This window comes from Methylibium sp. (assembly GCF_965279545.1).
Lineage (GTDB): Bacteria > Pseudomonadota > Gammaproteobacteria > Burkholderiales > Burkholderiaceae_C > Methylibium.
Genome location: NZ_OZ257250.1, coordinates 3304393 through 3359812, shown reverse-complemented (window position 1 = coordinate 3359812; position 55420 = coordinate 3304393). Strand labels below are relative to the sequence as shown.

Annotated in this window: 56 protein-coding genes (2 of these 56 running past the window's edge); 18 read left to right on the top strand and 38 right to left on the bottom strand. The window is 70.2% G+C overall.

The features are described 5' to 3' along the window. Nucleotides 1-738 carry the beginning of an ATP-binding protein gene (locus ACQY9S_RS15815; RefSeq protein WP_428420890.1) on the bottom strand. It extends 1761 nt beyond the left edge of the window, so the window shows 738 of its 2499 coding nt (coding positions 1-738); the start codon lies at nt 736-738; its stop codon lies off the left edge, out of view. A gap of 77 nt (nt 739-815) precedes the next feature. Continuing rightward, nucleotides 816-1898, bottom strand: coding sequence for an alkene reductase (locus ACQY9S_RS15810; RefSeq protein WP_428420888.1), 1083 nt, complete (start codon nt 1896-1898; stop codon nt 816-818). A 101-nt stretch (nt 1899-1999) separates the two neighbouring features. Between ACQY9S_RS15810 and ACQY9S_RS15805 the strand changes: the two genes are divergently transcribed. Next, on the top strand, nt 2000-2839 hold the full coding sequence (locus ACQY9S_RS15805) for an HDOD domain-containing protein (RefSeq protein WP_428420886.1): 840 nt from the start codon (nt 2000-2002) through the stop codon (nt 2837-2839). A 121-nt stretch (nt 2840-2960) separates the two neighbouring features. Beyond that, nucleotides 2961-3968 carry an ABC transporter substrate-binding protein gene (locus tag ACQY9S_RS15800; protein ID WP_428420884.1) on the top strand — a complete coding sequence of 336 codons (1008 nt, stop codon included), beginning with the start codon at nt 2961-2963 and terminating at the stop codon, nt 3966-3968. 17 nt (nt 3969-3985) lie between these two features. On the opposite strand, the gene ACQY9S_RS15795 is transcribed toward ACQY9S_RS15800, so the two are convergent. Then, on the bottom strand, nt 3986-4756 hold the full coding sequence (locus tag ACQY9S_RS15795) for a response regulator (RefSeq protein WP_428420882.1): 771 nt from the start codon (nt 4754-4756) through the stop codon (nt 3986-3988). A gap of 181 nt (nt 4757-4937) precedes the next feature. Here ACQY9S_RS15795 and ACQY9S_RS15790 point away from each other — a divergent pair, with 181 nt between their 5' ends. Next, the gene (locus ACQY9S_RS15790) at nt 4938-5423 is read left to right on the top strand and encodes a glutathione peroxidase (protein ID WP_428420880.1); all 486 of its coding nucleotides are present in this window, start codon (nt 4938-4940) and stop codon (nt 5421-5423) included. 8 nt (nt 5424-5431) lie between these two features. Here ACQY9S_RS15790 and ACQY9S_RS15785 read toward each other — a convergent pair whose 3' ends face one another. Both ACQY9S_RS15785 and ACQY9S_RS15780 read right to left on the bottom strand, forming a co-directional pair. Next, nucleotides 5432-6451 (bottom strand): DUF6976 family protein, encoded by a 1020-nt coding sequence (locus ACQY9S_RS15785; RefSeq protein WP_428420878.1) that lies wholly within the window; start codon nt 6449-6451, stop codon nt 5432-5434. Between the two features lie 4 nt (nt 6452-6455). Further along, on the bottom strand, nt 6456-7211 hold the full coding sequence (locus tag ACQY9S_RS15780) for a hypothetical protein (protein ID WP_428420877.1): 756 nt from the start codon (nt 7209-7211) through the stop codon (nt 6456-6458). A gap of 349 nt (nt 7212-7560) precedes the next feature. On the opposite strand from ACQY9S_RS15780, the gene ACQY9S_RS15775 reads away from it, so the two are divergent. After that, entirely contained in the window at nt 7561-8757 is a 1197-nt protein-coding gene (locus tag ACQY9S_RS15775) for an aromatic amino acid transaminase (protein ID WP_428420875.1), read from the top strand. 115 nt (nt 8758-8872) lie between these two features. Here the strand turns inward: ACQY9S_RS15775 and ACQY9S_RS15770 are convergent, their stop codons facing one another. The 10 genes from ACQY9S_RS15770 to ACQY9S_RS15725 form a co-directional block, all read right to left on the bottom strand. Continuing rightward, nucleotides 8873-9520: a glutathione S-transferase family protein gene (locus tag ACQY9S_RS15770; protein WP_428425776.1), complete on the bottom strand. Its 648-nt coding sequence runs from the start codon at nt 9518-9520 to the stop codon at nt 8873-8875. Between the two features lie 13 nt (nt 9521-9533). Continuing rightward, the gene (locus ACQY9S_RS15765) at nt 9534-10439 is read right to left on the bottom strand and encodes an EamA family transporter (RefSeq protein WP_428420874.1); all 906 of its coding nucleotides are present in this window, start codon (nt 10437-10439) and stop codon (nt 9534-9536) included. A 69-nt stretch (nt 10440-10508) separates the two neighbouring features. After that, nucleotides 10509-11231, bottom strand: coding sequence for an enoyl-CoA hydratase/isomerase family protein (locus ACQY9S_RS15760; protein WP_428420873.1), 723 nt, complete (start codon nt 11229-11231; stop codon nt 10509-10511). After that, the gene (locus ACQY9S_RS15755; protein WP_428420872.1) at nt 11228-12400 is read right to left on the bottom strand and encodes a CaiB/BaiF CoA transferase family protein; all 1173 of its coding nucleotides are present in this window, start codon (nt 12398-12400) and stop codon (nt 11228-11230) included. The genes ACQY9S_RS15760 and ACQY9S_RS15755 overlap by 4 nt, the downstream gene beginning before the upstream one ends. A 92-nt stretch (nt 12401-12492) precedes the next feature. Continuing rightward, nucleotides 12493-13197, bottom strand: a complete 705-nt coding sequence (locus ACQY9S_RS15750) for an ABC transporter ATP-binding protein (RefSeq protein ID WP_428420871.1) — start codon at nt 13195-13197, stop codon at nt 12493-12495. Next, nucleotides 13187-15085 carry an ATP-binding cassette domain-containing protein gene (locus tag ACQY9S_RS15745; RefSeq protein ID WP_428420870.1) on the bottom strand — a complete coding sequence of 633 codons (1899 nt, stop codon included), beginning with the start codon at nt 15083-15085 and terminating at the stop codon, nt 13187-13189. Before ACQY9S_RS15745 ends, ACQY9S_RS15750 begins: the two co-directional genes overlap by 11 nt. After that, nucleotides 15082-15957: a branched-chain amino acid ABC transporter permease gene (locus ACQY9S_RS15740; RefSeq protein WP_428420868.1), complete on the bottom strand. Its 876-nt coding sequence runs from the start codon at nt 15955-15957 to the stop codon at nt 15082-15084. The genes ACQY9S_RS15745 and ACQY9S_RS15740 overlap by 4 nt, the downstream gene beginning before the upstream one ends. A gap of 169 nt (nt 15958-16126) precedes the next feature. Continuing rightward, nucleotides 16127-17482: a substrate-binding protein gene (locus ACQY9S_RS15735; protein WP_428420866.1), complete on the bottom strand. Its 1356-nt coding sequence runs from the start codon at nt 17480-17482 to the stop codon at nt 16127-16129. 124 nt (nt 17483-17606) lie between these two features. Next, a complete protein-coding gene (locus tag ACQY9S_RS15730) occupies nt 17607-17780 on the bottom strand; it encodes a rubredoxin (protein WP_428420865.1) in 174 nt (57 codons plus the stop codon). Then, nucleotides 17777-18847 (bottom strand): Rieske 2Fe-2S domain-containing protein, encoded by a 1071-nt coding sequence (locus ACQY9S_RS15725; protein WP_428420863.1) that lies wholly within the window; start codon nt 18845-18847, stop codon nt 17777-17779. The genes ACQY9S_RS15730 and ACQY9S_RS15725 overlap by 4 nt, the downstream gene beginning before the upstream one ends. 370 nt (nt 18848-19217) lie before the next feature. On the opposite strand from ACQY9S_RS15725, the gene ACQY9S_RS15720 reads away from it, so the two are divergent. From ACQY9S_RS15720 to ACQY9S_RS15690, 7 genes are all read left to right on the top strand, one after another. Continuing rightward, entirely contained in the window at nt 19218-20015 is a 798-nt protein-coding gene (locus ACQY9S_RS15720) for an IclR family transcriptional regulator (protein WP_428420861.1), read from the top strand. An 89-nt stretch (nt 20016-20104) separates the two neighbouring features. Continuing rightward, the gene (locus ACQY9S_RS15715; RefSeq protein WP_428420859.1) at nt 20105-21256 is read left to right on the top strand and encodes an NAD(P)/FAD-dependent oxidoreductase; all 1152 of its coding nucleotides are present in this window, start codon (nt 20105-20107) and stop codon (nt 21254-21256) included. A 58-nt stretch (nt 21257-21314) separates the two neighbouring features. Next, nucleotides 21315-24227, top strand: coding sequence for a molybdopterin oxidoreductase family protein (locus tag ACQY9S_RS15710; RefSeq protein WP_428420857.1), 2913 nt, complete (start codon nt 21315-21317; stop codon nt 24225-24227). Further along, nucleotides 24224-24955, top strand: a complete 732-nt coding sequence (locus ACQY9S_RS15705) for a 4Fe-4S dicluster domain-containing protein (RefSeq protein ID WP_428420855.1) — start codon at nt 24224-24226, stop codon at nt 24953-24955. Before ACQY9S_RS15710 ends, ACQY9S_RS15705 begins: the two co-directional genes overlap by 4 nt. A 13-nt stretch (nt 24956-24968) precedes the next feature. After that, on the top strand, nt 24969-25910 hold the full coding sequence (locus tag ACQY9S_RS15700; protein ID WP_428420853.1) for a dimethyl sulfoxide reductase anchor subunit family protein: 942 nt from the start codon (nt 24969-24971) through the stop codon (nt 25908-25910). Nucleotides 25911-25954: 44 nt separating this feature from the next. Next, entirely contained in the window at nt 25955-27634 is a 1680-nt protein-coding gene (locus ACQY9S_RS15695) for a SulP family inorganic anion transporter (RefSeq protein ID WP_428420851.1), read from the top strand. 69 nt (nt 27635-27703) lie between these two features. Then, nucleotides 27704-28144: a DUF4864 domain-containing protein gene (locus ACQY9S_RS15690; RefSeq protein WP_428420849.1), complete on the top strand. Its 441-nt coding sequence runs from the start codon at nt 27704-27706 to the stop codon at nt 28142-28144. A 56-nt stretch (nt 28145-28200) separates the two neighbouring features. Here the strand turns inward: ACQY9S_RS15690 and glpK are convergent, their stop codons facing one another. After that, entirely contained in the window at nt 28201-29694 is a 1494-nt protein-coding gene (gene glpK / locus ACQY9S_RS15685) for a glycerol kinase GlpK (RefSeq protein ID WP_428420847.1), read from the bottom strand. A 49-nt stretch (nt 29695-29743) separates the two neighbouring features. On the opposite strand from glpK, the gene glpD reads away from it, so the two are divergent. Continuing rightward, nucleotides 29744-31318 (top strand): glycerol-3-phosphate dehydrogenase, encoded by a 1575-nt coding sequence (glpD, locus tag ACQY9S_RS15680; protein WP_428420845.1) that lies wholly within the window; start codon nt 29744-29746, stop codon nt 31316-31318. 10 nt (nt 31319-31328) lie between these two features. Here glpD and ACQY9S_RS15675 read toward each other — a convergent pair whose 3' ends face one another. From ACQY9S_RS15675 to ACQY9S_RS15660, 4 genes are all read right to left on the bottom strand, one after another. Then, nucleotides 31329-31568, bottom strand: coding sequence for a hypothetical protein (locus tag ACQY9S_RS15675; protein ID WP_428420843.1), 240 nt, complete (start codon nt 31566-31568; stop codon nt 31329-31331). A 93-nt stretch (nt 31569-31661) separates the two neighbouring features. Next, entirely contained in the window at nt 31662-31847 is a 186-nt protein-coding gene (locus tag ACQY9S_RS15670) for a CsbD family protein (RefSeq protein WP_428420842.1), read from the bottom strand. Between the two features lie 218 nt (nt 31848-32065). Then, nucleotides 32066-33016 (bottom strand): recombination-associated protein RdgC, encoded by a 951-nt coding sequence (locus ACQY9S_RS15665; protein WP_428420840.1) that lies wholly within the window; start codon nt 33014-33016, stop codon nt 32066-32068. A gap of 136 nt (nt 33017-33152) precedes the next feature. After that, nucleotides 33153-33743, bottom strand: a complete 591-nt coding sequence (locus ACQY9S_RS15660; protein WP_428420839.1) for an IMPACT family protein — start codon at nt 33741-33743, stop codon at nt 33153-33155. 74 nt (nt 33744-33817) lie between these two features. Between ACQY9S_RS15660 and ACQY9S_RS15655 the strand changes: the two genes are divergently transcribed. Further along, on the top strand, nt 33818-34774 hold the full coding sequence (locus ACQY9S_RS15655; protein ID WP_428420838.1) for a rhodanese-like domain-containing protein: 957 nt from the start codon (nt 33818-33820) through the stop codon (nt 34772-34774). On the opposite strand, the gene ACQY9S_RS15650 is transcribed toward ACQY9S_RS15655, so the two are convergent. Then, on the bottom strand, nt 34771-34989 hold the full coding sequence (locus ACQY9S_RS15650; RefSeq protein WP_428420836.1) for a hypothetical protein: 219 nt from the start codon (nt 34987-34989) through the stop codon (nt 34771-34773). The genes ACQY9S_RS15655 and ACQY9S_RS15650 overlap by 4 nt on opposite strands. Nucleotides 34990-35119: 130 nt before the next feature. On the opposite strand from ACQY9S_RS15650, the gene ACQY9S_RS15645 reads away from it, so the two are divergent. Further along, a complete protein-coding gene (locus tag ACQY9S_RS15645) occupies nt 35120-35944 on the top strand; it encodes an AraC family ligand binding domain-containing protein (RefSeq protein ID WP_428420834.1) in 825 nt (274 codons plus the stop codon). A gap of 142 nt (nt 35945-36086) precedes the next feature. Here ACQY9S_RS15645 and cyoE read toward each other — a convergent pair whose 3' ends face one another. The 8 genes from cyoE to ACQY9S_RS15605 all read right to left on the bottom strand — a co-directional run bounded on the left by cyoE (nt 36087) and on the right by ACQY9S_RS15605 (nt 42936). After that, nucleotides 36087-36899, bottom strand: coding sequence for a heme o synthase (gene cyoE / locus ACQY9S_RS15640; protein ID WP_428420832.1), 813 nt, complete (start codon nt 36897-36899; stop codon nt 36087-36089). A gap of 106 nt (nt 36900-37005) precedes the next feature. Then, the gene (locus tag ACQY9S_RS15635) at nt 37006-37323 is read right to left on the bottom strand and encodes a cytochrome C oxidase subunit IV family protein (protein ID WP_428420830.1); all 318 of its coding nucleotides are present in this window, start codon (nt 37321-37323) and stop codon (nt 37006-37008) included. 7 nt (nt 37324-37330) lie between these two features. Beyond that, the gene (locus ACQY9S_RS15630) at nt 37331-38032 is read right to left on the bottom strand and encodes a heme-copper oxidase subunit III family protein (protein WP_428420828.1); all 702 of its coding nucleotides are present in this window, start codon (nt 38030-38032) and stop codon (nt 37331-37333) included. Between the two features lie 26 nt (nt 38033-38058). Further along, the gene (locus tag ACQY9S_RS15625) at nt 38059-38721 is read right to left on the bottom strand and encodes a cytochrome c oxidase subunit 3 (protein WP_428420827.1); all 663 of its coding nucleotides are present in this window, start codon (nt 38719-38721) and stop codon (nt 38059-38061) included. After that, a complete protein-coding gene (locus tag ACQY9S_RS15620; protein WP_428420826.1) occupies nt 38718-40481 on the bottom strand; it encodes a cytochrome c oxidase subunit I in 1764 nt (587 codons plus the stop codon). Before ACQY9S_RS15620 ends, ACQY9S_RS15625 begins: the two co-directional genes overlap by 4 nt. Nucleotides 40482-40507: 26 nt before the next feature. Next, entirely contained in the window at nt 40508-41638 is a 1131-nt protein-coding gene (locus ACQY9S_RS15615; RefSeq protein WP_428420825.1) for a cytochrome c oxidase subunit II, read from the bottom strand. Nucleotides 41639-41778: 140 nt separating this feature from the next. Further along, a complete protein-coding gene (locus tag ACQY9S_RS15610; RefSeq protein ID WP_428420823.1) occupies nt 41779-42288 on the bottom strand; it encodes a hypothetical protein in 510 nt (169 codons plus the stop codon). 51 nt (nt 42289-42339) lie between these two features. Next, nucleotides 42340-42936: a DUF1269 domain-containing protein gene (locus tag ACQY9S_RS15605; protein ID WP_428420821.1), complete on the bottom strand. Its 597-nt coding sequence runs from the start codon at nt 42934-42936 to the stop codon at nt 42340-42342. A gap of 175 nt (nt 42937-43111) precedes the next feature. On the opposite strand from ACQY9S_RS15605, the gene ACQY9S_RS15600 reads away from it, so the two are divergent. The 3 genes from ACQY9S_RS15600 (at nt 43112) to ACQY9S_RS15590 (ending at nt 45362) form a co-directional block, all read left to right on the top strand. Next, nucleotides 43112-44080, top strand: a complete 969-nt coding sequence (locus ACQY9S_RS15600; protein WP_428425774.1) for a DMT family transporter — start codon at nt 43112-43114, stop codon at nt 44078-44080. A gap of 133 nt (nt 44081-44213) precedes the next feature. Beyond that, nucleotides 44214-44597, top strand: a complete 384-nt coding sequence (locus ACQY9S_RS15595) for a thioredoxin family protein (RefSeq protein WP_428420819.1) — start codon at nt 44214-44216, stop codon at nt 44595-44597. 33 nt (nt 44598-44630) lie between these two features. Next, a complete protein-coding gene (locus tag ACQY9S_RS15590; protein WP_428420817.1) occupies nt 44631-45362 on the top strand; it encodes a cytochrome c biogenesis CcdA family protein in 732 nt (243 codons plus the stop codon). Between the two features lie 140 nt (nt 45363-45502). On the opposite strand, the gene ACQY9S_RS15585 is transcribed toward ACQY9S_RS15590, so the two are convergent. Then, nucleotides 45503-46456: an alpha/beta fold hydrolase gene (locus ACQY9S_RS15585; protein WP_428420816.1), complete on the bottom strand. Its 954-nt coding sequence runs from the start codon at nt 46454-46456 to the stop codon at nt 45503-45505. A gap of 134 nt (nt 46457-46590) precedes the next feature. Between ACQY9S_RS15585 and ACQY9S_RS15580 the strand changes: the two genes are divergently transcribed. Further along, nucleotides 46591-47520 carry a LysR family transcriptional regulator gene (locus ACQY9S_RS15580; protein WP_428420814.1) on the top strand — a complete coding sequence of 310 codons (930 nt, stop codon included), beginning with the start codon at nt 46591-46593 and terminating at the stop codon, nt 47518-47520. Between the two features lie 21 nt (nt 47521-47541). On the opposite strand, the gene glcF is transcribed toward ACQY9S_RS15580, so the two are convergent. From glcF to ACQY9S_RS15540, 8 genes are all read right to left on the bottom strand, one after another. Next, nucleotides 47542-48834 carry a glycolate oxidase subunit GlcF gene (gene glcF, locus ACQY9S_RS15575; protein WP_428420813.1) on the bottom strand — a complete coding sequence of 431 codons (1293 nt, stop codon included), beginning with the start codon at nt 48832-48834 and terminating at the stop codon, nt 47542-47544. Between the two features lie 15 nt (nt 48835-48849). Continuing rightward, nucleotides 48850-49980 (bottom strand): glycolate oxidase subunit GlcE, encoded by a 1131-nt coding sequence (gene glcE, locus ACQY9S_RS15570; RefSeq protein ID WP_428420811.1) that lies wholly within the window; start codon nt 49978-49980, stop codon nt 48850-48852. Between the two features lie 43 nt (nt 49981-50023). Then, nucleotides 50024-51538 (bottom strand): FAD-linked oxidase C-terminal domain-containing protein, encoded by a 1515-nt coding sequence (locus ACQY9S_RS15565; protein WP_428420810.1) that lies wholly within the window; start codon nt 51536-51538, stop codon nt 50024-50026. Between the two features lie 268 nt (nt 51539-51806). Beyond that, a complete protein-coding gene (locus tag ACQY9S_RS15560; protein ID WP_428420809.1) occupies nt 51807-52382 on the bottom strand; it encodes a hypothetical protein in 576 nt (191 codons plus the stop codon). 212 nt (nt 52383-52594) lie between these two features. Beyond that, entirely contained in the window at nt 52595-53848 is a 1254-nt protein-coding gene (locus ACQY9S_RS15555) for an FIST signal transduction protein (RefSeq protein WP_428420808.1), read from the bottom strand. Nucleotides 53849-53868: 20 nt separating this feature from the next. Continuing rightward, nucleotides 53869-54597 (bottom strand): PhaM family polyhydroxyalkanoate granule multifunctional regulatory protein, encoded by a 729-nt coding sequence (locus ACQY9S_RS15550; protein WP_428420806.1) that lies wholly within the window; start codon nt 54595-54597, stop codon nt 53869-53871. A gap of 111 nt (nt 54598-54708) precedes the next feature. Beyond that, nucleotides 54709-55191 (bottom strand): retropepsin-like aspartic protease family protein, encoded by a 483-nt coding sequence (locus tag ACQY9S_RS15545; RefSeq protein ID WP_428420805.1) that lies wholly within the window; start codon nt 55189-55191, stop codon nt 54709-54711. A 7-nt stretch (nt 55192-55198) separates the two neighbouring features. After that, nucleotides 55199-55420 carry the final stretch of a fumarylacetoacetate hydrolase family protein gene (locus ACQY9S_RS15540; protein WP_428420803.1) on the bottom strand. It continues 762 nt past the right edge of the window, so the window shows 222 of its 984 coding nt (coding positions 763-984); its start codon lies beyond the right edge, outside the window — the gene reads right to left on this strand; its stop codon occupies nt 55199-55201.

The following is a 55420-nucleotide window of genomic DNA, read 5'->3' as shown; positions in this document are numbered from 1 at the left end:
CGCGGCGATATCGTCGGGGTGCGTCAGTTCCTGGAAGCGCATCGACAGCAGCTGTTGGCGCGGGCGGCCCACGATGTCGCAGAAGCGTGCATTGACCTCGAGCAGCCGTCCGTCGGACGCTGTCTGCGCGATGCCCGCGCCCGCCATCTCGAAGCTGCGGCGCCAGCGCTCCTCGCTCACGCGCAAGGCGGACTCGGCTGCGCGTCGCTGGCGGTCGATCTGCACCGAGGCGATGATGCCGGCCATGCTCTGGAACAGCGGATCGAGTTGCGTCAGCAAGGCCTCGTCGTAGCCGGGCTGGCGGTTCGCGAGCCCGATCATGCCGACCAGCTCGCTCCCGTAGTGCAAAGGCACGCCGAGGAAGGTGTTCAGCGCCGTGTGACCCGGGGGCAGGCCGCCGCCGCTGCGCGGATCGTTCGGCGCATCGTTGGCGATCACCGGCTCTTCCGTGACCAGCGCCGCACCGAAGAGCGTCTGGAGATTGTGAAACTCCATGCCGCTGATCCGCTCACGCTCCACCATGGCGCGTGAGTCGGCATCCCAGGCGATGTTGCTCAGCGTGAAGATCTTGAGATAGGGCCCGCCGTCGGTGTCGCGCCACACCTCGGCGATGAAGCCGTACTCGCTCTGGCCGAGCCGCAGCAGCTCCGGCAGCAGCGCATCGAACACGCGGTGCGGTTCGGCACTGCGCACGAAGCGCGACTGGAGCTGTCGGATGAGCGCGCCCAGTTCAGACATGGCGGCGGGTGCGAGGCAACGGCATCGTGGACAAGGTACACGATGCTAAGTCAGGCCCGCGGCGGCGGTCGCCCCTTTCAGGCTGCTTCGAGCGCCGGGTAGTCGGTGTAGCCCTTGGCGCCGCCGCCGTACAGCGTATCGCGGTCGAGCGTGGCCAGCGGCGCGTCCACGCGCAGGCGCTGCACGAGGTCGGGGTTGCTGATGAAGGGCCGGCCGAAGGCCACGACGTCGGCGGCACCCGAAGCCACGGCGTCGAGCGCCATCCCACGGTCGTAACCGTTGTTCACGACCCACGGCGCCTTCACCCGTGCGCGCAGTGCCTCGTAGTCGAACGGCGCCACGTCGCGCGGACCGCCGGTGGCACCCTCGATCACGTGCACGAAGGCCAGCTTCAGCGGCGCCAGTTGCTCGGCCACGTGGTTGAACAGGGCCTGCGGATCGGAGTCGACAGCGGCATCGTTGGCCGGCGTCACCGGCGACAGGCGCAGGCCGGTGCGACCGGTGCCGATCTCTGCGGTCACGGCTCGCATCACCTCGAGCAGCAGGCGTGCGCGGTTCTCGACCGGGCCGCCATAGGCGTCGGTGCGGTGGTTGGTGCTGTCGCGCAGGAACTGCTCGAGCAGGTAGCCATTGGCGCCGTGCACCTCGACACCGTCGAAGCCGGCCTCGATGGCGTTGCGCGCCGCCACGCGGTACTGCTCGACGATGCCCGGCAGCTCTTCGAGCGCCAAGGCGCGCGGCGCCGACACGTCCTCGAAGCCCTTGCTGGTGAAGGTCTTGCTGTTGGCGCGGATCGCCGACGGTGCGACCGGCACCTCGCCTTCGGGCAGCAGCGACACATGGGAGATGCGCCCGACGTGCCAGAGCTGCACCACGATCTTGCCGTCCCGCTCATGCACCGCGCGCGTCACGGCCTTCCATCCTTCGACCTGCTCGCGGCTGTAGATCCCCGGGGTGTCGAGGTAGCCCTGGCCGAGCGGCGAGATCTGGGTCGCCTCGGTGACGATCAGGCCGGCGTCGGCGCGCTGGCGGTAGTACTCGACGGCCAGCGGCGAGGGCACGCGCCCGGCGCTGGCACGGTTTCGTGTCAGCGGTGCCATGGCGATGCGGTTGCGGAGCTCGATATCGCCGAGGCGCACGGGGTCGAACAAGCTGCTCATCTGCAAATCCTTCACGGAACAAGTTGTGCGCACTCTAGGAGCTGTGCAAAAGGCGTGCTGCGGCAAGCTCTCTCGATCCGTGCTTGCGCCTAGGATCGCGCATGTCCATCGATTCCTCCCTGCGCGCCCTCGACATCGACCTGCCGGCCTGCCCGCAGATCCTGGTGCAGCTGTCGATGCTGATGCACGACGAAGACGCGAACCTGCAGTCCATCGCCGGCCTGATCGAGACCGACATGGCGCTCGCCTCGGCGGTCGTGCGTTCGGTCAATTCGGCCTTGTTCGGCCTGCTGCGGCGTGTCGAATCGGTGCCTGAAGCGGTGCGCTACCTCGGTACCCGCGAAGTCTCGGCGCTGACCTTCGAGATCGGCCTGCGGGGTGCCTTCCCGCCCAGCCCGCTGCTCACCGCGCTGTGGGCCCGCGCAGGGCGCCGCGGCTTGGCCATGGGGCGTGCGGCCCCCTCGCTCGACATCGATCCCTGGCTCGCGCACACCGTCGGTCTGTTCGCCGAAAGCGGCCAGGCCGCGCTGGTGGCACACGATGCACCGGGCTACGAGGCCCTGGTCGCTGCCACGTCCGACTCGCTGGCGCAGCTCGACGCCGAAGTCGCCGCCTACGGTTTGAACCATGCCGCGCTGGGCGCGGCGCTGTGCCGTGCGTGGGGTCTGGCCGGCGACGTGGCCGCCGGCGTTCGCTTGCGTCCGATGGCCTTGCGCAGCCTGGTCGCGCCGCAAGGCGACGATTTCGCGGCCCCGTGGCTGACCGAGCCCCTGTCAGTGCAGCGCCTGCTCGCCCTGGGCGCGGTCGTCGATGCGGCGCTCGAGGGCAGCGGCGACGACATGCTGGCCCGCGCCGCCACGGTCCTCGGCCCGCTGGCCGGGATCGACGCCGCGTTGCTGCACGAAGCCGTGGCCGCCAGCGTCGCGCGGCTCGGCGACTAGCCGCGCTGGCCGCGGCGTCTCGTACGCCAGCGCAGCGCAGGACGGCGGCAGCCGGCACCCGAGGCTGGCAGGATAGGGGGTCTGCGATGGACACCACCACCTTCTCGAAAGCCCGCTGCCGATGAAACGTCGCTCCCTCCTGCTGGCGGCGCTGTGCGCGGCCCGACCCGCCGTTGCCGCCGACAAGGTGGTGTTCGCCACCAACTGGCGGGCCCAGGCCGCGCACGGCGGCTTCTACCAGGCGCTGGCCGATGGCACCTACGCGCAGTACGGCCTGGACGTCCAGATCCGCCCGGGCGGCCCGCAGGTCAACAACCGGCCGCTGCTGCCGGCCGGGCGGATCGACTTCCTGATGACCGGCAACCTGCTGCACAGCTTCGACAACGTGAAGAACGGCGTGCCGACGGTGGTCGTCGCGGCGATGTTCCAGAAGGACCCGCAGGCGCTGTTCGCCCATCCGGGCCAGGGCATCAAGGGCTTCGACGACCTGAAGAAGGCGCCGGTGGCCTGGATCGCGAAGGACGCTCAGTTCACCTGGTGGGCCTGGCTCAAGAGCGAGCACGGTTTTCGCGACGAGCAGTTGCGGCCGTATGCCTACAACCTCGGCCCCTTCCTGGCCAACAAGCAGAGCATCCAGCAAGGCTATGCGGTCGAAGAGCCGATCTCGATCGAGAAGCAGGGGGGCTTCAGGCCGCTCACTTTCCTGCTGGCCGACCACGGCTTTTCCACCTATTCGACGCTGATCGAGGCCCGCGCCGAAACCGTGGCTCGCAAACCCGATCTGGTGCAGCGCTTCGTCGACGCCTCGATCGTCGGGTGGGTCACCTACCTCTATGGCGATCGCCACCAGGGCGATGCGCTGATCCTGCGCGACAACCCGGAGATGAGCGCCGAGACCATCGCGCGCTCGGTGGCCTTGATGAGGGACCTGGGCATCGTCGACTCCGGCGATGCGCAGACGCTGGGCATCGGTGCCATGAGGCCCGAGCGCATTCGCGACTTCCACGACAAGATGGTCAAGGCCGGGCTCTACCGCCCCGCAGAGGTGGATCTGGACAAGGTCGCCACCACGCACTTCGTGAACCGCGGGACTGGCGTCGCGCTGGCCCGGCAGTTGAAGGGCCGCTAGCCCGCGCCGGCGCCGCGCTAGCGCGCGCGCCGACGCCGGTTGCTGCAGCTGCGCAGCACGGCGACCAGCTCGTTCGCGTCGATCGGCTTGGCCAGGAAGCCATCGGCGCCGGCGATCGTCGCGCGCACGCGGTCGCTGGGCGTCACCTGCGAACTGATCAACACGACGGTCGGTGCGCCCTTGCGGCGCTGCTTGATCTGCTGGCACAGCGCCAGGCCGTCCATGTCCTGCATCTGCACGTCGCCGAAGACGACACGGAAGCGCGCCTGCGCAATCTTCGCCAGCGCCTCCTCGGCGCTGGCCGCCACCGTGACGCGGCAGCCGAACTTCTCGAGCTGCACCTGCAGGAAGCGGCGCGCGATGTCGGTGTCGTCGACCACGAGCACGTCGATGTCGAAGTGCGCCTCGGCGACGGGACGCAACTTCTTGGCGGGGCGCACCGCCGCGGGCCGGGGAGCGTAGGGGTCGGCCACCGCCTGACGGGCCAGCATCAAGGTCTCGAGGGCGCGCGCCACCTGCCGCGCGTCGATCGGGCGGTGCAGGTGCATCACGGCGCCCGCCGGTACCTGCTGGCCGATGAACACGGCCCCGTCCATCCGGCCGGCAGCACGCACTTCCTCGACGGCGGCCGGCCGGTCGCCGTCGACGACGCAGAAATCGCTGTCCCCGAGCGACGGCGCGGGCTCGAAGGCCGGCGACTGACCGCCGGCGAGCCTGAAATAGCTCTCGAGCGCCTGCTGTTCGAAGGGGCTGAACCCCACCAGCGCTACACGGTAGCGTGGGGTCACGGGCAGCTCCTGGGTCGCGGACATGGCGGTTCGGTCATGCACTGCATGCTCAGCTGCGCCGGCAGGCCCGTCAATCCCAAGCTAGCCGAGGTGCCGCCCGCCCCCACCACCCTTGCCGCTGATGCAGTGGACTAGCATCGGTCTTTCCATTCGAGCGAAACCCATCCGAGGGCACCCGGCCATGACCACCGTCCACGACTTCGAAGCCCGGACGATCGGCGGTGAGACCGTCTCGCTCGCAGGCTACCGCGGCCAGGTGCTGCTGATCGTCAACACCGCCAGTGCCTGCGGCTTCACGCCGCAGTTCGGTGGTCTCGAGGCGTTGTGGAAGGCGTACGGCGACAAGGGGCTGGCGGTGCTGGGTTTTCCGAGCAACGAGTTCGGTGCCCAGGACCCCGGCAGCAACGAGGAGATCGCGAGCTTCTGCCGGGTGAACCACGGCGTCAGCTTCCCGATGATGGCCAAGATCGAGGTGAACGGGGCCCGGGCCCATCCGCTCTACCAGTGGTTGACCCAGGAGGCCAGGGGCCTGCTCGGCACCCGGGCGATCAAGTGGAACTTCACCAAGTTCCTGGTCGGCAAGGACGGTCGGGTCATCAGGCGCTACGCGCCCGCCGACAAGCCCGAGAGCCTGAAAAAGGACATCGAGGCCGCACTCGCGGCCTGAGGTTCCGCTCAGCCGCGGTCGATCGACAGAACGACCATGGTCTGGTTGAGCAGCTGATAGGCCACCTCGCCGAAGGTCATCGGGCCGGTGATCGGGCCGGTGCGCTTGCCCTCCAGGCCGGAGTACAGGTAGTTCAGGATGCAGTTGCAGCTCCAGATCACCTGCGCGCTGTCGGCCGGCAGCGCGCCGACCAGCGCCTGCTCGTAGTTCTCCATCGGCTTCGCGAAGCGGTACTCGATGTCGTCGAACACCGGTGCGTAGAAATCGACGCGGTGGTCGGCCTCGTCGATGCCCTTGAACGACACGTTGACCATCGCCCCCGAGTAGTTGGCCACCAGCGGCCAGCGGGGGTCGATCTTGTTGCGTGCCAGGTAGTCGGCGAAGTTGACCGGCTTGCCGTTGATCAGGCACTCGTGGGCATGGAAGCCGGCCTCGGGGAAGCGGATGCGGTCGCCGTCGCCCTGCTCGAACAGGTTGACGATGTCGAGCCGCGCCAGCTGGTCGTCCGGCAGCGGCACATGCATCACCAGCGCACGCTCGCCGTCGAATTCGCCGGTCTCGCCGTTGACGACCACCGGCGCGTTCTTGCCCAGGTCGTCGAGGTGGATGCCGGCGATCCAGCCCAGCAGCGGCTTCAGGTACATGTCCTCGTACTGCGGCGCCTCGCGCGCGAACTGCGAGTGCACCGCCGAGAAAGCCGGGATGATGATCAGCGAGTAGCCGTTCGCCGGCCCGTCGACGCAGACGTTGCGCAGCTTCTTGGCGTCGTACCAGCGCATGCTCGACTCGAGGCTGCCGCTGGGCAGGGGCGTGACGAAGACCTGGTCGCGCGTCGTGCGCCCGCCGTCCTGGCCCATGAAGTAGGGAATGCTGCCGCCGATCCACTGGCCGTGCGGCAGCTTGCGCAGCAGGGCCGCGTCGCCGGCGACCGTGTAGTGGCCCCGGCTGCGCAGCAGCACGCTGGCTTCCTCGACGGACATCAGGGCGCCGGTCGCCGGGCGCAGCGACGATGAAGGTCGTGCGGTCATGGCCTCATCCTAGTTTCAGTTGGGACAGCTCGTGCGACAGCACCCGCTCGTTCTTCACGAAATAGCGGTGCAGGTCGCGCAGCTTCAGCAGCCGGACTTCGTCGTCGGAGATCAGATCGAGCTGCGAGCGCACCCTTGTCAGCATCAGCTTCAGGCTCAGCACGCGGATGTCGAGCTGCAGGTCGCCGTTGACCAGTCGCAGCCAGATCGGGTCGGTCACGTCCGGCACGGTGTCCGCGCTGCCCGGCGTTTCGGTCGGCGGCGCGGCAGCCACGGCGGCGGACGCCGCAGCGGGGGCGGCCTGCGGGCGCGCAGGGGCCTCCGCCGACTGCACCTGCGCGCGGCCGTTGTCGAGCGCGAAACGGTAGCGCCACACGTCGTTCAGCGACAGCCTCAGCAGGCTGCAGATCGACTGCAGCGACACCCCCTCGTTGAAGAAGGCGAACACCTGCTGCGCCAGCGCAGCAGTGAAGGGCAAACCCACGTCGCCCATCCACGGCAGCTTGTCGAGCTCCGAGGTCGTCGGGAGCGACACATGCAGGAAGAAGCGCACCGGCCCGAGCGACAGGTGCTGCCACATGTGCTGCTGCACGCGCACCGGAACCCCCTTCTTCGGACGACCGAACCAGCCGCGCTCGACCTGCGGACCGATCCACACGTCGCAGCGGCGTTTGCGAAGGTCCAGCTGGTAGTCGCTGATTTCCCACGGCCCGTCGATCAGCAACAGGTGGCGCAGCAACGACTTGTCGACTCCCATCATGAGCATGTCTCCTCGTGGCTTGTCGTCCCGGTGTGCCGATGGCACGGCCGAGCGGGGCGGCTTGTTGTGTCCGGCCCTGTTGCAAGTGCAGGGCCACAACCGGCATGCTGCGGTGCACGGTACGAAAACCTTCGCCGCGGCGTCCAGAAACGCACGAACACGAGACACCGCTGTGGATGCGAGCCCGGCAGGTGACGATTTCCGTCAACGCACAGTCTCCTGCCCGGCGCAAGCTGTGCCGTGCTGGTGCTCCGCGATGAAGCGCGACGACGCAACCGACTCAGGGTTTGTTCGGAGACGGCAGGCCTGCCTCGATAATCCGGCTCCCCTCCCTGCGCGCCATACCGCCATGTTCCAGCACGTCGAAGCCTATCCGGGCGACCCGATCCTCAGTCTCAACGAAGACTTCCAGAAGGACCCGCGCGCGAGCAAGGTCAACCTCAGCATCGGCATCTACTTCGACGACGCCGGCCGCATCCCGGTGCTGGGCTCGGTGCAGCGCGCCGAGGCCGAGCTGCTGGCGCGCGGCGGCAGCAAGTCCTACCTGCCGATCGAGGGCGCGGCCAATCTGCGCAGCGCCGTGCAGGCCCTGTTGTTCGGCGCCGACCACGAGGCGCTGGCGAGCCGCCGCGTCGCGACCATCCAGTCGGTCGGCTCCAGCGGCGGGCTCAAGGTCGGCGCCGACTTCATCGCTCGCTATTTCCCGGGCAGCGCGGTGTGGGTCAGCGAGCCGACCTGGGACAACCACCGCGCGATGTTCGAGGGCGCGGGCCTGACGGTGAACACCTATCCGTACTACGACCCGGTGACCGGTGGCCTGGAGTTCGACGCCATGCTGGCCGCGCTGCGCGGCCTGCCGCCCAAGAGCATCGTGCTGCTGCATGCCTGCTGCCACAACCCGACCGGCGTCGACCTCGGCGCCGCGCAGTGGGAGGCGCTGATCCCGGTGCTGCGCGAGCGGCAGTTGCTGCCCTATCTCGACCTCGCATATCAGGGCTTCGGTGACGGCATCGAGGCCGACGCGTTCGCGGTGCGCACCCTCGCATCGGCCGGCCTGAGCTTCTTCGTCGCCAACTCCTTCAGCAAGAGCATGAGCCTGTACGGCGAGCGCGTCGGCGCGCTCAGCGTCGTCTGTCCCGACGCCGCGCAGGCCGAGAACGTGCTCGGCCAGCTCAGGGCCACGGTGCGCCGCAACTACTCCAGCCCGCCCATCCATGGCGGCCAGCTCGCGGCGCTGGTGCTCGGTGAGCCGGCGCTGCGCGCGCAATGGGAAGGCGAGCTCACCGCGATGCGCGAGCGCATCCTCGCGATGCGCCGTGCGCTGCACGCCGCGCTCACGGCCAGACTGCCGGCGCGCGACTTCGGCTACTTCCTGAGCCAGCGTGGCATGTTCAGCTACACCGGCCTGAGCGCGGCGCAGGTCGACGTGCTGCGCGAACGGTATGCGGTCTACCTGGTGCGCTCGGGGCGCATGTGCGTGGCCGGGCTGAACACCGGCAACGTGCAGACCGTGGCGCAGGCCATGGCAGCGGTGCTGGGCGGCTGACGCGACGCGCCGATCGGTGGTGCGCCGTCGTCCGGCACCCGGCGTCCCTGTCGGTTTTCCGAGCGCGCGCAGCGCGCAGGTCGATGCCTTTGCATCGCGCGGCCGGGCGAGTGGGTCAGACCCAGGGGTGAGCCAGTCCCTCGCGCTCGAACACCTGCCGCACCGCGGGTCGGTCCAGCACACGCTGCAGGTAGGCGGCCAGCGCGGGCCGCGCGCGGGCCGGATGCGCGAAATGCCGCGTCCAGCGGCACAGCATCAGCGCATAGGCATCGACCGCGCTGTAGCGCGCGCCCAGCAGCCACGGCCCGCCATGGCGCTGCAGTTCGGCCTCGAGCAGATCGAGCAGCGCGCCGGTGCGGCCCTCGGCGCAGGTCTTGAGCTCGGCCGCGCCCGCGTCGTTGCCGTCGGTGAGCCAGCGCTCGGGGTAGAAGAACACCAACAGCGTCGCCTGCAGCGTGTTCGTCAACCACATCAGCCACTTGTAGAAGTGCGCGCGCTCGTCACTGCCCAGTGGCGGCGCCAGCCCGGCTTGCGGATGTCGGTCGGCCAGGTGCAGGCAGATCGCCGCGCTCTCGTACAGCACCAGGTCGCCGTCGACCAGCACCGGCACGCGGCCGTTCGGATTGAGCGCCAGATAGACCGGCGAGCGGTGGGCCTGCGCGGCCGTGTCGACCGGCCGCAGCACGAAGGGCACGCCGATCTCGGTCAGCAGGATGTGCGGCGCCATCGCCGCGGTGCTGGGCGCGTGGTGCAGTTCGATCATCGTCATCGCCTCCTCAGGAGACCGATTCGGTGAACGGTCGGGCCGTGGCGGCCGTGCGCGTGGCGCGGCTGGCCAGCGTGTTCAGCGCCAGGCCCCCCAGCACTAGCGCGGTGGCACCCAGCTTCCAGCCCGGCAGGCTCTCGCCGAGCAGCAGCGACGAGGCGGCCATGCCGAACACCGGCACCAGCAGCGCGGCCGGCGCCACCGTCGCGGCCGGATGGCGTGCCAGCAGCCAGTTCCAGGCCCCGTAGCCGAACAGCGTGTTGCCCAGCGCCTGCCAGGCCACCGCGGCCCAGGCGCCCGCGCTCGCCTGCGACAGGCTCGCGGCGATGCGGGCCGGGCCCTCGATCAACAGGCTCAGCACGGCCAGCGCCGGCGCGGCGAACACGCTGATCCAGACCATGAAGCCCAGCATGTCGACCCGGCCGACCGACTTGGCGACCATGTTGGCGCCGGCCCAGCACAGCGCCGCGGTGAGCACCAGCGCGAGGCCCAGCGCGGTGATGCTGTGCTGGTCGATATGCCCGGCGATCAGCGCCATGCCGGCGACCGCGAGCCCCAGCGCCAGCGCCTGCACCGGCCGCGGCCGCTCGCCGTCGAGCAGCATCGCCAGCACGATGGTGAAGAACACCTGCGTCTGGATCACCAGCGAGGCGAGCCCCGGCGAGATGTCGGCGCGCATCGCATACAGCATCAGCCCGAACAGGCCCAGGCCGTGCAGCGCGCCGAAGCCGGCGAGCTTGCGCCACGGCACGGCCGGGCGCTTGATGAACAGCAGCAGCGGAAAGGCCGACAGCGAGAAGCGCAGGGTCGTGAACAGCAGCGGCGGCAGTTCCGCCAGGCCCCACTTGATGACGACGAAATTGGTGCCCCAGACCGCGACCACGGCCAGGGCGAGCAGGAGATGCGAGAGCGGCATGGCGGCAGTTTAGGAGCGGCGATCGGCGCTGCGCCGCGTTGGGGTCAAAGACTGCCGCGCCCTGCGGACTCAGGCGCGCCGGTAGGCCGCGATCCGGGCGTGCAGGCCATGCCGTGCGACGCTGCGCACCAGGTCCGCCAGGTCGTGGTTGGCGGTGTCGGCATCGGTCAGCGCGAGCAGCGTGCGCAGGCCGGCCGCGTCCAGCTTGCGCGTCGACTGCATCAGGGCGTCGACCCGTTCTTCGGGCCTGGCGCCGTCGATGAGTTCGGTGAGCAGCCCGCAGTCCAGCGCCGCCGCGGCATCCAGTTCCTCGTTGTGCAGCAGCATGGCGCGGGCGCGTTCCGCGCCGACGAGGGTCGCGAGTCGCCGCGTCCCGAGGGCCACGCCGAACTGGAAGCCGGGAAACCTGAACCGCGCCGCGGACGTGCCGATGCGCACGGCGCACGAGCAGGCGATGTCGGCGCCGGCGCCGAAGGCTGCGCCGGCCACCCAGGCGATGGTGAGGAAGCGCGCCTGGCGCAGTCGCGCGAGCAGCTCGTTGATGCGCACGAAGCGCAGCAACAGGTCGCCTTCCGACGACTGTTCGTGGCCGGTGAGATCGAAGCCCGCGCAGAAAGTCCGGCCCTCGCCGCGGATCACCAGCGCCAGCGTCTCGGGACCGATCGCATCGAGGCTGGCGTGCAGGTGATCGACCAGCGCCGCCGACAAGGCATTGGCCTTGTCGGGGCGGTTGAGGCTCAGCGTGCGCACGCCCTCGGCCGTGGGCGGCGACAGCAGCGCGAACTCGTTCATCGCAGCCACTCCCGGGCCACCGCCTCGGTGTGCTCGCCCAGCCGCGGCGGGCGGGCGTCGACGGAGAACTCATAGCCCGCGATGTGCACCGGAAAGCCGATCGTCGGCGTCTTCAGGCCGTTGGGCAGCTCGAGCTCGGCGACCCAGCCGCGCTCCTTGACGTGCGGGTCGGCCAGGATGTCGGCGAAGTCGTTGATCGGCGCGCAGGGCACGCCGCGCCGGTCGAACTCGGCCAGCCAGTCGGCCGCGCTGCGGCGCGCGAAGTGCGGCTGCAACAGCGCGGCGAGCTCGTGCTGGTTGGCCGCACGCAGGGTCTGTGTCACGAAGCGCGGGTCTTCCTGAAGCTGCGGCAGGTCCACCGCCGTGCAGACCTCGCCCCACAGCTTGTCGTTGCCGGCGGCGATCACGAAGGGCTTGTCGCTGCCCTCGAAGGCCTGGTAGGGCGCATTGCGCGGGTGGGCCGAGCCGAGCCGCTGCGGTGCACGGCCGGTGCCGAAGTACTCGCTGATCTGCAGTGCCGAGATGCCCAGCATGCAACCGAGCATCGAGCAGTCGATCTGCGTGCCCACGCCAGTGCGCCGCACCTCCATCACGGCGGCCAGGATGGAATAGGCCGCATAGAGGCCGGCGGTGAAATCGGCCACCGGCACGCCGCATTTCACCGGCACGCTGCCGTTCTCGCCGGTCACGCTCATCAGCCCGCTGATGGCCTGCACGGTGACGTCGAAGGCACCCTTCCTGGCATAGGGGCCGGCCTGGCCGTAGCCGGTGACCGAGCAATAGACCAGTTGCGGCCGGCGCTCGCGCAAGGCTTCGTAGCCCAGGCCGAGGCGCTGCATCACCCCGGGGCGGAAATTCTCGAGCACGATGTCGGCGACCGCGCAGAGGTCGCGCACGTGGGCCGCGTCGGCCGGGTCCTTGAGGTTCGCCGCGATGCTGCGCTTGTTGCGGTTCAGCGACGCGAAGTTGCCGCTGTAGGCCTCGGCGTCGGGCTCGGCGCGCATCAGCGGCGGCCACTGGCGCATGCCGTCGCCGCCGTCGGTGTTCTCGACCTTCACCACATCGGCGCCCAGGTCCGCGAGCAGCATGCCGCAGAACGGCACCGTGACGATCTGGCCGAACTCGAGCACCTTGAGGCCCGCGAGGGGTCGAAAGGAATCAACTGACATAGCGGCTCCTACAGAATCAAACATCTTTCGCCGGTCCGGAATCGATGGTCCGGTGCGGCTGTCCGTCGGGATCGGTCGACAGGCGTTGCCCGCTAGACCGAGAGGTGGCGCTTCTGCGTCTCCTGATCCTCCATCAGCGCCTTGGCCGAGCCCTCGTGAACCACCAGGCCGTTGCTGAGCAGGTAGACACGGTCCGACAACATCAGGCAGGCCTTGACGTTCTGCTCGACGATCACGATCGTCTGCCCCTGCCTGGCCAGCCGGCCGACGACGTCCATCAGCGCTTTCACGATGATCGGCGCCAGGCCCTCGAAGGGCTCGTCGAGCATCAGCAGCCGCGGCGCCTGGATCAGTGCCCGCGCGATCGACAGCATCTGCTGCTCGCCGCCCGACAGGTGCCGGCCGTGCGACTTCTTGCGCTCGCCCAGGCGCGGGAACACTTCGTACATCGCCGGGATGGCAAGGGGCTTGGCGCAGCCCATCGCGGCGAGGGTCAGGTTCTCTTCCACCGTCAGGCCGGCGAACACGCGGCGGTCTTCCGGCACCAGCTGGATGCCGGCGCGCGCCCGTCCTTCCGGTGAGGCGTCGCGCAGCGTGCGACCGGCATACTCGATGACGCCGGACTTCGGCGCCAGCAGGCCCATGACGGTTTTCAGCGTGGTCGTCTTGCCCGAGCCGTTGCGGCCGAGCAGCGCGACCACCTCGCCTTCGGCGACGCGCAGGTTGATGTTGTGCAGGACGTGCGACTCTCCGTAGCAGGAGTTGACGTCGCGCAGCGAGAGCAGGTCAGGTCTCATCGCTGGCTCCCATGTAGGCGGTGTGCACGATCGGGTTCTCGCGGATCTCCGCCGGCGGCCCGACGGCCAGGTTGCGACCCATGTGCAGCACCGCGATGCGGTCGGCCAGGCCGAACAGCGCATCCATGTCGTGCTCGACCACCAGCGTGGTGCGGCCGGCGCTGGCCGCCTTGATGACGCGAACCACCTGCACGCGCTCCTCGGGGCTCAGGCCGGCCAGCGGCTCGTCGAGCAGCAGCACGTCGGGTTGGGTGGCCAGCGCGATGCCGATCTCCAGCCGGCGCTTCTCGCCGTAGGACAGGTCGGAGACCGGCCCGCCCAGGCGGTCGGACAGGCCCATCATCGCCAGCAGCCGGTCGGCGTCCTTCATCAACTTGCCGTCGTGCTTGACCGAAGCCATCACGTCGAAGCGGAACGCGCCGCGCTGGCGCGCCAGCAGCGGCACCAGCAGGTTCTCGCGCAGGCTGAGCTCGGGGTAGACCTGCACGATCTGGTAGCTCTTGCTGATGCCCATCGCGCAGGCCTCGCGCACGCCCACGCCGGTGATGTTGCGGCCGCGGAAGTGCACCTCGCCGCTGGTGGCCGGCATCTCGCCGGTGAGGATGCGGAACAGCGTGCTCTTGCCCGCGCCGTTCGGGCCGATCAGGCCCATGATCTCGCCCTCGCGCACCGACAGGCACACGTCCTCCAGCGCCACCAGGCCGCCGAACTGCTTGCGGATGTGGCGGGCCTCGATGGCCGGCACGCCGTCGTCCGAGGCGGCTGCGCGCGGCAATGCCGTGGCCGTGCGCGAAGCCGCGGCGAAGAAGTCGGCCGGCGGCGGGGCCGGTGCGAAGGCAGCGAGCTTCTCGGTCGCAAGCGCCGCCGCGGTCGCGGCCGCCAGCCGGCGCTTGTAGAAGACATGCTGGATCTCGCCGACGATGCCGCGCCGCATCGTCGTGACGGCCAGGATGAACAGCGCGCCGAGGATCAGTTTCCACATGCCGCCGATGCCGGGGATCTGCTGCAGGATGTCGCGCAGGTAGATCCACACCGCCGCGCCGACCAGCGGCCCGATCAGCGTGCGCACGCCGCCGACGACGGTCTGCATCACCACCTGGCCCGAGGTGTCGAGCGCGAAGGCGTCAGGTCCGACGTAGCTCTGGAAGATGCCCATCAGCGTGCCGGCCAGGCCGGCATAGGCCGCCGCCACGACAAAGGCGGCCATCTTGTAGCGCTCGATGTCGTGACCGACGGCGAGCGTGCGCTCCGGATTGATCCGCGTTGCGTTCAGCACGCGGCCGAACGGCGAGGCGACCACGCGCCGTGCGAACCAGAAGGTGGCGACGAACAGCGTCGCGATCACCACGTACATGCCCCAGCCCGAGGTCATCTCGTACAGCCGGTCGCCAACGCGCCAGGTCGGATGAGGCACGCCCGGCAGGCCGTTGTCGCCGCCGGTCCAGCGTGCCAACACCGAGTGCTGGATGAAGAAGCACAACTCGCCGATCGCGAAGGTGATCATCGAGAAATAAATCCCGATGCGCCTCAGGGCGACCAATCCCACCAGCACGCTGAAGGCCATCGAAGCCAGGACGCCCGCGCCGATCGCGAGCGCGAAATTCGTGACGGCGCCGCTGACGAGCAGGTAGGCGGTGACGAAGCTGCCGGTGCCGAAGAAGGCGGCCTGGCCGAACGACAGCATGCCGGCGTAGCCGAACAGGATGTCGAAGCCCAGGCCGAAGATGCCCCACAGCAGGATGCGGATCGCGGTGTCGACGGAGCCGCCGCCGGCGAGCAGCACGAAGGGCATCAGCGCGAGCGCCAGGACGATCCAGCCTTCCATCGGCAGAGACACCGCCAGCCGGCGCATGCCACCGGCGCGGGCCGCGAGTTGTTGCGCCGTCATTTGCGCCCCTCCACGCCGAGCAGGCCGCGCGGGCGAACCGCCAGGATGACCACCATCGTCGTGAACAGCGCCACGTCGCTGTAGGCCGCTTCGAAGATCGCGGTGAATGTCTGGATCTGCCCGGCAATGAAGCCGCCGACGATGGCGCCGGGGAAGGAGCCCAGACCGCCGATCACGACCACCACGAAGGACTGCACCATGAAGCGCGCGCCGACATCGGGGTTGATCGAGACGATCGGCGCCATCGCGACGCCGGCGAGCCCGACGGCGAGCACGCCCAGCGCGAAGACGACGGCCCGAATCTGCGAGGCTCGCAGGCCGAGGATGCGCACCATCAACGTGTCCTCGATCGCCGCGCGCACGATCAGTCCCAGCCGCGAGTGGTACAGCAGGACATAGAACACCAGCAGCGACAGCGCGGCGAGTCCGAACACCACCAATCGGTATTCGGGGTAGACGACCGGGCCGATGGAGACGGCGCCGGCGGCCCACTCCGGTGCGGGCATGGCGCGGCCCATGCCGCCGAAACTCGCACGCAGCGCTTCGACCATCACGATGCCGAGACCGAAGGTCAGCAGGATCTGGTCTTCGTGGGGGCGCTGGTAGAAGCGGCTGATCAGCCCGCGTTCGATGACGAAGCCGATGGCGCAGGTGGCGACCGCGCCGATCGCCAGCGCGGCGAAATACGACCCCGTCCATTCGTAGGCGAGCCAGCCTGCATAGGCGCCGACGGCGAAGAACGCACCATGCGCGAAGTTCACCAGGCCGAGGGTGCCGAGGATGATGGTCAGTCCGCAGCCGACGAGCGCGAGCATGCCGCCGAGGACCAGGCCGTGAAACATCTGCGATATCACTAGAGCAAGCGGTGGCATGAAGGCCTCCATGGACCCGCTGCGCAAGGCGGCGGCGGGCGGATCGAATCGGGCGGACCGGGCCGCCCTCGCTGAGACGGCGCGACCCGCCTGCGGAGATCGGGTTCGCCCGGAACGGGTGGCCCGGGCGGCGGGCAGGGCGGCGGAGTACGGGCCGCGTGGGCGAGCGTCAGGTGAGTTCGCCCATCTTGCAGGTGCCCTGGTCGAGCGGCGTCACGGCGTCGGCGCCGGGGATCATCTTGAGCACCTCGTAGTAATCGTCCTTGGACTTCATCTCGGAGGGCTTCTTGCCGCGCATCACCGGGACCGGGCGGACCAGCTGGTGATCCTCAGGGCGGTACATCACGTCGCCCAGCGAGGACTTGATCGGCAGCTTCGACTCGAGCGCCTTGATGACCTCCGGCGGATAGAAGGTCTTCGCGCGCTCCACCGCCACGGCCCAGATCATCATCTGCGAGTAGGCGATGTGCGCCGGCCAGTAGGGCTTGTACTTGTGCTTGGCCTGGAAGTCGTCGACGAACAGCTTCGCGAGCTCGTTGCTCTCGGCCAGCGACCACCAGAAGTCCATCACGCCGAGGATGCCCTGCGTCACCTCCGGGCCGAGCTGCTGCGCCAGGAAGGGCTGCAGCGTCGGCACCACCAGCGCCGCGTTCTTCATGACGCCGAAGTTCTGGGCCTGCTTGATCGACACCGAGCAGTCGTTGCCGACCGTGCAGTTCACGAACACGTCGGCGCCGCTGTTGGCGATGTTGAGCAGGTAGGTGCTGAAGTCGGCGGTGCCGATCGGGCAGACCTGCTTGGACACCGTCTTCCAGCCCATCGGCTCGGTCAGCCGGGCCATCGATTCGAACTGCGTGTGGCCGAAGGTGTAGTCGGGCACCAGGTAGGCGACCTTCTTGCCCTTGCCCAGCCGCTCGGCCAGCACCGGCGCCAGCGCGCGCGAGGCCATCGTCGTGCTCGGCTGCGAGCGGAAGCTGTAGCGCTGGCAGTCCTTGCCGGTCACGTCGTCCGAGCCCGCCGGGCCGGCCATGTAGAGCACCTTCTCGCGCTGCGCCAGCTTGCCCAGCGCGACCGTCACCGCGCTGCTGTAGCAGCCGGTCATCAGGATCGCTTTGTTGTTGCGGATGAAGCGGGTCTGGCCCTGGATCGCCGATTCCGCCTTGCTCTCGTCGTCGATCACGCCGAAGGTGATGGTCTTGCCCAGCACGCCCTTGCCCTTGAGCTCGGGAATCTTGCCGACCAGCTTGCCTGCGTTGAGGTGCTCGAACGCCAGCTCGAAGCCGAGCTGCTGGTCCTTGCCTTCGGCCGAATAAGCGCCGGTCAGCGGTACCGACACACCGATGAACACCGAGCTGCCGTCCGTCCCGGCGGGAAAATTGCCGAGCGGCGGGAAGCCCTGCGCCTGCGCGTCGCGCACGGCGCCGGGCAGCAGACTCAGACCGGTCGCGGCTGCGGCGGAAAGCACCAGCCCCCGGCGTGTGGCGTCGGGGGTCGCGTCGAACTCGATGGGTCGCTTGTTTGTCACCTCGATCTCCTTTCGGGAAAACCACCGACAGACCTGCCCGGGCTCTGTCGGCCCGGTGCAACGATGTCAGCCATTGATCGGCCGCCTCGGCCGACCGCTTGACGCCGCATGCGCGGCGCCTCGATCACTCAACGGGAACCATCTCGAACTCGTCCTTGCCGGCCCCGCAGTCGGGGCAGCTCCAGCTGTCGGGCACGTCGGCCCAGGCGGTGCCCGGTGCAATGCCTTCATCGGGAAGTCCGACAGCCTCGTCGTAGATGAAGCCGCACAGCACGCAGCGCCATTTCCGAAGGCTCATGCGGCGACCGCCGGCGACTCGGCGGCCACCATCTCGCGGACGATCTCGCGGGCCTTGAGGATTCCGGTGTCCGAGCGCAGGTGCATCTCGCCGAGGTAGTGCACATCGGACAGGTCGATCATCTTCTGCTGTTCCGTCAGGGCCCACAGGTCCTGGGCGATGACGCCGGGGAACTGCTCGGCCACGCGCGCCACCGTCGAGACGCTCGGGTCGGTCGGCCACTTGTGGCCGGCACGGCAGGCGGCGATGACGCGCCAGCGGTGGTGCCGCTCGTCGATCGGCGTGATGAGGTGCGTGAGGATGTAGCCGCGCTCGTCGTCCGTCTGCAGCCGCCCGGGCGGCGCGCAGCGCAGGTCCACGCGGATGGCGGCCGGCGAGATCATGCTGTGCGTGTGGTGCCGGTCGACCAGCTGGTAGCCGAAGAAATCCTCGAGGTAGGGTGGGTGCCGGTAGGACTCGGCCTTGCGCACCGACGTGACCGAGCGGTTGCCCTGGACCGGATCGTGAATGAACTCGACCGGGATCTCGCTGTTGGCGATGTCGCCGATGTTGCCGTCGTGCAGCGGATAGAAGTGGCTGATGTCGAGCAGGTTCTCGATCAGCAGCAGGTAGTTCGTGGGCACCTCGGCGTTCTGCACGCGGACGGTCTCCCACTCGATGCTGGCGAGCTCCGGGATGCGCGGCGGGCGCAGCGACGGGCTGGCGTCGTCGCCCATCCAGATCCACACCATGCCGTCCTGCTCGACGATCGGATAAGGCCGCAGCCTCGCCCGGCTCGGGATGGGCCGGCCCGGCTGTGAAGGGACCTTCACGCACTTGCCCTCGGCGTCGAAGCACAGGCCGTGATAGGCGCACTCGAGCGTGCCGTCGGCGAGCAGCTTGCCCGCGGCGAGCGGCATCCTCTTGTGGCAGCAGCGCCCATCGAAGGCGATCACCTCGCCGCCCGCGCTGGGACGCCACAGCACCAACGGCAGGCCGACGATGGTCTGACCGACCAGTGTGCCGGCGGGGAATTCGTCGCTGGCGCCCGCGACGTACCAGAGGTTTCGGATCAGGGTCTCTTTCACAGGGGTCTCCACGGAAGGATGCAAGGAACTCGGGCGGAATCTCCGCGCGTTGGTCGCGGCACGCCCTCGAGCTTCGGGGACAGTCCGAGCAAAGATCGGATCGCTTATGTTCTAAATAATGGAACGGTGTTTCAATAAACTGAGACAATCCTAGCAGTCGACGGTTTGATGTCAACAGCGGAGCGGATCAGGATAAACGCGCATACCGATCGTCGAGCTCGTTGAATTTCATGGAAATTTGTCCATGAAAACATCGACTCTCGGAGTGACCGATCCGTGTTGCTGCCTTGCCCGGCGACAGTGCCGCCCTTGACAGTTCCGGGCGCCGGCAACTAAGATATCAATACGTAGTATCAATATTCAGAACAATATGGACACGACTTTCGTGAAGGGCCTGCAAGTGATCGAGGCCTTGGCGGCACACCCCAATCTGTCCGGCGTGACCGAGCTGGCCAAGCACCTCGGCTTGACGAAGAGCAATGCGCACCGCCTGCTGCAGACGCTCGTCGCCTGCGGCTACGTCCGCAATTTCGAGCAGAGCGGCAAGTACGAGCTGACGCTGAAGTTGTGGGAGCTCGGCGCGGCAGTCGTGGGCCGGCTGGACCTGAAGACGGTGGCGGCCGAGTACATGGAGCGCCTGTGTCAGCTGTCGGGCGAGACGGTTCACCTGTCCGTGCTCGAAGGCGCGGAAGTCATCTACCTCGACAAGGTCGACAGCCCGCACCCGGTGCGGGCGTACTCGCGTGTCGGCGGTCGGGCGCCGGCCTACTGTGTCGCCACCGGCAAGGCGCTGCTGGCCTACGCGCCGGCCGCGTTGATCGACCAGATCTCGCTCGAGCTCAAACCCTTCACGCCCTACACGATCACGACGCCGAACGAGCTGAGAAGCGAGCTGGAGAGGCAGCGCCAGCTCGGCTACGCCGTCAACCGCGGCGAATGGCGGGATGGTGTGTGCGGCATCGCGTCGCCGATCTGGAACGCCGGCGGCCATGTGTGCGCGGCGATCGGCGTCTCCGGGCCGGCCGACCGGTTCAAGCCGCGCAACCTCAAGCTGCTGGCGCCGACGGTCGTCAGCGTGGCGCAGCAGGTCTCCGCCAGGCTCGGCTACCGCCCGCCGCGTGACGCGGGCGTGCCCGCCACCGCCGAGCTGGCTGCGAGCCCGGCCTGAGTGTCGACGGGCCGGCCCGCTCGCCATGGCTCCCGGGTGGGGCCTCCGGTGATCGGCCCGCTCTCCCTTCCCGCAACCGGACCCCAGCAATGAACCCCATCGTCGTGATCGGAAGTGGCCTGGCCGGCTACTCGGTGGCCAGGGAACTGCGCAAACTCGACCGCGAGGTGGCGGTGACGGTCGTCACGGAAGACGACGGCGCGTTCTATTCGAAGCCGATGCTCTCCAATGCCTTCGCGCTGAAGAAGGCGCCGGCCTCGCTGGCCACCGCCGCCGCGCCACAGCTCGCCGGCGACTACGGCATCGAGATCCTGGCGGGTCACCCGGTGACGCGCGTCGACCGCGCGGCGCGGACCGTCGAGGTGAATGGGCGCGTGCTGGCCTACGACCGGCTGGTGCTGGCCGTCGGCGGCCGGCCGATCCGCCTCGAGCTGGCGGGCGATGCCGCCGATCGCGTGGTGAGCGTCAACAACCTCGGCGACTACCGGCGCTTCCGTCAGCACCTGGAAACGCACCCGCGCGTGGCCCTGCTCGGCGCGGGCCTGGTCGGCTGCGAGTTCGCCAACGACCTGGCCGCCGCGGGCCACGCGGTCGACGTGATCGACATCGCGCCGCGGGCACTGCCGCGCTTCTGGCCGGAGCCGATGGCGCTCGAGTTCCAGGCGCGACTCGCGGCGGCCGGCGTCCGCTGGCACCTGTCCGAGAGCGTCGAGCGGATCGACGCGGCTGGCGACGGCCTGGCGATCGTCCTGGAGAGCGGGTGTGCGCTGCACGCCGACACGGTGTTGTCGGCCGTCGGCCTGTCGGCGAACACCGCGCTGGCCGTCCAGGCCGGCCTGGCGGTGAACCGCGGCATCGTCGTCGACCGGCACCTGCAGACCGACGACGAACACATCTACGCCCTGGGCGACTGCGCCGAGGTGGAGGGCCTGCTGCTGCCCTTCATCATGCCCATCATGCACGCGGCACGGGCCCTGGCGCGCACGCTGAGCGGCGAGCGCACGGCAGTCGTCTACCCGGCGATGCCGGTCGTGCTGAAGACGCCGGCCTGTCCGGCGGTGTTCTTTCCATCCAAGCTGCCAGGCGGCGGCAAATGGCACGTCGAGCGCGAAGCCGCAGGCATGCGGGCGTTCTACCGTGCGTCGGACGGCAGTCTGCTGGCGGCTGCGCTCAGCGGCACCTGCACCCGCGAAAAGGATGCGGTCGCAAAGCTGCTGCCTGCGCTGACGGGCGCCGCATGAGCCATGCACGGCCGCCCGAAGGGGCTCGCACCGAAGTGCCCAGCACGAAGGTACTCCTATGAGCACGCAACACACCGACGCCGACGCGGCCGCATCCACGCCGTCGCGGGAGGTCAGGCACACCACCTGCTACATGTGCGCCTGCCGCTGCGGCATCCGCGTGCACCTCGAGGACGGCCGGCTGCGTTACATCGACGGCAACCCCGACCACCCGCTGAACCAGGGCGTGATCTGTGCCAAGGGCAGCTCGGGGATCATGAAGCAGGTCTCGCCGGCGCGGCTCACGCAGCCGCTGCGGCGCAAGCCCGGCTCGGAGCGGGGCGCGGCCGATTTCGAGCCGATCTCGTGGGACGAGGCCTTCGCGATGCTCGAAGACCGCCTGCGCCGCATTCGTTCGACCGACCCGAAGAAGTTCGCGCTCTTCACCGGCCGCGACCAGATGCAGGCGCTCACGGGCCTGTTCGCGCGGCAGTTCGGCACGCCCAACTATGCCGCCCACGGCGGCTTCTGTTCGGTGAACATGGCCGCCGGGATGATCTACACGATCGGCGGCTCGTTCTGGGAGTTCGGCGGCCCCGACCTCGACCGCGCCAAGCTGTTCGTGATGATCGGCACCGCCGAGGACCACCACTCGAACCCGCTGAAGATCGCGATCGCGAAGTTCAAGCGTGCCGGCGGGCGCTTCATTTCCATCAATCCCATCCGCACCGGCTACTCGGCGATCGCCGACGAATGGGTGCCGATCAAACCCGGCACCGACGGTGCACTGATGCTCGCGCTGATCCACGAGCTGATCGCCATCGGCCTCTACGACCGCGATTTCATCGCCCGCTACTCGAATGCCGGTTACCTGATCCATGACGACCAGGACGCCGACGACGTCGGCCTCATGGCGTCCGACCCCGACAGTCCCGAAATCAACCCGCAGTACCCGCAGAACAAGCTGTGGTGGGACCGCGTCACCGATCGTCCGGTGCGCGCCCACACACGCGGCGCCGATCCCTGCCTGTTCGGCAGTTTCGAGCTGCCCGATGGCCGCCGCGTCAAGCCGGCGATGCAGTTGATCGAGGACCGCGTGCGGGACTGCACGCCCGAATGGGCCAGTGGCATCACCGGCATTCCCGCCGAGACGATCCGCCGGCTCGCCCACGAGATGGGCATGACGGCGCGCGACCAGAAGATCGAGCTGCCGATCGCGTGGACCGATTCGTGGGGCGAGGAGCACGCGACGGTGACCGGCAACCCGGTGGCCTTCCATGCGATGCGCGGGCTGGCCGCGCACTCGAACGGCTTTCACACCATCCGTGCGCTGGCGATCCTGATGTCGCTGCTCGGCACGATCGACCGCCCCGGGGGCTTTCGCCACAAGGCACCGTTCCCGCGCGCCATCCCGCCGAGCGCGAAGCCGCCGAACAGCCCCGCAGCCGTGAAGCCCGACACGCCGCTCGGCGGCCTGCCGCTGGGGTGGCCCGCGTCGCCCGACGACCTGTTCGTCGACGACGACGGCGGCCCGGTGCGCATCGACAAGGGCTTCTCGTGGGAGCACCCGCTGTCGGTCCACGGGCTGATGCACAACGTGATCACGAACGCCTGGCGCGGCGACCCCTACCGCATCGACACCTTGCTGATTTTCATGGCCAACATGGCCTGGAACTCGACGATGAACACGTCCGAGGTCCGCAGGATGCTCAACGACCGCCACGAGGACGGCGACTACAAGATCCCGTTCATCGCGGTCTGCGACGCCTTCCAGTCGGAGATGACGGCCTACGCCGACCTGGTGCTGCCCGACACCACCTACCTCGAGCGCCACGACGTGATGTCGATCCTCGACCGGCCGATCTCGGAGTTCGACGGGCCGACCGACGCGGTGCGCGTGCCGGTGCTGCCGCCCACGGGGCAGTGCAAGCCCTTCCAGGAGGTGCTGATCGAGCTGGCGAGCCGCCTGAAGCTGCCGGCTTTCACGACGCCGGACGGCCAGCGCAAGTTCAAGGACTACCCGGAGTTCATCGTGCGCTACGAAACCGAGCCGGGCTCCGGCATCGGCTTCCTGTCGGGTTGGCGCGGTCCCAACGGCGACCAGGTCCTGAAAGGCGAGCCGAACGAGCGCCAGTGGGAGATGTACGCCAAGAACAACTGCGTCTTCCACCACAAGCTGCCGCCGTCCTACCAGTACATGCGCAACTGGAACCAGGGCTACATGGAGTGGGCGCAGCGCACCCGGCTGCGCCGCTTTGCCGATCCCATCGTGATCCAGCTCTACTCGGAGGTGCTGCAGACCTTCCGCCTCGCGGCCCAGGGCAAGCGGCCGGGCCGCCGGCCGCCGGAGGCCCTGCGCGAGCGCATCGAGCGCTACTTCGACCCCTTGCCGTTCTACTTCGCACCGCTGGAGGAGCTGAACACCGACAGCGCTCGCTACCCGCTCAATGCCGTGACGCAGCGGCCGATGGCGATGTACCACTCGTGGGATTCGCAGAATGCCTGGTTGCGACAGATCCACGCGCACAACTACCTGTTCGTGAACCCGGTGACGGCGCGTGCGGCGCAGATCGCGGACGACGGCTGGATGTGGGTCGAATCGCCCTGGGGCAAGGTGCGCTGCCAGGCGCGTCACTCGCAGGCGGTCGAGCCGGGCACCGTCTGGACCTGGAATGCGATCGGCAAGGCCGCCGGCGCGTGGCAGCTGTCGGCGCAGGCCAACGAATCGCGCCGCGGCTTCCTGCTCAACCACCTGATCACCGACGAGATCACGGACGGCGACCGCAGGATCTCGAACTCGGACCCGGTCACCGGCCAGGCCGGCTGGTACGACGTGCGCGTGCGCATCTATCCGGCGGGTGCCGAAGAGCCGCAGGAGACCTCGCCCCAGTTCGCCGCGATGCCGGCCGTGCCGGGAACCGGCAAGTCCTGGCGCCTCTGGCAGGCGTTCTCGCGCGGCGGCCTGAAACACGAGGACAAGGAAGCACCGTGACCCAACTCGCCCTGGTCATCGACCTCAATGTGTGCGTCGGCTGCCATGCCTGCGTGACGAGCTGCAAGGAATGGAACACCTCCGGCGAGGCCGGCACGCTGGCGGACTTCAACCCCTACGGCAAGGACCCGACCGGCACCTTCTTCAACCGCGTGCAGACCTTCGAGGTCGGGGAGTTTCCCGACACGCAGACCTTGCACCTCCCGAAGAGCTGCCTGCATTGCGAGGACCCGCCGTGCGTGCCGGTGTGTCCGACCGGTGCCTCGTACAAGCGCAAGGAAGACGGCATCGTGCTGGTCGACTACGACAAGTGCATCGGCTGCAAGTACTGCTCCTGGGCCTGCCCCTACGGCGCGCGGGAGCTCGACGAGCAGCAGAAGGTGATGAAGAAGTGCACCCTGTGCGTCGACCGCATCTACGACGAGGCCTTGCCCGAGCGCGACCGCCGGCCGGCCTGCGTGATGGCCTGCCCGACCAGCGCCAGGTTGTTCGGCGACATCCACGACCCCGACTCCGAGGTGTCGCAAGCCATCCGCGACAGCGGCGGCCATGCGCTGATGCCCGAGTGGGGCACGCAGCCCGCCAACCACTACCTGCCCCGGCGGCGCACCGAAGCGCGGGTGCACACCGACCAGCTGGTGCGGGCCGACAACCCGCTGAAGATCGACGGCAAGCTGCCCAAGCCGGCGCTGTCGGACCCGTCGCTGGACGACGCCGCATCGTGGTGAGGACGCCGCCGCGATGAACCCCGCTTTCTCCGTCATCCTCCTGACCACCTTGATCGGCACGGCGCAGGGCCTGCTGCTGGCGCTGTACACCGCCGAATGGGCGCAGCGCCTGCGGTGGATCGAGGCGATGCCCGGCGCCGCCTTCTTCGCCCTCGGAGCGCTCGTCGCGCTGGTGCTGGCGGCGCTCGGGCTGCTCGCGTCTTTCTTCCATCTCGGTCATCCGGAACGGGCGTGGCGCGCGGCTGCCTGCTGGCGCACATCGTGGCTGTCGCGCGAAGTGATCGCTCTGCCGGTGTTCATGGCCGGCGTTGCGGCCTACGGGCTCGATCACTACCTCGGCTGGGGAACGAGTTTCCTGAGCGGGGCGCTGGCGAGCGCCGCCTGCGCGGCCCTGTTCGTCTGCACCGGCATGATCTACGCGTGCATTCGCTTCCTGCGCGAATGGGCCAGTCCGCTGACGGTGATCAACTTCGTGCTGCTCGGCATGGCGTCCGGCTTCTGCCTCGCCACGGCCGCTGCGGCCGCGTTCGCTCCTTCGCTCAGCGACTTCTACGCCGCAGCGGCCATCGCGCTGACGACGGGTGCGCTGGTGTCGCGCGGTGCGTCGCTGGCGCGCAATGCGCGGCTGAAGCCCAAGTCCACGCTGCAGACCGCGATCGGCGTGAAGCACCAGCACATCGTGCAGCTGAGCCAGGGCGCGATGGGCGGGTCCTTCAACACGCGCGAGTTCTTCCACGGGCGCAGCGCGTCCGCGCTGCGCTCGGTCAAATGGGGGTTCCTCGCGATGGCGTTCGCCCTCCCGCTGGCGCTGCTGTGGGCAGGCATCGGCAGCGCTTCCGTCGCGATGTTCTGGATCGCGTTCGCGGTGCAGTTCGCCGGCCTGATCGCCGAGCGCTGGTTCTTCTTCGCGCAGGCCAATCACCCGCAGAACCTGTATTACCAGGCGATCTCGTAGGCCCGGTGGCATCCGTCATGACGATGCCCCGGTGGCGCCGATGCTTGCCGTTCCTGGCGTGGCCGCGGCCCACGCGCGACTCCTTGCGCAAGGACGTGTGGGCCGGCGTGAGCGTGGCGTTGCTGCTGATCCCGCAGTCGATCGCCTACGCCGCCCTCGCGGGCATGCCGCCCGAGACCGGGCTGTATGCGGCCATGCTGCCGGCGGTGGTCGGCATCCTGTGGGGCTCTTCGCCGCTGCTCGCCGTCGGGCCGGTGGCGCTGACGAGCCTGCTGACCTTCGCCTCGCTGCAGCCGCTGGCCCGTCCGGGCAGCGTCGAGTGGGTGCACCTGGCCGTCTGGCTCGCGATCCATGCGGGCGCGATCCAGCTGGCGCTCGGTGCGCTGCGGCTCGGTGCCGTCGCGCACTTCGTGTCGCAGCCGGTGGTCGCCGGCTTCGTCAACGCGGCCGCCCTGATCATCCTGCTGTCGCAGCTGCCGGCGCTGCTGGGTCTGCCGGCGCCGCTGGATGCCGCCGCGTGGGGCCGCCTGGACGAGACGGTTCGCGGCGAGCCATGGCGGCTGCTGACGACCGCCGCTTTCGGCCTGAGCGCGCTGGCCTTCCTGCTCCTGCACAAGCGCCGCTGGCCTCGCGTGCCGGGCGTGCTGGTGGTCTGCGCCGCCGGCATCGGCGTCAGCGTGGCCACCGGCTTCCAGGGCCTGGGCGGTGCCGTGGTCGGAGCCGTCCCGCACGGTCTGCCCGCGCTCGGGGCGCTGCCGTCGATCGGTCTCGATCAGCACCGTGCGCTGCTGCCGGCGGCCGTGATCGTCGCGCTGATCAGCTTCACGGAAGCCTTGTCCAGTTGCCGCACGCTGCCGCGCACGGGGGCGACGGCCTGGGACGAGAACCAGGAGCTGATCGGTCAGGGGCTGGCCAAGATCGCCAGCGGCGCGAGCGGCGCTTTCCCGGTGAGCGGTTCGTTCTCCCGTTCTTCGTTGAACGTCTATGTCGGTGCCACGAGCGGCTGGTCGACGCTGGTGTGCGCGGCGTGCGTGACGGCCTGCACCTTGTGGGGCGGCTCGCTGCTGTCGCCGCTGCCCACCGCGGTGCTGGCGGCCATCGTCATTGCGCCGGTGCTCACGCTGATCGATCTGCGCGTGTTCCGCAGGATCTGGCGCGTTTCGCGCGACGACGGTGTCGTCGCGGTGCTCACCTTCGGTGCGACGCTGGCCACGGTGCCGCAGCTTCAGTGGGGCGTGCTCGCGGGCACCGTCGCGTCGATCCTGTGCTATCTGTACCGGCGCTCCCGGCCCCGCATCGTGGAGGTCGGCCTTCATCCCGACGGCGTGCTGCGGGACCGCCGGCTTCACGGGCTGCCACCGGTCGCGCCGCACGTTCTGGCTGTCCGCATGGACGCTGGCATCAGCTACGTCACCGCGCCGCAACTGGAGCGATTCGTCACCGAGCGGCTTCGGCAGACGCCCGGCACACGGACGGTGCTGCTTTGCTGCAGCGCCATCAACGACATCGATGCCACCGGCGTCGAAACATTGAGGGCGATCCATCGACAGGTGGGGCGGGACGCCGTTGCGCTGCATTTCTCCGGTGTGAAGCACCAGGTGCATCAGGTTCTCGCCTCCGGTGAAGTGGCCATGACCCTGGCGGGCAGCCGGTTCTTTCGCACGGACCGGGAGGCGCTCGAGGCCTTGGGCACCGACGGGCCACCCTGGGTTGCGTCGCCCTGAGTTCCCCGATTCTCGACAAGGGGCCTGTGCCTCCGGCATCATCGGGCCGCCGTCCCGCAGGAGTCCGCGATGCGATCGTTCAAGCGCTGGTGCTGGGGTCTGCTCGCCGCGCTCTGCCTGGCCGGTGCGCCGGCCGCGCAGGCGGGCGTTCTGGGTGCGGCCCAAGCCCGGCAGGTGCGCGCCGTCGTCGAGGCGCAGCTGGCCGCCTTCGCGGCCGACGATGCCGAGCGCGCGTATTCGTTCGCCGCGCCGAACGTCCGCCGTCTGTTCCCGAACCCGGGCCTCTTCATGGCGATGGTGCGCAGCGGCTACCCGGTGGTCTACCGCCCGGCGTCGGTCGCCTTCCTCAAGCCCGAGCGGGGCGACGACGGCAGCGTGATCCAGGCCGTCCAGATGACCGATGCCAGCGGCGACATGTGGCTGGCCGTCTACCGACTGCAGCGCCAGCCCGGCAAGGCCTGGCGCATCAGCGGCTGCGCCGTGGAGCGCAACGAGGGCCACGCGACCTGAGCGACGCGGGGCCCGACCGCGCACCGGTTTGCCGATCAGCGCCGGCGCGGGCCGCATCACGCGGCGACGGCCTGCCGCACGGCGCGTTCCCAGCGCGACATCCGCTCTGCCGCACGCTCGCGCGGCAGCGTCGGCAGGAAGCGCCGTTCGACCTGCCATTGCGCGGCGAGCTCGTCCGGGCCCGCGTAGACGCTGCAGCCCAGCCCGGCCAGGTAGGCCGCGCCGAGCGCCGTGGTCTCGATCACCTGCGGGCGCACCACCGGAATGCCCAGCAGGTCGGCCTGGAACTGCATCAGCAGGTCGTTGACACAGGCGCCGCCGTCCACGCGCAGTTCGCTGACCGCCTGGCCGCCGGCGGCGATGGCATCGCGGCTCATCGCGTCGAGCAATGCCGCGCTCTGGAAGGCAATGCTCTCCAGCGCCGCGCGTGCGATGTGCGCCGCCGTGCTGCCGCGCGTCAGGCCGACGATCGCGCCCGTAGCTTGCGGCTGCCAATACGGAGCACCGAGGCCGGTGAAGGCCGGCACCACCACCACGCCGCCGGCGTCCGGCACGCTCTCGGCCAGCGCCTGCACCTCGCCGCTGCCGCGGATCGCGTGCAGCCCGTCGCGCAGCCACTGCACCACCGCGCCGCCGATGAACACGCTGCCCTCCAGCGCGTACTGGCGTTGCGGGCCCACCTGCGCCGCAGCGGTCGTGATCAGGCCGTGGGTCGAGGCCTGCCGCTGCGCGCCGGTGTGCATCAGCAGGAAGCAGCCGGTGCCGTAGGTGTTCTTCGCCAGCCCGGCGCGGAAACCGGCCTGGCCGAACAGCGCCGCCTGCTGGTCGCCGGCGATGCCGCACACCGGCACGGTGCGGCCCAGCAGCGCGGGCTCGCAGTCGCCGAAGTGCGAGGCCGAGGGCTGCACCGCCGGCAGCAGCGGGCGCGGGATGTCCAGCGCGGCCAGCAGCGCGTCGCTCCAGGCACCGCGGTCGATGTCGAACAGCATCGTGCGCGAGGCGTTGGTGGTGTCGGTGGCATGCACGCGCCCGCCGGTCAGCTGCCACAGCAGCCAGCTGTCGACGGTACCGAAGGCCAGCTCGCCGCGCTCGGCTTGCGCCCGCGCACCCGGCACGTGCTCGAGCAGCCAGGCGATCTTGCTGGCCGAGAAGTAGGGGTCGATCACCAGCCCGGTTGCGTCGCGCACCGCATCGGCCAGGCCCCGCTCGCGCCACCGTGCGCACAGCGGCTCGGTGCGGCGGTCCTGCCAGACGACGGCGTTGGCGATCGGGCGACCGCTGGCGCGCTCCCACAAGAGCGTGGTCTCGCGCTGGTTGGTGATGCCGATCGCCGCGATGTCCTGCGCACCCAGTCCGGCCTGCGCCAGCGCCTCGCGCGCGGTGGCGAGCTGCGTCTGCCAGATCTCCATCGGGTCGTGTTCCACCCAGCCCGGCCGCGGGTAGATCTGGCGGAACTCGCGCTGCGCCATCGCCCGGATGCGGCCGTCGCGGCCGAACACGATGCTGCGCGAGCTGGAGGTGCCCTGGTCGAGGGCGAGCAGGTAGGTCATCGTCGGGTCCGTGAATCGGTGTCACCCAGCCTAAGCGAAGCCCCGCAAAATGGCAGCAGTGGAACAACCCAGGCCCGCACCGCACGGTGAGCTGCTGCACTGCGACGTGCTGGTCGTCGGCGGTGGCATCAATGGCGCCGGCATCGCGCGCGATCTCGCCGGCCGCGGCTGGCGCGTCGTGCTGTGCGAGCGCGACGACCTGGCGGCGCACACCTCGTCGGCGTCCACCAAGTTGATCCACGGCGGCCTGCGCTACCTGGAGCATGGTGAGTTCGGGCTGGTGCGCAAGGCGTTGCAGGAGCGCGAGCGGCTGCTGCGCAGCGCGCCGCACATCATGGGACCGCTGTCCTTCGTGATGCCGCACGACGCCGCCATGCGCCCGGCCTGGATGGTGCGCGCCGGTCTCTTCCTGTACGACCACCTCGCGCGGCGCGACTGGCTGCCCGGCTCGCACGGCATCGACCTGCGCCGCCACCCTGCTGGTGTGCCGCTGCAGCCGCGCTGGACCCGCGGCTTCGTCTACAGCGACGGCTGGGTCGACGACGCGCGGCTGGTGGTGCTCGCCGCGGTCGGCGCCCGCGAGTGCGGTGCCACGGTGCTGACCCGCTGCGCCTGCACCCACGCGCAGCGCCACGACACCGGCTGGAGCGCCACGCTGCGTGGCGACGGCGTGGCGATCGAGGTGCAGGCCCGCGCGCTGGTCAACGCCGCCGGGCCGTGGGCCGCGAGCTTCCTGCGCGACGCGGCGAGATCGGCGCACGGCGAGTCGCTCGCGACCCGGCAGCTGCGGCTGGTGAAGGGCAGCCACATCGTCGTGCCGCGCCTGTTCGACCACGGGCACGCCTACCTGTTCCAGAACCCGGATCGCCGCATCATCTTCGCCCTGCCCTACGAGCGCGACTTCACGCTGATCGGCACCACCGATGTCGAGCTCCACGGCGAGCCCGGCGCAGCACACGCCGACGGCGTCGAGATCGCCTACCTGTGCGAGCAGGCCAGCCGCTACTTCGCGACGCCCGTCGTGCCGGCCGACGTGGTGTGGTCCTACGCCGGCGTGCGCCCGCTGCTGGACGATGCCGAAGGCGAGGCGAGCGCCGTGACCCGCGACTACCGGCTCGAAGCCCACACCGACGGTGCACCGCTGCTCACCGTGTGGGGCGGCAAGATCACCACCTTCCGCAAGCTCGCCGAAGAAGCCGCCGACGAGATCGGCCGCCTGCTCGGCGCGCGGCGCGCGGCCTGGACCGGATCCGCCGTGCTGCCGGGCGGCGACCTGTCGGCGTGGACCGGCAAGCCGGGCACCCCGGCGGAGGATTTCGCGCGCTTCGTGGCGGCGCTCGAAGGCCGCCACCCCTGGCTGCCGCGGCCGCTGGCGCAGCGGCTGGCCCGGGCTTATGGCACGCGCGCAGCGCTGTTGCTGGGGGCGGCCCGGGCCCTGGCCGACCTCGGCGCCGAGGTGGCGCCGGGTCTGCACGCGGCGGAGCTGCTGCACCTGCAGCGCGACGAGTGGGCCGTGACCGCCGAAGACGTGCTGTGGCGCCGCTCGAAGCTCGGGCTGCACTTCAGCGCGGCACAACGTGGCGCCGTTGCCGATTGGCTCGCGGCGCACGGCCCGGCGATGTGACGGCGCCGCTTCAGGCGGCCATCGGCGCCGGCACGCCCGGCGGTTCGCGAACGGGCGGTGGCAGGTCCGCCGGCGGCGGATCGGCGATCTCCGGCGGCACGACGTCCGGCCTCGGCGGCGCGGGCGGGGGCCGTTTCGGGGGCGTGGGCTGCGGGGCCGGCGGCGACGGCAGCTCGGCGCTGTGCCGTGCATCGCCATCCGGGCGCCAGCGCCGGTTCACGCGAAACGGTGTGAGAGCGTGCAAGTTCATGGCGTGACCACGGTGCAATGCGTGTGGGATGGAAAAGGCGAATGCCCACCGGCAAGCCGGCGGGCATTCGGGACAGGTCGACGCGGCCTTCGCTCAGGTCTTGTCGATCAGGTCCTTGGCCTTTTCCTTGGCGTCGCCGTAGCTCGCCTGGCTCTTGCCGGTCACCTGCTCGACACGGCCTTCAGTCGTGAGCTTGTCGTTGCCAACGGCCTTGCCGGTGATTTCCTTGACCTTGCCCTTGGCCTGTTCGATGCGGCCCTTCACTTGATCGGCGTTCATGGCGCTTCCTTCCATTCAGAGACAACCCGGTCTGCCACACCCCGCGGAATGCCCAGGTGCCCGACCGTTGAGCCGACTGTGCCCAGCGCGCACACCCGTGCCTGCCGGCGTGCGGCGCGTCGGCGTGTAGGACAGGGAGCACAGGGGCGCTCGCGTGCGCCCGAAGGGGCGTCGGCAGTGCGGCCGCCGTTGAGGTCAGCGCGCCACGCGAGCGCCGATCAGGCCGCTTTCAGCTCCGATTCGAGCTGGCCCGCCAGCGGCGGCGTGTCGCCGCTGCGCTGCTCGCCGCCGAGCGCCTCGACCAGGTCCGGGATCAGCTGCACCAGCTCGCCGGTCGCGATCGCGGCATCGGCATCGAAAGCCGCGTCCGCATCGGCGCGGCCGGGGTGGTTCTCGAACACCACGTCCAGGAAATCGAGCTTCTTGATCTGCCCGGTCTCGGTCAGCACGAAGGACACGCGGCCTTGCCAGGTCAGCGCCAGGCGGGTCGGCCGCTTGCCGGTGGTGATGTGCTGGCGCACTTCGTCGGTGTCGAGCCGGTGGCGGGCATAGCGCACCACCGACTTCAGCTCGTCGTCGGACTTCAGCTCGCACTCGCGGTCCACCGAGAAGGTCGCGGGCGCCTCGCCGCTCGCCAGCCATTCGGCCATGGCGGTGGCCGCGGCCTGCGCGGTCTGCAACGGTGCCACGCTCAGGCCGTCGAATGCCTTCACGAGGTGCATCACCACGTCGCTGGCGCGGGTCGCGCTGCCGGCGTCGACCATCAGCAGACGCCGCTGCGGGTCCAGCCACACCTTGAACGATGCGCGCTTCGTGAAGGCCATCGGCAGCAGCTCCAGCACCGCCTGCTCCTTGAGCTCCTTCGTCTGCTTCTTGCCGGGCTTGCGGCCGCTCGCGCGCTCGACCTGCTGTGCCAGCTCCTCGGTGCGGCGCTTCACCACCGCGCCCGGCAGGAGCTTGTGCTCGACCATCAGCGCCAGCAACAGCTGCGCGCCGACCGATTCGACCAGCGCGCCATGGGCGTGCCCGCGCGGCGGCACCCAGCCGGCCGACAGCGCCTGCGTGGCGCCGCACTCGGCGAAGCGCGCCTTCGCGAGGCCTTCCTCCATCGCGGCCACGGTGGCCGACCAATCAGGTCCGATGCGGTACACCGTCAGGTTCTTGAACAAGGCAATCCTCTTTCAGTCGTTGGGTCGGCGGCGGCCTCGGGCGGCGCGGCCAGGGAGGAGCGATTGTCCACGTGCGGCCTGGCGGGGGTGCGAGCGCGATGCGCCGGGCGGGGCCCGCTGCCCGCCTCGACCGTCGCTACACCGGCTCCATCCACGCCAGGCGGCCCTGGCCGCCATCGTCCAGGCGGGCTCGCAGCGCGCCGGCCGCGGCCTCGGGCAGGCTGAACTGCAGCTCCACATGCATGCCGTGGCTGACCTGCAGGCCACCGGCGCCGGCAGCGTCGAGCTCGCGGCGCAACCAGCCTTCGAGCGCGTAGGGCACGATGCAGCGCAGCGTCTGCAGGCGCTGCACGGGCTGCTTGGTGGCGCCCAGCAGCGCCTGGGCCACCGTGTCGGTGTAGGCACGCACCAGGCCGCCCGCGCCGAGCTTCACGCCGCCGAAATAGCGCACCGCGCTGGCCAGCACGCCCTCGAGGTCCTGGTGGCGCAGCACCTCGAGCATCGGCCGCCCGGCGGTGCCGCCGGGTTCGCCGTCGTCCACCGCGGCCGAATCGCCACCGGCCAGCAGCGCCCAGCACACGTGCGCCGCGCCCGGATGCTGCGCGCGCAGGGCCGCCACGCGAGCCAGCGCCGCGGGGCGGTCGGCCACCGGCTCCACACAGCCGATGAAGCGGCTCTTGCGGATCAGCAGTTCGCTGTGGACGGCGGTGACCAGGGTGCAGGGCATGGACGCGCAGCTTAGGGCAGGCTGGCGCGCGCTGTGCTCGAATGCTGCCCACGGTCCCGTCCGGAAGCTGTCCCTTGCAGTCACTCATCGCCCTCGTCGTCGAGCACGGCCTGCTCGTCGTGTTCGCCGCCACCTTCGCGGCGCGCGTCGGTGCCCCGGTACCGGCTGCGCCGCTGCTGGTCGTGGCCGGCGGCCTGTCGGTCGGCGGCATGCTGTCGCTGCCGGCGCTGCTGCTGGTGGCGATCGTTGCCAATGTGCTGGCTGATGGCCTGTGGTTCTACGCTGGGCGGCGCTATGGCCACCGCGTGCTCGGTCTGCTGTGCCGCATCTCGCTGTCACCCGACTCCTGCGTGCGGCAGAGCGAGGCGTTGATCCTGCGCTGGGGCGGCAGCTCGCTGGTGGCCGCCAAGTTCGTGCCCGGCGTGTCGGTGGTTGCCGCGCCGATGGCCGGCGCGGTGGGCATGTCGCTGCCGCGCTTCGTCGGCTACGACGCGCTCGGTGGCGCCGTATGGGCGGCCGTGTTCCTGGCGCTGGGCGTGGTCTTCAGCACCGAGATCCAGGAACTGCTCGAAGCGCTGGCCCGGGCCGGCGCCGCGGCCACCGGGCTGCTGCTGTTGCTCGTTGCCGGCTTCGTGGCCTGGCGTTACCTGCGGCGCCGGCGTTTTCGTCATGCGGCCGCCATGCCGCGCATCACCCAGGCCGAGCTGCATGCACTGATCGACGGCGGCGCGGCGCCGCTGATCATCGACGTGCGCTCCAGCGTCGCAGCGGGGCTCGACGTGCGCCACATCCCCGGCGCGTGGTTCGCGGAGTTGCGCGACATCGCCACCCATGCGCCGCGGTTGCCGCGCGACCGCGAAATCGTGCTTTATTGCAGCTGCCCGAACGAGGCTTCGGCCGCCGTCGCGGCGCAGGCGCTGCGGGCCGCCGGTCTGGTCCGCGTGCGCCCGCTGGCCGGCGGGCTCGACGGCTGGGCGGCGACGGGGCGTGCGGTGGCCGAAGGCCGACCGCTGCCGCTGGGCGACCGTTAGTTGGTCGGCGCTGGCGCCATCTGCTTGCAGACGTTGCCGCCGACGATGGTGAGTCGCAGGCTGCCGCCGTGCCACTCGAGCCAGTTCAGGGCCACGTAGTCGGCAATGACGCCGGCGTCGATCAGGTCGGCGCGTCGCTGCTTCAGGTGATCGACGGTCTGCCGCAGGCCATCGCGCAGCATCTCGCTGCGCGAATCGGGCCGGACCGTGGCCAACGGGGTGGAGCGCCGCTTGGGCGCCGGGGGGCGTTGAAGGGCGATACGGTTCTCCAGAAGAAGAATCCATGCACAGTAACAGCAGCGGGTCCGCGCCGCCAGGCATTTCTGCGCGTGCCATGATGCCGTGATGGACGGCGTTCCCCCGCACTTCGACCACCTGCTCGACGCCGCCGAATTCCGCCGCCCGGCGCATCGCGCGGGCATCGAGCTCTACCGCGCGCACATCGTGCGCCATGCCTTCGAGCCGCACACGCACGAGGCCTTCGGCCTCGGTGCGATCGAGTCCGGCGTCGAGCGCTTCCGCTACCGCGGCGCCGACCACCTGGCGCCGGCCGGCTCGCTGGTGCTGATGAACCCCGACGAGCTGCACACCGGCCGTGCCGAGACCGACGCTGGCTGGCGCTACCGCATGGTCTACCTCGACGCCGACGTGGTCGAGCGCGTGAGCGGTGAGCGCGGCTGGCATTTCGGCGATGCGGTCGGCTTCGATGCGCTGCGCGCGCGCCGCGTCGGCGCGCTGCTCGACCGCTTGTGGCAGGCCGACGAGCCGCTCGCCTTCGACAGCCTGCTGCACACGCTGCTGGCCGAGTTCCGTGCCCACGCGCGCGTGCCGCGCATGGCGCCGGCCGAAGGCGCACTGCGCTTCGCGCCGGTCGTCGACTACCTGCGCGCCCACCTCGAGCGCCGCCTCACGCTCGATGAGCTGGCCGCCGTCGCCGGCCTGAGCCCGTTCCACTTCCTGCGCCGCTTCAAGGCGCACTACCACGCAACGCCGCAGCAGATGCTGATGGCGTTGCGTCTGTTCGAGGCCAAGCGCCGGCTCGCTGCCGGCGAGCCTGCAGCGCAGGTCGCCACGGCCACCGGCCTCACCGACCAGGCCCACCTGACGCGCAGCTTCGCGCGCCGCTACGGCGTGACGCCGGCGCGCTACCAGCGGCAGGTGCGCGGATAGCGCGGCCGGCCGCCTGCAGGTACCGCGTGCTGCTGGCGAGGGCGCTCGCGCCAACGTTTGGCAGTCAGCGTTCCGGACAAGGACACCGAACACCGCAACCAGGCCTGGCCCGACCTTGAATCGGATGCGTTTGGATGCCGTATCAGCCGGCCTGCATCATCAGGTAGTGGTCGGCCAGCAGCAGCGCGAACAGGCCGAACAGGGTGCTGATCGAACAGCGGAAGGTGGGCAGGGCCCAGCGCTCGTCGCGCCGCAGCCGCCAGGCATGTGCCGCGAAGCGCGCGCCCAGCAGCACGGCACCGGCGAGGTAGAGCCCGCCACTGAGGCCGATCAGCCAGGGCAGCAGGCTCACGGCCCACAACGCGAGGGCGTAGGCCAGGATGCGCGAGGTCGTGAATGCGATGCCGTGGGTCACGGGCAGCATCGGGACCTGGGCGCGGGCGTACTCGTCGCGGCGATGGATGGCCAGCGCCCAGAAGTGCGGCGGCGTCCAGATGAAGATGATGAGGAACAGCGACAGCGCCGCCGGGTCGACCTGCCCGGTCACTGCCACCCAGCCGAGCAACGGGGGTGCCGCGCCGGCCGCGCCGCCGATCACGATGTTCTGCGGTGTGGCGCGCTTCAGGTAGAGGCTGTAGACGACCGCGTAGCCGAGCAAGGAGGCCAGCGTCAGGGCCGCGCACAGCGGGTTGGTGAAGGCGAGCAGCAGGGCCATGCCGGCGAGCCCCAGCAGGGCGGCGAAGGCGAGCACCTGGGCGCCGCGCAGCGCGCCGCGGGGCAGCGGTCGCCCGCGCGTGCGCGCCATCAGCGCGTCGATGCGGTGGTCGACCAGGTGGTTGAGCGCCGCCGCGGCGCCGGCCACCAGGCCGATGCCCAGCGGCGCGAACACCGCGATCCGCCACGGGACCGTGCCATGCGTCGACAGCAGCATGCCGACGACGACGGTGAACAGCATCAGCGCGACGACGCGGGGCTTGGTCAGCTCGACATAGTCGCGCCAGTGCAGGCGCAGCGTCGGCAGGGGCAGGGGTGCGTCGATGGTGCGGTCCTCGCGGCCAGGCTCAGCGGAAGAAAAGCAGCCGCGTGATGAAGGTGTAGTTGGCCTCGGACGCCATCAGCCCGACCAGCACCAGCAGCGCCAGCGGCGGCAGCAGGATGGCGCAGACGAGGGCCAGCCGCTCCCAGGCCATGTGCATGAAGACAGCGACGATCAGCCCGGCCTTCAACAGCATGAAGACGAGGATCAGGCCCCAGCGCAGCAGGCCGTGGAAATGGAAGTAGTCGACCGAGTAGGACAGCGCGCTGAGCACGAACAACAGGCCCCAGACCTTCAGGTAGAGGCCGATCGGATGCTGCTGGCCGGTCTTGCTTGCACTCATGTCGACCTCACCACAAGTAGAACAGCGCGAAGATGAACACCCACACCAGATCGACGAAGTGCCAGTACAGGCCGGCGATCTCGACGATCTGGTAGTTGCCGCTCTTCTCGTAGCGGCCGCGCAGCACGCGCGTGGCGACCACCAGCAGGTAGATCACGCCGGCGCTGACGTGCAGGCCGTGGAAGCCGGTGATCATGAAGAAGCTCGAGCCGAACTGCGCCGCGCCCATCGGGTTGCCCCAGGGCCGCACGCCTTCCTCGAGGATCAGCTTGCTCCATTCGAAGGCCTGCATGCCGACGAAGCAGGCGCCGAGCACGGCGGTCGCGAGCATCAATGCGGCCGCGGGCCGGCGCTCGCGGCGGTAGGCGAAGTTGACCGCCATCGCCATCGTGCCGCTGCTGCTGATCAGCACGAAGGTCATGATCGCGATCAGGATCATCGGCACGTCCACGCCGCCGATGCGCAGCGCGAACACCTGGCTCGGGTTGGGCCAGGCGACGGTGGTCGCCGTGCGCACCGTCATGTAGCTGGTGAGGAAGCAGCCGAAAATGAAGGTGTCGCTGAGCAGGAAGAACCACATCATCGCCTTGCCCCACGAGACCTGGAAGGCCTCGCGGTCGGACGACCAGTCGGCCACCAGGCCGCGCCAGCCGGCGACGCCGCCGAGGGCTGGCGGCGCTTCCTGGATGTGAGCCTGCAGCGTGGCCATGGGGGTCCTTCGGGGCGGGGTCGGTTTCAGGCCGTGCCGCAGAGGTAGCGCACCACGGCCGGCGTCAGCCAGCCGAGCGCGGCGAACAGCAGCAGCCACACCGCCAGCAGGAAATGCCAGTAGCGCGCGCACAGCGCGAGGCGCCAGGCCTCGTCGGGGGCCCCCCTCGAGGCGCTGCGCGCCGCCCAGGCCCAGCCGGCCAGGCCGCCCGCGACATGCAGGCCGTGCATCGCGGTCAGCAGGTAGAAGAAGCTCGCGGCCGGGTTGCCGGCGAGCGTGACCTGTATCGCCTGCAGCGCCTGCCAGGCCCAGAGCTGCGAGGCCAGAAAGGCCAGCGCCGCCGCGCCCCCCGCCAGGAACAAGCGGCGTGCCGGTGCCGTGCGGGCCCCGCGTGCCGCCGCCGCGGCAGCCTGCAGCGCCAGGCTGCCGGTCAGCAGCAAGCCGGTGCTGAGCCGCAGCTGCCAGGGCATTGCGATCGGGCTCCAGTCGGCGCCGTCCATGCGCATCACGTAGGCGGCGAGGAAGAGCGCGAACAGCGTGCTCGCCACCCCGATGAAGACCCACAGGCCGATGCCGGCGGCCGCGCCGGGCTGTCTGCGGCGGTGGCGGGCGGCGGGCACGGCGCCGCCATCGTTGCGGCGGTCGCCCGGGCCGGCCCGCAACAAGGCGGCGCTGCCGGACGGGTTCATGCGATCGCTCCCTGGTGCGGTCGCGAGGGCGCATCGGGCTCCATGCCGCCGGCCTGCGGCGGGGCGGTCTGCGCAATGAAATCCTGCGCTGCGCCCGGCACGCTGTAGGCGTAGGCCCAGCGGTACACGATCGGCAGCTGTGCGCCCCAGTTGCCGTGCACCGGCGGCGTGTCCGGCGTCTGCCATTCCAGCGAGGCGGCGCGCCACGGGTTGGCGTCGGCCCGGCGGCCGTGCCGCAGGCTCCACGCCAGGTTGAACACGAACACCAGTTGCATCGCGCCGACGACCAGCGCGACCACCGTGATGAAGGTGTTCAGCGCATGTGCCGAGGGCGGGATGAACTGGTAGCCCTCGAAGTGGTAGTAGCGCCGCGGCATGCCGAGCACGCCGAGGTAGTGCATCGGGAAGTAGATCAGGTAGGTGCCGAGGAAGGTGACCCAGAAGTGCAGCCGGCCGAGCCGGTCGTCGAGCATGCGGCCGGTGACCTTGGGATACCAGTGGTAGAGGCCGCCGAACACCACCAGCAGCGGTGCCACGCCCATCACCATGTGGAAGTGGGCGACGACGAAATAGGTGCCCGACAGCGGGATGTCGACACTGACGTTGCCGAGGAACAGGCCGGTCAGCCCGCCGGCGAGGAAGGTCAGGATGAAGGCCAGCGTGAACAGCATCGGCACCGTCAGGTGGATGTCGCCGCGCCACAGCGTCAGCACCCAGTTGTAGACCTTGATCGCGGTGGGCACCGCGATGATCAGCGTGCTGGTGGCGAAGAAGAAGCCGAACCACGGGTTCATGCCGCTGACGAACATGTGGTGCGCCCACACCACGAAGCTCAGGGCCCCGATGACGACGATCGCCCACACCATGGTGCGGTAGCCGAAGATCGCCTTGCGCGCGTGCACGCTGATCAGGTCGGAGACGATGCCGAAGGCCGGCAGCGCGACGATGTAGACCTCGGGGTGGCCGAAGAACCAGAACAGGTGCTGGAACAGCAGCGGGCTGCCGCCCTGGTAGGCCGTCGCCTGCCCCAGCGACACCAGCGCCGGCATGAAGAAGCTGGTGCCCAGGGTCTTGTCGAGCAGCATCATCACGCCGCTGACGAACAGCGCCGGGAAGGCCAGCAGCGCGAGGATGGTGGCGACGAAGATGCCCCACACCGTGAGCGGCATGCGCAGCAGCGTCATGCCCTCGCAGCGCGCCTGCAGCACCGTGGTGACGTAGTTCAGGCCGCCCATCGTGGTGGCGACGATGAAGATCACCAGCGACACCAGCATCAGGATGATGCCCCAGTCGTGGCCCGGCGTGCCGGGCAGGATGGCCTGCGGCGGGTAGAGCGTCCAGCCGGCGCCGGTGGGGCCGCCCGGCACGAAGAAGCTCGCGAGCAGCACCAGCACCGACAGCGCGTAGACCCACACGCTCAGCATGTTGAGGTAGGGGAAGACCATGTCGCGCGCGCCGACCATCAGCGGGATCAGGTAGTTGCCGAAGCCCCCCAGGAACAGCGCGGTGAGCAGGTAGATCACCATGATCATCCCGTGCATCGTGACGAACTGGTAATAGCGCTCGGCGGTGATGAACTCGAAGCGGCCGGGGAAGCCCAGCTGCAGCCGCATCAGGTTGGACAGCACGACGCCGAGCAGGCCCACCGCGATCGCGATGCAGGCGTACTGGACCGCGATCACCTTGTGGTCCTGGCTCCAGACGTACTTCGTCAGGAAGCTCTGGGGCGCGTGGTGGGTGCTGGCGTCGGCGTGGGTCATGGCAGGACTCGGTGTGGGGCGCGCCGTCACTGCTGTTGCGGCGGCGCTGGCGCGCCGTCGCCGCCGAGCGAGCGGATGTAGGCCACCAGCGCCTCCCGCTCGGCGTCGCTCAGTTCGATCTGCGGCATCACCGGCGCGAAACCCTTCGCGACGCGGGCCTTCGGGTCGCGGATCTCGGTGTTCAGGAAGGCCTCGTCGACCCGTGCGTTCGAGCCATCGGCGAAGGTCTCGGTCCGGCCGTAGAGGCCGCGCCAGGTCGGTCCGACGGCCGCGCTGCCGTCCACCGTGTGGCAGGCCACGCAGCCCTTGGAGCGCGACAGCGTCAGGCCCTGCGCCACCGGCGAGCCGCCCGGCGCAGCACCGGGCGGCGCCACCGACACCGCGAAGCTGGGCTGCGCTCGCAGCCAGGCCTGGAACGCGGCCTCGTCCTCGACGACCACGTAGCCGCGCATTTCCGGATGGCCCACGCCGCACAGCTGGGCGCACAGGGCCTCGAAGCGGCCGGCGGTGGTCGGCGTGAACCAGAACCAGGTGACCATGCCGGGCACCATGTTCATGCGGGCACGGAACGGCGGGACATAGAAATCGTGCAGCACGTCGAGCGAACGCAGCAGCAGCTTGACCGGCTTGCCGAGCGGGAGGTGCAACTCGTTGGCCCCGACGAGGAGGTCGTCCTGGGCTGCCGGATCGGCCGGATCGAGGCCGAACGGATTGGCGCTGCTGACGAAGCGCGCGTCGCTGCGGCCGAGCGTGCCGCCCGCGCCCGGGAAGCGGTAGCGCCACTGCCATTGCTGGCCCAGCACCTCGACCACCAGGGCATCGCGCGGCGGCTGCACGTACTCGGCATAGACCACCAGCCCGGGCGCCAGCAGCGCGACGATGCCGACCGTGGTGATGCCGATGAGCCAGCGCTCGAGCCGGTGGTTCTCGGGCTCGTAGGCGGCGCGCCGGCCGGGCCGGTGGCGGTGGCGTATCAGCGTGTAGGCGACGAACAGGTTGATCACGACGAAGAACGCGCCGGTGATCGCCAGCGTGATCGCCAGCGTGTTGTCCATCTGCTGCCAGTGCGAGGCCAGCGGGGTGAGCCACCAGGGGCTCGCCAGGTGGAACAGCACCGAGCCGACGACGATCACCAGCAGCGCGACCGCGACTGCCACGGACCACCCCCTTCCCGCCGGCGTCGCCGCCAGCCTCACGAAGCAAGGTCGATCAGGACTTCAGCGCGACCGGCACCGCTTCGTGACGGTGCCGGTCGCGGGGTGGCGCGCTGCCCGACGGCCCTGCGGGGCGTCCAGCGCTAGCGGCCCTCTCTGTGACGGTTCAGCTTCCAGTACAGCAGCGCTGCGACGACACCGAACACCAGGTGGGCCACCAGGGTCGGCCAGCCGCGCAGTTCGGCAAACCACGGAAAGATCTGCGCCATGGCGTAGAAGTCGAACAGGTACAGCGCCAGGCCGAACAGCGCGCCGATGAGTTGCATCGCGCCCACGTTCGATTCCCAGTGGAAGCCGACGATGATGAAGGCCAGCGCGAGGCCGAACGCGACCCCGAGCGCGTAATGCGTTGCGAGCGCCACGGCCACCACGCCGAGGTTGAACGCCGACGAGGCAAGCGCCTCCTCGGGGCCCATCAGGAGCGCGGCGACCAGGTGCGAGCTGCGCCAGGGGCTGTCGCCGGAGACGGTTGCCGACCAGAGCAGGTTCAGCACCATCAGGACCGCCCCCGCCGCCAGGCCCGCGACCGCGGCCGCGGGCCCGTCGGGCAGGCGGTGCGGCTCCCAGTGATGCGAGTGCAGGTGCAGGTCCATGGTCACCTCCGCGCAACAGGCGCCGCGACGTCGCTGCCGCCCGCGCCGGCCTCAGGGGAATGCCGGCACATCGGGCTCCACGCCTTCATAGTGCGCCTCGGGGTGCGTGGTCCGCAGCAGCGACTCGATCTCCTGCATGCGCGAGCGGGGCACGTCCACCATCAACAGGATCTGGCCCTGCTCGATGGCGCCCTCGAAGCGGCGCAGCCGTCCGCTCGGTGCGGCGATGCCGATCATGCTCGACGACCAGGCGCCGAGCAGACCACCCAGCACCGCGAGCACGGCCGCCATCGCCCACTGCGGCGAATCGATCGCGGCGCGCAGTTCCGAGCCGCTCCAGTTCGGCGACGAGAACACGGCGCGCAAGGCCGACAGGCCGGACTCCGTGTCGCCGACGATCGGGAAGAACACCGCCGCAATCACACCGGCGATGGCGCCTCCGACACCACCGATCACCAGACCGGCCTGCGCCGAGCGCAGCACGTCGGAGGTCTGCAGGAGGTTGGCGGCGTGCAGGCCGGACAGGTCGGCGTTCTCGCGGGCGACGAAGTGGATGTGTGCTTCGCCGATGCGCGCGAGCAACAGATCGTTCATCGTCCGTCTGGCGCTCGTCAGATCGGGCAACAGCCAATAGATGCGTCTGCGCATGACACCCTCCTTTGAATCACAACGGGATGTGACGATGGGGCGATCGATGAGCTACTTATACCCCTGCATGTTCTTGTGTCGCAAGCAGGGACAACGCGATGCAACGGCGTCGCGCGGCGCGCAGCGCAAGCCGGTACAAGACGGCCGTGCCGCGAGCGCCTACGCTCGCGGGATCATGTGGACTGGAACTCTCTTCGCCCTGGCGGCGGGCCTGATGTGGGGCCTGGTGTTCGTCGCGCCGACGCTGTTGGCCGACTACCCGGCAGCGCTGCTGTCGTTCGCGCGCTACCTCGCCTTCGGGCTGATCGCGCTGCCGCTCGCGTGGCTGGACCGCGCGCGCCTCGCGCAGTTCACGCGGGCCGACTGGCGCGAGGCGCTGCGCCTGTCGCTGATCGGCAACCTGCTGTACTACCTGTGCCTCGCGGCAGCGATCCAGCGCGCCGGTGGACCACTGCCGACGGTGATCATCGGCACGCTGCCGGTGGTGATCGCGATCACGTCGAACCTGCGCGACGGGGTGCGCGACGGCCGGCTGCCGTGGGCACGGCTCGCGCCTTCGCTGACGCTGATCGCCGCCGGCATTGCCTGCGTCAACCAGGTCGAGCTCGCGGCGCTGCGCGCCGATCCGCATGCCGACTTGGCGCGCTACGCGAGCGGCGTCGCGCTCGCACTGCTGGCGGTGGCCTGCTGGACCTGGTACCCGCTGCGCAACGCCGACTGGCTGCGCGCGCACGCCGACCGCAGCCCGCGCACCTGGGCCACCGCGCAGGGCGTGGCGACCCTGCCGCTCGCGGCCTTGGGCTTCACCGGCTTCTGGGTATGGAGCGCCTCGAGCGGCCGGGACTTCGCGATGCCCTTCGGCCCGACGCCCCAGCGTTTCGTGTTGCTGATGCTCGCGGTGGGCCTGTTCGCCTCGTGGCTGGGCACGCTGTGCTGGAACGAGGCCAGCCAGCGCCTGCCGACTGCATTGGTCGGCCAGCTGATCGTGTTCGAGACGCTCTCCGCCTTGACCTACGCCTACGCGCTGCGCGGCGAGGCGCCGGCTGCGGTCACGCTGATCGGCATCGCGTTGCTGGTGGCCGGCGTGATGTGGGCACTGCATGTGAAGCCCGAGCCGCTGGCGGCCGAGCAGCACGCGGCCTGAAGCAGGTCGTTCGCGGCGACGGCGCACGCTTGCGCCCGAGATGCGTAAGGAAACGGCAGTCCACGGCGACACAAGGGCAGTACCCGGTCGACGCGCCGCTGCGCGTTCGCTTTTCACTGCCCCAGGAGTTCCCATGTCCCTGTTCCGTCAACTCGTCGCGGCCTTTGCGGCCGTGGTGATGTCCCTCGCCGCATCTGCCGACACCCTGCCCTTCGAGCCGGCCGCGTTCGACCGTGCCGTCGCCGCTGGCGGACCGGTGGTCGTGCAGTTCCACGCCGACTGGTGCCCGACCTGCAAGGCCCAGGCACCGGTGGTCGCGGAACTGCTGAACGAGCCGAAGATGAAGGCCGTGAAGCTGTTCGTCGCCAACTTCGACACCGAGCGCGAACTGAAGAGGTCGCTCAAGGTCAACCAGCAAAGCACCTTCGTGGTGTTCAAGGGGGGCAAGGAAGTGACCCGCTCCACGGGCCAGACGCAGCGTGCCGCCATCGAGGCGGTGTTCGCCAAAGCGCTCTGACCCGCTCTCGACGAACAACGGATCGGGAAGGTCATGATGGATTTCGGACTGGGCAGCTACGGGCTCGGCTTCCTGGCGGGTGTGCTGTCCACGCTGTCGCCCTGTGTGCTGCCATTGATTCCGATCCTGCTGACGACGGCAGTCGCATCGCACCGTCTCGGCGCCCATGCGCTGGCGCTGGGGCTGATGCTGTCGTTCACCGGGATTGGCCTGTTCATCGCCACGCTCGGCGCGTCGCTCGGGCTCGATGCCGCCACCTTCCGCGCCGTGGCAGCGGTGCTGCTGATCGGCTTCGCGCTGGTGCTGCTGTCGACGAAGCTGCAGGCGCGCTTTGCCCGTGCGAGTTCCGGGCTCGGCGCGCTGGGTGACCAATGGCTCGATCGCTTGCACATCGACGGCCTGGGCGGGCAGTTCGTCGTCGGCCTGGTGCTCGGCATCATCTGGAGTCCCTGCGTCGGCCCGACGCTGGGAGTGGCCACCACACTGGCCTCGCAAGGCAGTCATCTGGGGCAGGTCGCGCTGCTGATGGCCCTGTTCGGCCTCGGCGCCGGCATGCCGCTGGTGCTGCTGGGCACGCTGTCGCGCAGCACCGTGCTGCGCGTGCGCGGCCGCATGATGGCGGCCGGCCAGAGCGGCAAGCTGCTGCTGGGGGGCGTGATGCTGCTGCTCGGCGCGGCCATCCTGACCGGCTGGGACAAGCAGTTCGAGGCGTGGGCGGTCAACGCGTCGCCGGCCTGGCTGACCGAGCTGACGACGCGCTTCTGAGCAAGGACCTATCGGTCCCGCCCGGCGCGACCGGTGCGGACGGGGTTGACGCCCGCGGCGCTCACAGCGTGCGCTTGCCTTCGAGGCTGTCCATGATGCGGCTCCTGAAGCGTGTGTCGACGGGTCCTTGGGGGCAGGGCTCAGTCGACGAAGGCCGTGATCGCCGGCATCACGGTCTGCGGCGCTTCTTCCATCAGCCAGTGGCCGGCGCCGGGGACGATCTGGCCGCGCACGTCGGTCGCGACGAGCTTCGCCTGCTCGATCAGGAAGCTGCCCGAGGCCTTCTCGCCGGTGAGCACCAGCACCGGCATCGTCAACTTGGTGTTCGAGAGGGCAGCGAAGTCGCTGGCATCCTGCTCGAAGCTCTTGAAGTACTCGAAGCCGGCGCGCATGCCGCCCGGCTGCGCATAGGCCTTGGCGTAGACGCGGCGATCGGCTTCTGGCACCGAGTGCTTCGGATCGGCGGCGAAGTCGTTCCAGAAGTGCTCGAAGTAGATGCGTTCGCGACCGGCCACCAGCGCCAGCGGCACCTCGCCGTGAAAGTGGAAGTGCCACAGGTCGCGCAGCAGCCACACGTCCTTCCAGGCGCCGATGCCGGGCAGGAAGGCGTCCATCAGCACCACGCGCTCGGTGGCCTGCGGGAACTGGGCCGCGTAGGCGTAGGCCACCATCAGCCCGATGTCGTGACCGACAACGATGGCGCGCTCGTGGCCGAGCGACTGCACCAGGGCGTGCACGTCCTGCGCCATCGTCTTCTTGTCATAGCCGGCGAGGGCCTTCTCGGACCCGCCGGCACCGCGCAGATCGGGAACGATGACGGTGTGGCGCTGCATCAGTTCGCGCATCAGCGGCAGCCACATGTGGCCGGTCTGCGCGTAGCCGTGCAGCAGCAGCACGGCGCTGCCCCGGCCGCCGATGCGGTAGTGGAGTCGCACGCCATTGACCTGCGCGCTGCGCTCGGCAACACCGCCGGGCAGGCCGGCCTGCGCCGTGAGCGGCAGACCGGTGGCCAGGGCGGCGCCGGCGCCCAGCGCCAGTCCCAGCAGCGTGCGGCGGTCGGGGGCGGTCGGGAAGGTGAGGGGTGACGGGTTCATGGTGGGCTCCGGTTCGGTGGGTGGGGTCGGCAACGCTTGTCTTGCCGATGGAGCGAATCTAGGATTCATCTTTCATGGCGAACAGAGCATGAAGATTCACAATTGATTCAGGATTGCTGAATCAAGGAGCGGCCATGGACCGTTTGCGCGCCTTCGAGGTGTTCGTCGCCGTGGTGGCGAAGCAGGGCTTCGCGCGGGCGGCCGAGGCGCTGGACACCTCGCCGGCGAACGTGACGCGCTACGTCGCGCAGCTCGAGGCCCACCTGGGAACGCGCCTGCTGAACCGCCACTCGCGCAAGCTGTCGCTGACCGAGAGCGGCGAGGCGCTGTTCGAGCGCGCCAAGTCCGTGCTCGACGACGTGGCCGAGGCCGAGGCGCTCGCGTCGACCGCCGCGATGCAGCCGCGCGGGCGCCTGCGCATCAACGCACCGCTGAGCTTCGGCATCCTGCACCTCGCGCCGCTGTGGCCGAAGTTCCGGCAGCGCCATCCGGAGGTCGATCTCGAGGTGGCGCTGATCGACCGCGTGGTCGACATCGTCGAGGAGGGCTACGACCTGGCGATCCGCATCTCGCGCACCGGCTCGACCGCGCACGCCGCGCGCAAGCTCGCCACCTCGCGCAACATCGTCTGTGCCTCGCCGGGCTACCTGCGCAAGCGCGGCCGGCCGCGGCTGCCGGTCGATCTGGCCGAACACGCCTGCGTCGGCTACACCTATGCCGCCACCGCCGACGAATGGCGCTTCACCGACGACCGCGGCGCGGCGCACGCGGTCAGAGTGAACTGCGTGATGCACACCAACAACGGCGACACCGCGCGCGCGGCGGCACTGGCCGGCATGGGGGTGATCTGGCAGCCGAGCTTCCTGATCGGCGAGGACCTGCGGGCCGGGCGGCTCGTGCCACTGCTGCCGGGCTACCGCATGGGCGACATCGACGTGCTGGCGCTCTACCCGAGCCGGCGTCACCTGAGCGCCAAGGTGCGCGTGATGATCGACTTCCTCGCCGAGGCCTTCGCCGGCGTGCCGCCGTGGGACCGCGACGACGGCTCGCGCACCCGGCGTTGACGGCCCGCGCCGGGCGAGGCTTCAGTCCAGCGCTTCGTCGAGCACCTCGACCCAGTGCTTCACCGGTGTGGCCGTGCCGCTCTGCAGGTGCTGGATGCAGCCGACGTTGGCCGACACGATGACCTGTGCACCCACCGGTGCCAGCGCCGCGAGCTTGCGGTCGCGCAGCTGGTAGGCGAGCTCGGGTTGCAGCACCGAGTAGGTGCCGGCCGAGCCGCAGCACAGGTGGCTGTCGGTCGGTGTCAGCGTGACGTCGAAGCCGAGCTCGCGCAGGCCCGCTTCGACGCCACCGCGCAACTGCTGGCCATGCTGCAGCGTGCAGGGGGGATGGAACGCCAAGCGTCCCATCCTCCCGGCGGGTGTGGATGACGCACTCCCTCCCCGCTCCCCCGCCGAGCGGGGGAGGGCCAGCCGCGGCTTGAGCCTGGGCACCAGGTCCGGCAGCAGTTCGCTCAGGTCCTTCGTCAGCGCCGAGATCTTCGTGGCGCGCTCGGCATAGGCCGGGTCGTGCTTCAGGTGGCGGGCGTACTCCTTGATGGTCACGCCGCAGCCGGAGGCGTTCATCACGATCGCCTCGACCTTGCCCTGTCCCGTCAGTCCTTCGACCAGCGGCCACCAGGCGTCGATGTTGCGGCGCATGTCGGCCAGGCCACCGTCGTGGTCACCGAGGTGGTCGCGGATCGCGCCGCAACAGCCGGCGTCGTCGGCGACCAGGGTCTGGAGGCCGGCGGCGTCGAGCACGCGCGCGGTGGCGCTGTTGATGTTCGGCGCCATCGCCGGCTGCACGCAGCCCAGCAGCAACAGCACCTTGCGCGGGTGGCTGCGCGTGGGCCAGCGGTGCGCGCTGGCGGGCGCCTTCGGCGGCAGCTTGGCCTTCAGCGCGGTCGGCACGAAGGGGCGAAACCACTGGCCGAGCTTCATCGCCGGCGCGAACAGCGGCGAGGTCAGGCCCTCCTTCAGTGCCGTGCGTGCGGCGCGCTCGCCGGCCGGGCGCTCGACCTTGGCGTCGACCACGCGGCGGCCGATGTCGACCAGCGCGCCGTACTGCACGCCCGACGGGCAGGTGGTCTCGCAGTTGCGGCAGGTCAGGCAGCGGTCCAGGTGCAGCTGCGTCTTGCGCGTCGGCTCGGTGCCCTCGAGCACCTGCTTGATCAGGTAGATGCGGCCGCGCGGGCCGTCGAGCTCGTCGCCCAGCAGCTGGTAGGTCGGGCAGGTGGCGGTGCAGAAGCCGCAGTGCACGCACTTGCGCAGGATTGCTTCGGCCTCGGCGCCGTCGGCGCTGCCCTGGTACTCGGGGGCAAGGGTGGTTTGCATCGTGCGGTGGTCAGCTCACAGATCGGGGTAGAGGCGGCCGCGGTTGAACACGCCGGCCGGGTCGAACTCGCGCTTGAGCTCGCGCTGGATGCGTGTCAGCGGCGCACTCAGCGGCGTGAACACGCCGGCCGCCTTGTCGCCGCCGCGGAACAGCGTGGCGTGGCCGCCGGCACGCTGGGCCGCTTCGCGGACCGTGGCCGCACTGGCGGCGGTGCACCACCAGCGCTGCGCGCCGCCCCATTCGATCAGTTGCTCGCCGGGCAGCGAGACCGGCGCGGCCGTCTGCGGCACCGACAGGCGCCACAGCGCCGCGCCGGTGTTCGACTCGACCGCGGTGCGCGCGTTCACGAAGAACTCGTCCTCGTGGTCGCGCAGGCCATCCCAGAACGGCGTCGCCATGCCGTCGTCGACGCCCTCGCCGCGGTGCTTGGTGAGCATCGTGTCGACGGCGGCGTGGACCGCGGCGCGCGCGCCGCGCAGCCGCAGCAGCAGCATGCCGGACCACCACGCGCTGGCGCTGACCGGCAGCGGCTGGCCGCCCCAGGCGTTGAGCTGCTCCAGCGCGGCGGCCTCGTCGAGCTCGAAGCGCAGCGTGGCGGTGGCCGGCTGCACCGGCAGCACCTTCAGCGAGACCTCCAGCACGACGCCCAGCACGCCCATCGAGCCGCACAGCAGGCGCGACACGTCGTAGCCGGCCACGTTCTTCATCACCTGGCCGCCGAAGCTCAGCACCTCGGCACGGCCGTTCAGCAGCGTGGCGCCGAGCACGTGGTCGCGTACCGCGCCGACGCTGGCGCGGCTCGGCCCGCTGAGCCCGGTCGCAAACAGGCCGCCCACCGTGCCCTTGGCGACCGATCCGATGCGAAAGCGCGGCGGCTCGAACGGCAGGCACTGCCCCTGCTCGGCGAGCGCCGCCTCCAGCTCGGCGATCGGCGTGCCGGCGCGCGCGCTCACCACCAGCTCGGTGGGTTCGTAGCTGGAGATGCCGGTGAGCCCGGCGGTGTGCAGCGCCTCGCCGTGGCGCGGGCCGCCGTAGAAGGCCTTGGAGCCGTGGCCGGCGATCTCGAGCGCGCTGCCGTCGGCCTGCGCGGCGCGCACGCGTTCCACCAGCGCGCGCAAGGCGGGGTCGTCGTCGGGAGGGGTCATCGTGGTGGCTCTTCTTCTCGAACGAAGTGAGGACAGGCCGGCGTCAGAACCGCGGCAGGTCGGGGAAGGGCAGCAGGCCCTTCTTCACGTGCATCTTTCCGTACTCGGCGCAGCGGTGCAGCGTCGGGATCACCTTGCCGGGGTTCAGCAGGCCGGCCGCGTCGAAGGCGCGCTTGAGGCCCAGCATCTGCTCGCGCTCGGCCGGCGTGAACTGCACGCACATCGAGCTGAGCTTCTCGATGCCCACGCCGTGTTCGCCGGTCACGGTGCCGCCGAGCATCACGCTCGTTTCCAGGATGTCGGCGCCGAACAGCTCGGCGCGGTGCAACTGGTCGGGGTCGTTGGCGTCGAACAGGATCAGCGGGTGCAGGTTGCCGTCGCCGGCGTGGAACACGTTGCAGCAGCGCAGGCCGTACTTCGTCTCCATCTCGGTGATGCGGGTCAGGATCTCGGCCAGCTTCTTGCGCGGGATGGTCGAGTCCATGCACATGTAGTCGGGGCTGATGCGCCCGCTGGCCGGGAAGGCGTTCATGCGCCCGCTCCAGAACTTCAGCCGCTCGGCCTCGCTGCGGCTGATGTCGAAGCGCGTCGCGCCGGCGCCCTCCATCACCGCCACCATGCGCGCGATCTCCTCCTCCACCTCCTCGGGCGTGCCGTCGCTCTCGCAGATCAGGATGGCATGCGCGTCGAGGTCGTAGCCGGCGTGCACGAAGTCCTCGACCGCGGCGGTCATCGGCTTGTCCATCATCTCCAACCCGGCCGGGATGATGCCGGCCGCGATCAGCGCGGCCACCGCGTTGCCGGCCTTGCGCACGTCGTCGAAGCTGGCCAGGATGGCGCGCGCCAGCAGCGGTTTGGGGACCAGCTTCACCGTGACCTCGAGCGTCACCGCGAGCATGCCCTCGGAGCCGATCACCGCCGACAGCAGGTCCAGGCCCGGCGCGTCGAGCGCCTCGCTGCCGAACTCGACCGGCTCGCCGGAGGCGGTGAAGCCGCGCACCCGCAGCACGTTGTGGATCGTCAGGCCGTATTTCAGGCAGTGCATGCCGCCGGAGTTCTCGGCCACGTTGCCGCCGATCGTGCAGGCGATCTTGCTGCTCGGATCGGGCGCGTAGTACAGGCCGTGCGGCGAGGCCGCCTCGCTGATGGCCGCGTTGCGCACGCCGGTCTGCACGACGGCGGTGCGGCTCGCCGGGTCGACCTTCAGGATCTGGTTGAACTTGGCCAGCGACAGCGTCACGCCCAGCTCGTGCGGCATCGCGCCGCCCGACAGGCCGGTGCCGGCGCCGCGCGCCACCACCGGCACCGCGAGGCGGTGGCAGGCCTTCAGTACCGCGGCGACCTGGGCTTCGGTTTCCGGCAGCGCGACGACCAGCGGCATCGCGCGGTAGGCGGTCAGGCCGTCGCATTCATAGGGGACGGTGTCCTCGCGCTGCCACAGCAGCGCGTGGGCCGGCAGCAGCGGCGCGAGCGCGGCCACCACCTCGGCCTGGCGTCGGCCGCGTTCTTCGCGGGACAGGGCGGCTGGCAGCGCGGTCGCGGCGAGGGGTGCGTTCATCGGTGTCTCCTGGCGAGGCTGCCGATCCCCACGGATGGCGACGACCGCACTCAACGCGTGAGCTTAAGCGCTGCTGACCCCACCGGCCATGCGCTCGGGTTCTGGCGGTCTTGACGCCGACGAGGGCCATGGGCACGTCGTGAGACGGGTGGCGCGTGCTGCCCCGACCCCCCCTCACCCCTGCCCTCACCCCCGTGGTCGGTGGAGAGGGAGCAATGCCCTTTGGCTCCCTCTCCCGCCCCGCGGGAGAGGGCCGGGGGTGAGGCCTTCAGTGCTCGACCAGCGTGCCCGGCGGTGGCGTGGCGCCGGGGCGCGGCGGGACCTTGGGGCCGGGCCGCTCCGGCGGGCGCGTTTCGGGAGGCCTGACCGACGGTGGCGGGCGCGGCCGCACCGGCCGGTGCCGGATCACCACCACCGGCGTCGGTGCATCGGCCTCGGCCCGGGCGCGGGCGGCCTCGCGTTCGGCATCGGCCTGGGCGAGCTTCGCGCGGGCGATGTCGACTTCCTTGTCGCGCTCGCGCTGCTGCTCGATCTGGCGCCCGATGCGTTCGCTGACCGCGGCCGATTCGCGCTGCGATGCGGCGCGTCGTGTTTCGGCCGCTGCCGGGTCTTCCGGTGTCGTGGCCCAACTGCGCTCGGTCTTCGCGCCCGGCTGCGGCCGGTCGGTGAAGATCACGCTGCCGTCGGGCAGGCGCTGCTGCACGATCTCGCGTGCAGCGGGCGGTGTCGCCGGCGCCGGTACGGAGGCGGCTGATGCCGGCGCCGCGGCCGGCACCGGCTGTGCATGGAGCGCCACCGGTGCTGCCAACACCAGCAGGCCAGCGAAGAGCGACAGGCTACGCATGGCCGTGAGACTACCGCGAAGCACGCCGGTTCCGCCACGGGCCACCCAAGCCGGCTGATACGGCACCGCATTCAAGCGCATCCGATGGCAGCTTGGGCCTGGGCTCATTGCGGTGTTCGGTGTCTTTGTCCGGAACGCTGACCGCCAAACGTTGGTATGAGACTCCCGTGGGGGGGGTGGCTGCGGCAGGGCCACAGCCAGGGGGATATCTGTCAAGCCGCCGCAGTGAACACCGTCAGCACCCCGGTGTAGCCGTAGAGATGGCGGTGGCCGATCTCGCCCGCGGCGAAGAAGCCGACCAGCGGCACATCGCCCAGTGCATGCCGCAGCAGCTGCAGCTCGGCCGACGGCGCCCCGAAGTGCGGGCCGCCGCGGCCGGTGCAGCTCATGTAGAGCGCGCCGACGATCTGGCGGCCCCCGGCGGCCACCGCGTTCGCGCTGCCGTCGGCCCGCAGCGCCAGCGCCGCGGGCTGCGCGGCGAGCGACAGTTCCTCGGGTTCGAGCGTGCTGCGGATCTCGGTGGCGATGCGCACCAGGTCGCGCCGCGCCGCCTCGGTGTCGCGCCGGCAGAAGGCGAGCTGCTGGCCGGCGGCCGCCGTGTCGGCGATCGCGATGCCGCGGCGCTGCGGGTCGATGCCGATCAGGTGGCGCACGCGGGTCTCGGTGCCGAAGGCGTGGCGCCGCGGTGCCGTGACGAACTCGCCGTGCTGGACCGCGGTGTCGCTCAGGCCGACCAGCGTGCTGCGCAGGCGCGGCAGCGCCTCGCGCGGCGTGTGTTCGTCGGCGCCGAGGTCGCTCAGCAGGCAGTCGAGCGCCGGCTGGTCGTCGAGCTCGTAGACCACATTGCGCTCGATCCGCGTGATGGCCCGCACCGGGCCCACCGGCTGGCAGCCCTGGGTGATGCGCGAGACGATCGCCACGTCGGCCGTGAAGGCCACGCCCGACAGTCCCCCGGTGAACACCCCGCCGTCGCCGGTATCGGCGGCGATCGTCAGCGTGCGGTTGCGGGCCGAGCCGAGACCGCCGAACAGGTAGCCGCTGTCGACGCGCTCGCTCAGCTCGCCGATCAGTTCAGCCAGCTCGGGCGTCGACGGGTCGGCATGCACCAGCGCCGTGTGCGGTGTGAAGCCGGCGTCGCCCTGCAGCGGCCGGCGGCCCGAGAACACACGGAAATGCGCACGCGGCAGCGGCGCCAGCATCACTGCCAGCCCGGGTTCGTCGAAGTACTCGACGCCGCTGGCGCAGATGCCGATGCCGACGGTGCCGACCCAGTCCGCGCCCGGATAGCGTTCGCGCAGGGCCGCCAGCAGCGCTTCGGCCGCCGTCGCGTGGTGGTCGGTCAGGTAGCACCAGCCCAGCGTCGGCGCCGGCCGGCCGGCGAGCTGGGCGTCGAGCTGGGCACACACCAGTCCGAGCGCCAACCGGGCGTCGGGGTGGGTGGCGTGGGCGTGGACGAAGGCTTGCATTGCGGTCGGCGCAAGCCGCTTCAGCGTCGGCGTGCCGCCGCCTTGCGTGCCGGGGCGGCCTTCTTCGCCGCGGCGCCCTTGCCGGCGGCCTTGGCCGGGCGTGCCGCGCGCTTTGCCGCATTGCCGGCCGCTTCGGCGGCCTGGTGTGCAGGCGCCATGCCGGCTTTGAGGGTCTGCTCCGCGGCATCGAAGCCCTGCTTGACCAGCTTGCCGGCCAGCTGCTGCGCGGAATCGGCGGCCACGTCCTTCATCGTGCTCGCGGCCAGCTGCGTGAACTGCTTGGTCAGCGCGCCCCACCACTGGGTCGGGTCCACGACACCGGCCACCGGCGCCGCAGCGGCCTTGGCCTTGGTGCGCGAGGGCGCCGGCGCCTTGGCATTGGGCCACGCCGCCGCCGGCGCCGCGTCGGCCTCCACGGGCGCCTCGTCGACCTCCTCCGCGGCCTCGGGCAGCTTGATGCGCAGCGACTCGCGCAGGTCGGCCACCTGCACGTTCATCGTCTTCAGCGTCGACAGCGTCATGCGCTGCACTTCGAGGGCCTGGATCGTCGCACCCAGCATGCGCGCGTTCTGCTCGAGCCAGAACTGCACGGTGCGCAACTCCTCGATGCGCTTTTCCAGCTCCTCGGGGTTCAGCGTCGGCGCGACCCACTGGCCGATGTTGGGCAGCACCGAGCCGGCGTTCTTGACCAGGCCCTGCAGGAAGTCGAAGCCCGGGACCAGTTTCGCGAAATCGGGGGTGGCAGTCATTGGCGAGCTCCTCGTTGTTGTCGGTCGCGGTGGACGAGCATTGTGCGGCGAGGCGCCGCGCTTGTGCTGTGCTCGCGGTAGGCAAGAACCCGCCTCGATGCGGCGATCCCGCTATGCACCCGCTTCGATGCGCAGCACGCCGCCCTGCTGCTGCCAGCGCAGCCGCCCCAGCACGTCCGTGCCGAGCAGCGGCTTGTCGCCGAGCGCCGGCAGCACCACCAGCGGCAGCCGCTCGACGCGCACGCCGCCGCCCAGCACCAGGTCGGCTCGCGCCATGTGGCCGCGCACCACGCCGCCGGCGGTGCTGGAGTCGACGCGGCCGATCGCCTCGAGCTGCAGCTCATCGGCCAGCGCAGCGGAGATCGCGCTGCGCGTCGCGCCGGTGTCGACCAGGAAGTCCACCGCGCGGCCGTTGAGCCGCGCCGGCCAGTGGTAGTGGCCGTCGTCGCCGCGGCGGATCTCGATCACGCCGCCCTCGTGCGAGAAGCGCGCGCGCTGCTGCTGCGCCTCCAGCGCACGAAAGCCGAGGAAGACCGCCAGCCCCAGCAGCAGCCAGACGGTGGCGATCTTCAGCGTGCGGGGGAATTCGGTCACGGCCGCCTCAGCCCGGCGCCGCCACCGCCTGCTCGATCGCGCCGAACACGCTCAGGCCGTCGGTGCCCTTCATCTCGATGCGCACCGTGTCGCCGTACTGCATGAACTCCGTGACCGGCGCGCCGCCCTCGAGGGTCTCGATCGCGCGCTTCTCGGCGATGCAGCTGTAGCCCTTGGACCAGTCCTTGTTGCTGACCGTGCCGCTGCCGACGATGCTGCCGGCGCGCAC

Coding starts and splice junctions, on each gene's coding strand:
- ACQY9S_RS15715 (WP_428420859.1), top strand. CDS start 20,105: ATGAACCCCATCGTCGTGATCGGAAGTGGCCTGGCCGGCTACTCGGTG.
- ACQY9S_RS15675 (WP_428420843.1), bottom strand. CDS start 31,568: ATGAACTTGCACGCTCTCACACCGTTTCGCGTGAACCGGCGCTGGCGC.
- ACQY9S_RS15585 (WP_428420816.1), bottom strand. CDS start 46,456: ATGAACCCGTCACCCCTCACCTTCCCGACCGCCCCCGACCGCCGCACG.
- ACQY9S_RS15730 (WP_428420865.1), bottom strand. CDS start 17,780: ATGAGCCTTCGGAAATGGCGCTGCGTGCTGTGCGGCTTCATCTACGAC.
- ACQY9S_RS15780 (WP_428420877.1), bottom strand. CDS start 7,211: ATGATGGGAGTCGACAAGTCGTTGCTGCGCCACCTGTTGCTGATCGAC.
- ACQY9S_RS15805 (WP_428420886.1), top strand. CDS start 2,000: ATGTCCATCGATTCCTCCCTGCGCGCCCTCGACATCGACCTGCCGGCC.
- ACQY9S_RS15595 (WP_428420819.1), top strand. CDS start 44,214: ATGTCCCTGTTCCGTCAACTCGTCGCGGCCTTTGCGGCCGTGGTGATG.
- ACQY9S_RS15565 (WP_428420810.1), bottom strand. CDS start 51,538: ATGAACGCACCCCTCGCCGCGACCGCGCTGCCAGCCGCCCTGTCCCGC.
- ACQY9S_RS15605 (WP_428420821.1), bottom strand. CDS start 42,936: ATGCGCAGACGCATCTATTGGCTGTTGCCCGATCTGACGAGCGCCAGA.
- ACQY9S_RS15660 (WP_428420839.1), bottom strand. CDS start 33,743: ATGCCCTGCACCCTGGTCACCGCCGTCCACAGCGAACTGCTGATCCGC.
- ACQY9S_RS15785 (WP_428420878.1), bottom strand. CDS start 6,451: ATGACCGCACGACCTTCATCGTCGCTGCGCCCGGCGACCGGCGCCCTG.
- ACQY9S_RS15790 (WP_428420880.1), top strand. CDS start 4,938: ATGACCACCGTCCACGACTTCGAAGCCCGGACGATCGGCGGTGAGACC.
- ACQY9S_RS15670 (WP_428420842.1), bottom strand. CDS start 31,847: ATGAACGCCGATCAAGTGAAGGGCCGCATCGAACAGGCCAAGGGCAAG.
- ACQY9S_RS15760 (WP_428420873.1), bottom strand. CDS start 11,231: ATGAACGAGTTCGCGCTGCTGTCGCCGCCCACGGCCGAGGGCGTGCGC.
- ACQY9S_RS15580 (WP_428420814.1), top strand. CDS start 46,591: ATGGACCGTTTGCGCGCCTTCGAGGTGTTCGTCGCCGTGGTGGCGAAG.
- ACQY9S_RS15550 (WP_428420806.1), bottom strand. CDS start 54,597: ATGACTGCCACCCCCGATTTCGCGAAACTGGTCCCGGGCTTCGACTTC.
- ACQY9S_RS15600 (WP_428425774.1), top strand. CDS start 43,112: ATGTGGACTGGAACTCTCTTCGCCCTGGCGGCGGGCCTGATGTGGGGC.
- glcF (WP_428420813.1), bottom strand. CDS start 48,834: ATGCAAACCACCCTTGCCCCCGAGTACCAGGGCAGCGCCGACGGCGCC.
- ACQY9S_RS15700 (WP_428420853.1), top strand. CDS start 24,969: ATGAACCCCGCTTTCTCCGTCATCCTCCTGACCACCTTGATCGGCACG.
- ACQY9S_RS15750 (WP_428420871.1), bottom strand. CDS start 13,197: ATGAGACCTGACCTGCTCTCGCTGCGCGACGTCAACTCCTGCTACGGA.
- glpK (WP_428420847.1), bottom strand. CDS start 29,694: ATGACCTACCTGCTCGCCCTCGACCAGGGCACCTCCAGCTCGCGCAGC.
- ACQY9S_RS15555 (WP_428420808.1), bottom strand. CDS start 53,848: ATGCAAGCCTTCGTCCACGCCCACGCCACCCACCCCGACGCCCGGTTG.
- ACQY9S_RS15610 (WP_428420823.1), bottom strand. CDS start 42,288: ATGGACCTGCACCTGCACTCGCATCACTGGGAGCCGCACCGCCTGCCC.
- ACQY9S_RS15690 (WP_428420849.1), top strand. CDS start 27,704: ATGCGATCGTTCAAGCGCTGGTGCTGGGGTCTGCTCGCCGCGCTCTGC.
- ACQY9S_RS15800 (WP_428420884.1), top strand. CDS start 2,961: ATGAAACGTCGCTCCCTCCTGCTGGCGGCGCTGTGCGCGGCCCGACCC.
- ACQY9S_RS15765 (WP_428420874.1), bottom strand. CDS start 10,439: ATGCCGCTCTCGCATCTCCTGCTCGCCCTGGCCGTGGTCGCGGTCTGG.
- ACQY9S_RS15645 (WP_428420834.1), top strand. CDS start 35,120: ATGGACGGCGTTCCCCCGCACTTCGACCACCTGCTCGACGCCGCCGAA.
- ACQY9S_RS15560 (WP_428420809.1), bottom strand. CDS start 52,382: ATGCGTAGCCTGTCGCTCTTCGCTGGCCTGCTGGTGTTGGCAGCACCG.
- ACQY9S_RS15775 (WP_428420875.1), top strand. CDS start 7,561: ATGTTCCAGCACGTCGAAGCCTATCCGGGCGACCCGATCCTCAGTCTC.
- ACQY9S_RS15710 (WP_428420857.1), top strand. CDS start 21,315: ATGAGCACGCAACACACCGACGCCGACGCGGCCGCATCCACGCCGTCG.
- ACQY9S_RS15720 (WP_428420861.1), top strand. CDS start 19,218: ATGGACACGACTTTCGTGAAGGGCCTGCAAGTGATCGAGGCCTTGGCG.
- ACQY9S_RS15740 (WP_428420868.1), bottom strand. CDS start 15,957: ATGCCACCGCTTGCTCTAGTGATATCGCAGATGTTTCACGGCCTGGTC.
- ACQY9S_RS15770 (WP_428425776.1), bottom strand. CDS start 9,520: ATGATCGAACTGCACCACGCGCCCAGCACCGCGGCGATGGCGCCGCAC.
- cyoE (WP_428420832.1), bottom strand. CDS start 36,899: ATGCTGTTCACCGTCGTCGTCGGCATGCTGCTGTCGACGCATGGCACG.
- ACQY9S_RS15620 (WP_428420826.1), bottom strand. CDS start 40,481: ATGACCCACGCCGACGCCAGCACCCACCACGCGCCCCAGAGCTTCCTG.
- glpD (WP_428420845.1), top strand. CDS start 29,744: ATGGCAGCAGTGGAACAACCCAGGCCCGCACCGCACGGTGAGCTGCTG.
- ACQY9S_RS15630 (WP_428420828.1), bottom strand. CDS start 38,032: ATGGCCACGCTGCAGGCTCACATCCAGGAAGCGCCGCCAGCCCTCGGC.
- ACQY9S_RS15590 (WP_428420817.1), top strand. CDS start 44,631: ATGATGGATTTCGGACTGGGCAGCTACGGGCTCGGCTTCCTGGCGGGT.
- ACQY9S_RS15810 (WP_428420888.1), bottom strand. CDS start 1,898: ATGAGCAGCTTGTTCGACCCCGTGCGCCTCGGCGATATCGAGCTCCGC.
- ACQY9S_RS15755 (WP_428420872.1), bottom strand. CDS start 12,400: ATGTCAGTTGATTCCTTTCGACCCCTCGCGGGCCTCAAGGTGCTCGAG.
- ACQY9S_RS15625 (WP_428420827.1), bottom strand. CDS start 38,721: ATGAACCCGTCCGGCAGCGCCGCCTTGTTGCGGGCCGGCCCGGGCGAC.
- glcE (WP_428420811.1), bottom strand. CDS start 49,980: ATGACCCCTCCCGACGACGACCCCGCCTTGCGCGCGCTGGTGGAACGC.
- ACQY9S_RS15635 (WP_428420830.1), bottom strand. CDS start 37,323: ATGAGTGCAAGCAAGACCGGCCAGCAGCATCCGATCGGCCTCTACCTG.
- ACQY9S_RS15745 (WP_428420870.1), bottom strand. CDS start 15,085: ATGACGGCGCAACAACTCGCGGCCCGCGCCGGTGGCATGCGCCGGCTG.